The sequence below is a fragment of the Harryflintia acetispora genome, from assembly GCA_004340125.1.
In the GTDB taxonomy this organism is placed as follows: Bacteria; Bacillota; Clostridia; order Oscillospirales; family Ruminococcaceae; genus Harryflintia; species Harryflintia acetispora.
Genome location: SLUK01000002.1, coordinates 1 through 53,397, shown reverse-complemented (window position 1 = coordinate 53,397; position 53,397 = coordinate 1). Strand labels below are relative to the sequence as shown.

Below are 53,397 nucleotides of genomic sequence, written 5' to 3'. Positions count from 1 at the left end.
CCCCCGCTTTTTCCTGGTGGCGACCATGGTGATCTGTTCGATCATCTCGATGGCGGTCGGCTCCTGGGGCACGGCCGGGACCATCGGTCTGGCCTTCATGGGAATCGCCCACGCGATGGGCATCCCCGCCCCCCTGGCGGCGGGAGCGGTCATCTCCGGCTCCTACGTCGGGGACAAGCTCTCCCCCCTCTCGGACACCACCAACCTCGCCTCGGCGGTCACCGGGGTGAATGTCTTTGACAACGTGCGGCATATGTTCCCGGTCGCGGGCAGCGCTTATCTGCTCGCCGCGGGGATTTTCACCGTGCTTGGGCTGCGCTATGCCGGTTCCGATCCAGCGGTGCTGGAGAACATCCACGCCCTCTCGGATTCGCTAAACGGGCTCTTTGTGATCAGCCCGCTCTCCTTCCTGCCGCTCGTGCTGCTGGTGGTGTGCATCCTTTTGAAGGTGCCGGCCATCCCGAGTATCGGGGTGGGAATCCTCGCCGCGGGGGTGCAGGGGGTGCTCACCCAGCACGTCCCGATAAAGGGGATGTTCGAGGCCGCCTACGGCGGGTATCTCAGCCAGACCGGGAACGAAATGGTGGACGGGCTGCTCAGCGCGGGCGGGCTCGAGGCGATGATGTTTTCGGTCTCGATGATCATCACCGCCATGATGTTCGGCGGGATCATGGAAAAGACCGGGCAGATGGAAGCGCTGATGGCCCCGCTCATGCGGCATGTGCACAGCTTCGGCGGGCTCGTCGCCACCACGGTGGCCACCTGCTTTGCAGTCAACCTGGTGCTGCCCGAGCAGTATATCTCGATCGCCATTCCCGGGCGGATGTACGCGCAGGAATACGATAAGCACGGCGTCTCCCGCCGGGAGCTGACCGTCTCCCTGGGGGCGGGCGGGGCGGCGACCTCGGCGCTCGTGCCCTGGAACACCTGCGGGATGTTCATGCTCAGCGTACTGGGGGTGTCGGCCTTCGCCTACGCGCGCTACGCCTTCTTTAACCTGCTCATGCCGTTTTGCGCCATCCTGGCCGCCTTCCTCTTCAAGCGCAAAACGCCCTATCAAAATATGAACCCACAAACACAGCAAGAAACGCTTTAGCAGAAAGGACGCTACATATGGAACCAATCCTGTTTGTCAACGCCTGCGTACGGGGGGAACAGTCCCGCACCCTGCGCCTTGCGCGGCATTTCCTAAAAACATACGCCGCGCTGCATCCGGACGAGGAAATCTATGAGCGCGACCTGTGCGCCCGGCGCCTCGAGCCGCAATACCCCGAAGTGCTCGCCGAGCGGGACCGCCTGTGGGAGGCCGGGAAGCTTAGCGATCCGCTCTTCGACGAGGCGCACCGCTTTGCAGAGGCGCACAAGATCGTTGTCGCCGCACCCTTTTGGGATCTCAATTACCCCGCGATCCTCAAAATTTATCTTGAACGGATTTCGGTGTGCGACATCACCTTCGGCTACGACGATGCGGGGCGGATGAAGGGGCTCTGCCAGGCGGGCGGTCTGCTGCTGATCACCACCCGGGGCGGCGACTTTTCGCTTCCGGGGAGTTCCTGGATGGAGATGGGCGCGCGCCACCTCGAGGCGCTGTGCGCCATGTACGGGATCGGGCGCTTTCACCTGCTCGCCGCCGAGGGGCTGGACGACATAAACCTCGATGCCGAAGCGCTGCTGCACGCGGCGATGGAGCGCGCGGACGCGCTCGCTTGCCAGTTTTAGTAAAAGAGCGCCCCGGGCCGTCCGGCCCGGGGCGCTCTTTTTATTCCAGCAAGCGGGCGGCGCAGTCCTCCAGGCCCTCGAAGAAGCGGCTGATCTGTACCCCGTCGCTGACGCCATGGGAAAATTCCCCGCTCACCGGGATCAAGGTTCTCTCCCCCTCCCGATAAAACTTCCCGAAGACGACGAAGGGGGTAAGATCCTCCTTTTGGTCCCCGAAAAACTGAAAGGAAGAAAACCGGGCGCCCGGCATGGCGCTAATCCCGACGATGTTTTTCGGCAGTACCTCGTCACAGATTAGCCGTCCACAGGTTTCCCCCCGCTCGCTGTCCTCCAGAAAGCGGCGGTAAAACTCCGTAAAGTCGGGCGCGTATTCGGTATACTTCATTGAAAAGAGCTCGCCATTGTCCCTTCTGGGCAGGGTGTAAAAGGGATGGAGCACGTCCCAAATCCCGATGTTATGGTTCTCGTCGTACCCGTAGCGGTATTCCTCGTGCGAATTGACTACCCGGCAGACACAGTAAATCAGCGCCGGGTAGAGCCGCAGCCCGCGCTTTTCCAGCGCCGCGCGCAGCTCTGTGATGTCCATCTGCACCGTGACGTAGATTCCGGTGCGGTGGAAGGCTTCATAGATTTCCCGGCGCTCCCAGCGCTCGTAGTCGATCGTTTGAAAAGCCATCGTTCCCTCCTAGCGAAGCGGCATCGGGTGGCCGATCGCTCCCTGCAGCCCGCAGATTTTTGCCGCGAAGCGCGCCCCCGCCTGCAAGGCCTTGCGATAGATCGCCTCGCCCTCAAGCCCCGCCTTGACCCCGGCGGCGTATTCCAACAGAAACGCGGTGATGAAGGAGTCCCCCGCCCCCATGGTGTCCACCACCTCGGCCTTTTCGGCGGGCTGGCGGTAAAACGAATTTCCATCGAAGAGCAGCGCCCCCTCGCTCCCGCGCGTGGCCACCGGCACCGGACACCCCAGCGCGTGCAGCTCCCTTAAAAACGCCTCGGTCCGGGACCAGTCCATCCCGGAGCAGGAGACGAAACCAAAGTCGACATGCGGCGCGACCCTCCGGAGATGCCCGGGCGTGTACCGGTCGGAAAAGTCGTAGGAGAGGGGCACCCCGGCGCTGTGCAGCCGTTCGATCTCCCTCTCGGGCAGCCGGGAATTGATCGAGGCCGAGATGACGTCGAATCCGCGGATATACCGCATGTCCTCCCCGGTAAGCCGGATCGGGAAGCGTCCGGTCACCCCGCCGTCGTTAAATTCCCCGAACACGCGGTCCCCGTTTACCAGCTCGACTTCTGCATAGCCGTTTTCGCCCTGCTCATGGCGGCAATGGGAGATCTCCACCCCTTCTTTTCGCAGGACCTCCTCGTTGGCCCTGGCGGCCCCGTCGCTGCCGAATACGCCGAGAAAGGCGCTTTGCGCCCCGAGCCAGCGCGCATAGACGGCGACATTGAGCTCGTTCCCGCCGGGGTACATCACCCCGAGCGCGGGGTACTTGTCCACCACATTGAGCCCAACCGCAATCAGCTTTTCCATCTCTGTAACCATTCCTTTCCCGGGAATTTAAAGAAAGATCATCTGCTCCCATCCTAACGCCCGCCGGCATCATTTTCAAGGGGAAATTTCCTTTACCGGCTGACGAATCTATGATAAGATACCCTTGATGGCAATTTCTCGGGATAAACCGGCCGTCCCGGTTTAAGTCTTAAAATAAAGGAGCTTTTCCATGAAACTGATTTCCTGGAACGTCAACGGCCTGCGCGCCTGTGTGGGCAAGGGCTTTGAAGATTTCTTCACCGCGTCCGGCGCCGATTGCTTCGCGGTGCAGGAGACCAAGCTGCAACCCGACCAGATCGAGCTCGTGCTCCCCGGCTACGAGCAGTACTGGAACAGCGCCGAGCGCAAGGGCTACTCCGGCACCGCAGTGTTTTCAAAGCACCCGCCGCTGTGGGCCGGCTATGGGCTCGGCATTTCTGAGCACGACACCGAGGGGCGGGTCATTGCGCTGGAATACAAGGATTTTTATTTCGTCACCGTCTACACCCCCAACGCCCAGCGCGGGCTGACCAGGATCGACTACCGCATGCGCTGGGAGGACGCCTTCCGCGCCTATCTAAAGGAGCTGGACGCAAAAAAGCCGGTCATCGTCTGCGGGGACATGAACGTGGCCCACAACGAGATCGACCTCAAAAACGCCAAGTCCAATGTGGGCAACGCCGGCTTCTCCAACGAGGAGCGCGGCAAGATGACCGAGCTGCTGGAAAGCGGCTTCTGCGACACCTTCCGCGCCCTCTATCCCGATAAGACGGGCGCCTACACCTGGTGGTCCTATATGTATAACGCCAGGGCCAACAACGCCGGATGGCGGATCGACTACTTCCTGGTTTCCGAGCGGATCCGCGGCTGCGTCAAGGACCATATCATCCATCCCGAGGTCTTCGGAAGCGATCATTGCCCGATCGAACTTTGCCTGGAGGGGTTGGAATTTTAACCCTTTTTTGCTCCAAAAATTTGCCCGAGGACTAGACAAGCCCGCGCCTTTGTGCTATAATAATTTTTGTTCTGATCCGGAGGCGTAGCTCAGCTGGTCAGAGTGCCTGCTTCACACGCAGGAGGTCCGCGGTTCGAGCCCGCGCGTCTCCACCACATAAAAAACGACTTGTAGTGACAAGTCGTTTTTTTGTTTCTAGCCCCGCTTCTTTCGATTGGGGTTTTCCGGGAACCAGCCCCGCTCCACCCGCCTGCGCTGCTCTCTGAGCTCGCCGATGCTCCACAGGCAGGTGAAGCCCAGCACTCCCAAAGTGGACGAGACGATCACAGAATCCGGTAGCAGCGAGAGCAGCAAAAAGCCGATCCCCGCCGCCAGGAACGCCGGCCAGACGCGCGCCCCAAAATAGTACTCGCACTTGATAACGACCGGATGGAACAGCCCGATGATCGCAAAGGAAATCAGCCCGATCAGAATTCCGCTCAAACGCATATCAAATCCCCCTTTGCCAAAGTATATGCCCCCGCAATGCCTGTTTTTCGTCACCGGGGCGTTAAAAGCGGAATACACTGATAATAAATCCAGGAAAGGGCGGCGATGGCTTATGGAACAGCAGACGGCGGATTCCCTGCTCGAAGAACAGCTCCCGGTGCTGGACAAGGCAGCAATGTTCATTTTGATCACCATTGCCGCCGTGACGCTTTCTTTTTACGGCGTGCTCATCCAGCGCAAGCAGCTCACCGATGCCGCGGCAGGGCGGGAAACCCCCGAGGCCTGCCAGCTCTTCAGCGTACAGACGGTTTCCGCCGTACTGGTCCTCGCGGCGGTGCTCTACTACTTCTATCTTACCGGCCAGGCGGTGAAGGGCTCCTTCGATTCCCCCTGTGACAAGAAGCTCAAATCCCTGAACCACTTCTCCAACGGTCTGGTCCTCGGAGCGGCGATGATCCGCCTATACAACCTGTTTTTCTCCCGCGCCATCGCTCCCTGCGAGGGGACGCAAGAGGCCGCCGAAGAGGAACTGGAAAATTCTCTTCCCGTTTAGGGCAACAAGATATAGATTACCGGTTGCTTTTTAAATCTATATATGGTATATTGATACCATCAAATTGAGACAAGGGTGGTATACAATATGGAGCAGATCAACATCACAGGCGGCAGCCTTTCACAGCAGGAAATTGACGCCTACCTCGCGCACATCCGCGCTCAGAACCCCGGGCGTACCATCGACACCGTCGACATCGAGCTGGACGGCGAATACGTCAACCTGAGCTACAAGCTGGCGCCCGTGCCCTATGAGAGGATCCGGCGGATCACCGGATACCTGGTGGGCACGCTGGACCGCTTCAACAACGGCAAACGCGCCGAGGAGCGCGACCGGGTCAAGCACAGCGTCGCCATCTGAAAATCCAAAAAGGGCTCCGTACCGAAAAGTACGGAGCCCTTTTTCCATCAATCAGTATTTTATGTACCGGTCCCCGACCTCGCCATAGGTCTTGCAGAAGACCGAATAGGCCGGCAGCCCGGCCGCCGTGAGGTCCTGCTCGAGCTGCGGGTCGAACAGGTAGGTGGTCCCCCCGATGTCGGCCTCGGCCCATTTATGGTAGGCATAGCCGCCATTGGCGCTTCCGGTTTCGCCCTCCACCAGCCGCGCGTCGATCCCCAAAGTGCGCAGCATGACGATCAGCGCCGAGGCGTATCCGTTGCAGTACCCGACCTTGGAGGTGAGCGCGACGGCCGCAAAGCCCTCGACCTCGCCGCAGTCATAATAAATATCCGCGCAGGTGGTGTCCCCCGCCTCCACGTTGAGGTAGCGCATCTGGTTGCCGTAGGACATGTTCTCCACCAGATAATCGTAGCAGGCCGCCACCTTATCGTAGGTGCCCATCTCCTCGTCGCAGAGCTCGTCCATCGTCTCTTCCACCAGTTCCCCGAGCTCCTCAGACTGCAGGCTCTGCGGCTCCAGCTCCGCGCCGTCCAGCACTTCCTGGGCATCCGTACCCTGTGCGAAGGCGCCGGCCGCCGTCGAGAGGGCGAGCGCCAAGGATAAAAGCAGGGTTCCCGCTTTCTTTCGCAAATTCAATCACCACGCAACAAAATTCTTTTCCATACCTTGTCCATTATACGAAGCGTGCCGGAATTTGTCAAGAAAGAGGGGCTGCCGCCAAAAATCACCGCCAACTGAATTTTTGAGGGCCGCACGGCAGAAACTAAGGGTGGGAAAATCCCGGATTCCGGCGCGCCGCCCGCCGCAAAGATGGCGGCAGCCGCGCGCTGCGCGGAGAATGGAGGCCCTTATGCTCAAAAAATATCCCGACCTTTACAGCCTGATCGACCAGGAACCCGAAGCGGATCAGTTTTACAATTCCCTGCCCGACTATGTGCGCGAGATGATCAGCCAGCGCGCGACGAGCGTCAATTCGTTTGAAAGCCTGCAAAACTATGCGGACAACCTGCTGCAGGGGGATCGCTGAAGGTGCCGAAGGAATATGACGACCAGCGCATGCACGCATACTTTGCCTCCCTGCCCGCGGCGGTACAGCAGGAGATTCGCCGCTCGGGGGTGCACATCTCCACCCTCGGCGAGCTGCAGCTCTACGGCGAGCATCTGCGCACCCTTCGCGAGTGCGAAAAAGAGGATTGAAGGCGCCGCTTCTTTTTTGAAAACCGGGGATTAACGCCACGCCCCTCCCAAAGTATTGAAAGCTTTGCTTTCAATACTTTTTTTGCGCGGTCCGGAAGCCCGCGGGCCCCCTTTTCTTTGCCGCGCAATTGACAGCCCTGTGCGGGCTATTGTATAATGCATCTTGCGGCAATGGCGCCGCAAGATATAAAGATTCTGATAAATTTGAGTGTCAGGTGGGTTTCAATTTGCAGAAGTATAAGGGCATCCTTTTTACCATCCTCTCGGCGACCATCTTCGGCTTTACCCCCATCCTCGGACGGATCACCTACGACGGCGGAAGCAACGGGATCACCCTCACCTTCCTGCGCTCCATCCTGGCGCTGCCGGTGCTCTACTTCCTGGTGCGCCGGCGGGGGCTCTCCATCCGGGTCGCCCCAAGCGAAGTGAAAAAAATCCTTCTCACCGGCGTGGTCGGCTCGGCGCTGACCACCATCCTGCTCTACTCCTCCTATACATACATTTCCGTCGGGATGGCCACCACCCTGCACTTCGTCTATCCGCTGGTGATTTCGGTGGCCTGCGTCGTCCTCTTCAAGGAAAAAATGACCCCCTTGAAAATCTGTGCGCTGGTGCTCGCCACGGCCGGGATCTTCTTCTTCGCCGACAAGAGTTCGGGCGGCTCGGCCATGGGCTTTATCCTGGCGATCGCGTCGGGATTTTTCTGGTCCTTTTACGTCATCTACCTCGATAAATCCGGGCTGAAGAATATGTACTACTTCAAGCTCTCCTTCTACCTGTGCAGCGTGGCGGGGATCACCGCCGGGCTCTTCGGGCTGGTGAGCGGCCAGCTCGCCGTGCTCCAGCTGACGCCCAAGGCGTGGCTGTATTCCTTCATTGTCGCCGTGCTCACCTCGGTGGGGGCGGTCACCCTCTTCCAGCTCGGCGTGCTCTACGTCGGGCCGTCCACCTCGGCCATCCTCTCGACCTTCGAGCCGATCACGAGCATAGTCTGCGGCGTGCTCATACTGGGCGAGTCGCTCTCGCTGCTCAAGATTATCGGCTGCGTGCTGATTCTCTCGGGCGTGATCCTGATCACCCTCTCCGAGTCCAAGAAGTCGCCGCCCGCCGATCCTCCCGCCGAGGACGACACAGACGGCACCGGGAGCGACGCCGTGGAGGTACCGGCATTGGAGCCCCGGCAGCCGCTGGAGCAATAGCGTGTCTTAAGCCTTTTCCCAAAGGACTGAAAGCGTTGCTTTCAGTCCTTTTTTTCATCATCAGGCCCCCGGATCGCCGGGGCTCCCGCTGTCCGCCGCCAAAACCGGCATCCCTTTTTATGATCCGAAATCCACCGCTTTGCATAGGATGGTGTGCCGGAGTTTATCCGCCGGCCCTGCGCGCCAACCGCGCAGGAGACACAGAAAAAAGGATGTGAAAGCTTGCAGGAGATTCCAATCAGCGGGATCGACATCTCACAATATCAAACCTCCCGCGCCAGGATCGATTTTGAGACGGTCTACAGCAGCGGGGTGCGCTTTTGCATGGTGCGCGCGGGCTGGTGCGGCTATGACGGCGGGCTGGCGGCCGACCCGAACCTCGAGGTGACCATCACCGACGCGCTCAAAGCCGGCGTGCAGGTCGGGCTCTACGTCTACTCCTACGCGCGCAGCGAGCAGGCCGCCAGGCGGGCCGCGCAGGAGACGATCGCCCTGGCCCGCGGGTACCGGATCAGCTATCCCATCGCCATTGACGTGGAGGACTCGCGCCTGACCAGCGTACTGACCAAGGAGGAGATCACCGACACGGTAATCGCCTTTTGCAGCGAGGTGGAGCGGCTCGGCTACTATGCCATGTTCTACACCTATTTCTATTTTGCCAAGCTCTATCTCGAGATGGAACGGCTGGACGCCTACGACTTCTGGCTGGCCGACTACACCCAGAAGCCGGACTATCAGGGCGAATACGGCATGTGGCAATACACCGGCAGCAGCGGCACCTGTCCGGGTGTCAAGGGCCCGTGCGACCGCGACTGGGCCTATAAGGACTATGCCGCCATCATAAAGGCGGCGGGCCTCAACGGCCTGTCTCCGATCGAAGGCTCCCCCACCGGCCCCCAAGAGGGAAAGCCGGGCCAGCAGGAGCCTTTCCCGGAGGGCACGCCTCCCGCGCAGCCGCCGGAAAATCCAGACGGATCAGGATCACAGCCGGATACCCCTTCCGGCAGTCAGGGCACGGGGCTCTTCGCCGCCCTTCGGCGCCTGCTGCTCCGGATCATCAGGTTTTTCCGGCGGTTGTTCTAGTACGCGTTCCCCGCCCGCGGGCGGGGATTTACATAGGTCACAAATACCATTTTTACATAGACCAGGAGGAATCTTTCGTGATGAATCGCAATAACAGGTCATCCTCTTCCCAGCCCGCCGCACGGGATGTTCCAACGACCCCCGTCGCCCCCGAAGGCGGACGTCCGGTCGCTCCGGGCCCCGACGTCCCTGTGCCGCCCATCGCTCCCGAGGGCGGTCGTCCGGTCGCTCCGGGCCCCGATATTCCGGTACCGCCCATCGCTCCAGAAGGCGGTCGCCCGGTCGCTCCGGGCCCCGATATTCCGGTACCACCCATCGCCCCGGAAGGCGGCCGCCCGGTCGCACCCGGGCCCATTATGCCTCCCGCGCAGGGCTACTGCCGGGTGCGCTTCCTGCACGCGGCAGTGGGCTATGCCCCTCTGAACGTGGTCGTGGGCGGAAGGATGATGGCGAACAACCTCGCCTTCGGCGAGCTGACGGGCTACCGCAACGTGCCGGACGGCTTTCGCACCGTGGTCGTGCGCTCGGGAAACGGCCTGCTGCTGCGCAAAAATTTCCCCTTCAAGTCCGGGGAGACCATCACCCTCGCCATCGTCAACGCCCCCTCGGGTATCGAGCTGGCGCAGATTAACGACATCCCCTGCCAGAACGTCTCGCGCAGCCTCTCCTGCCTGCGGGTGGTGAATCTCATCTACGACTCCCAGGCGCTGGACATGAACCTCTATGACGGGCGCACCGTCTTTTCCGACGTGCGCTTCAAGGAAGCGACCCCCTTCAAGACCATCCGGCCGGGGCTCTACTTCTTCTACATCACCCCCACCCCGCTCGAGGCGGACATCGAAACGGTGGAGGACATCTCCTCCGACTTCCCCCGCCCCGACGTGCTGGTCTCCTTCGCGGCGGACATCGGCGAACGCTCGACCTATACCGTCTATCTGCTCGGCTCAGTCTCCCCGGATTCCATCCTGAAGGTCCTGCTGGTGGAGGACCCCCGCTGAAGCCTTCCGTCAATGGAATGCGCCCTTCTCAAAGTATGGCAGGCGACGCCTGCCATACTTTGAGAAGGGCGCATTTTCGGCTTATTCGGTGATGGGCTTTGCTTTTTCCTTGGTGTGCTTGGGCTTTCCCTGCAGCTCAGGCACCGGCGGCACCTCGTTTTTCGGAGGCTTGTGCGCGGGAGAAGGCCGCTTCATTCCCTGTTTTGCCATGTTAATCACCTCATCCATTAGGATTTTCCAAAACTTCCGAAATATTACACCGGGCAAAACAGTTGACAAAAGATTTAAAAACTGCTATACTAATCATGTATTCTAAATGTACCAAATGAACTCACATGTTTTTGTAAGTCATGGTCCGTTTCATGATTTACAAAAGCATGTGAGTTTTTCGTTGCCGGTCTTTTCCGTGCACACCAAGTACGTCTCTGAATATGAAATTTATAAACAGGAGGTACCTAACATGAATAAGGGTACGGTAAAATGGTTTAACGCGGACAAGGGCTTTGGCTTCATCTCCAACGACGAGGGCGGCGAGGATGTCTTCGTGCATTTCTCTGCGATCGTCAGCGACGGCTTCAAGACCCTCAACGAGGGCCAGAAGGTCACTTTCGAGACCGAGGCTGATCCGAAGAACAGCGGCAAGCTGCGCGCTGTCAACGTCTGCCCCGCGTAAGACGAACAAGGATAAAAAGCTCCCCCTTAAAAAGGGGGAGCTTTTTTGTCATTTTGTGCGTCCCGGCGGCTCTGTTCCTCCCAGGTCCGCCTGGTGGCCGTTCCGGCGCGCTTTGCCTAATTGGGCGTGATCGTCCCTTTAGCGCCCCGGATTTCCCGGCGGAATAAACGAAAACCCGCTCAAACGGCCATAAGCCATCTGAGCGGGTTTCCTGGTGGGAATAATTGGGCTCGAACCAACGACCTCCTGCATGTCAAGCAGGCACTCTAACCAGCTGAGCTATACTCCCATCTCTGTGCGAGAAATATCGCGAATATTATTTTATCGCATTGCTGTGAAAATGTCAACCTCTTTTTTTCATTTTTCCCGTTTTCCTCACAATTATCTCAGCTGTGCCGAAAATCCTCGACCACTTCGGAAAAATGAATGGGCGAGCATCCGGCCCGATTGAGCAGCCCCGCCAGCGCCTCGAGCTCTAAACGCTCATCGCTCAGGCGGCAAAAACGCGCGCCTCCCTCCTCCTGCAAGCCGTAGCACATCCGGCCGTCCACCGTCTCGCCAAAGACCGAATAGACCGGTTTCCTGTTTTCCATCCGGCATCCTCCTCCAAATGTCCCATTTGTCCTGAGGATACCATAATTTTACAGAATTTGGAATCGAATTGTGACGAAAGGAATTTTTTTACAATACATTCCCATTGATGACCAATTGAAAGTTCATATGGAAGTAATTGGCCGCGCGGCGGCAGAGAAGCATCCGCCCGAGAAAAATCTCGAAATAGTCGAGCATGGTCCCGGTCTTGGTGTCGATGGTCAGGTTGAGCGAAAAGAGCTCGTGGCGCAGGTCCACGATCAGCTGGGACTGCTCGACGGCGTAGTTGACCCGGTCGTGGATGTCGAAGGAGGCCTCCAGCTGGTTGCGCACCCGGGAGCGGCGCACGTCGCTCTTGTCCGCGAGGATCAGGGCGGCGGCGACCTCCCCCACCGGCACGGCGGTGCCCTCGTCGTGGTTGCCGATCGCGCCGATCACGATTGCCACCTCCCGCGGGGGCATCCCCAGCTTATTGAGGATGCGGTAGGCCATCAGCGCGCCGCTCTGGGCGTGGTCATTGCGGTTGATCACGTTGCCGATGTCGTGCATGAACCCGGCGATCCGCGCCAGCTCGCAGGTGCGCTCGGGATAGCCCAGCGTCTGCAAAATGTCAAAGGCCACCCGGGCGGCCTTGGTCACATGGGCGAAGGAATGCTCGGTAAATCCCTGGGCGCTGAGCATCTGGTCCGCCATCTCGATATAGGTGCGGATTTCCTCGTTGCTTTGGATATCGTCATAGACGATCAGATTTTTGTCCAAACCGTTTCTCCCTTTCCGCGGATGGTATCATATATCTGTGGTTATTATACCACCCCGGCAGAAAAATTCCCACCCCCGGCGGATGGGCCTCCCGCAAAAGTTGCGAAAAGATGGACAAAAGTTGCAGCACCTCCAAAAACAATTGACGCGGCGGCAGCGGGGAGATATACTGAAATCCGGAAGCAAAACCGATAAGGGAGGTAATATAGATATGGCAGTTTTGGTCACCGGCGGCGCCGGATACATCGGCAGCCACACCGTGGTGGAGCTCCTTAAGGCGGGTTACGAGGTGGTCGTGGCCGACAACTTCTCAAACTCCAAGCCCGAGGCGCTGCGCCGGATCGCGCAGCTCGCCGGCCGCGAGCCCCGCTTCTATGAAAGTGACCTGCTGGACGGGTCGGCAGTCGAACGGATCTTTTCGGAAAACGAGATCGACTCGGTGATCCACTTCGCCGGGCTCAAGGCGGTGGGCGAATCGGTCGAAAAGCCGATTGAGTACTACCACAACAACCTGACCGGCACTCTGGTCCTCTGCGACGTCATGCGCCGCCACGGCTGCAAGCGGATGGTCTTCTCCTCCTCCGCCACCGTCTACGGCATGCACAACACCGCCCCCTTCACCGAGGACATGCCCCTGTCCACCACCAATCCCTACGGCAGCACCAAGCTCTTCATCGAGCAAATGCTGCGCGACGTCCAGGCGGCGGATCCCGACTGGAGCGTCATCCTGCTGCGCTACTTCAACCCCATCGGCGCGCACGAAAGCGGGCTGCTGGGCGAAAATCCCAACGGGATTCCCAACAACCTCTTTCCCTATATCTCCCAGGTCGCGGTGGGCAAGCTGCAAACGCTCAGCGTCTACGGCGACGACTACGACACCCCGGACGGGACCGGCGTGCGGGACTACATCCACGTCGTGGACCTGGCGCTCGGGCACATCAAAGCGCTGGAATACGCGGCCGCCCACAAGGGGGTCGAGGCGATCAACCTCGGCACCGGCAAGGGCAGCAGCGTGCTGGATGTGGTGCACGCCTTCGAGCGCGCCAGCGGCCAGAAAATCCCCTATGAGATCAAGGCGCGCCGCGCCGGGGACATCGCCACCTCCTATGCAAACTGCGACAAGGCCAAGCGCCTGCTCGGCTGGGAGGCCGGGCGCGGCCTCGACGACATGTGCCGGGACGGGTGGGAGTTTATCCGCCAAAACCCCAACGGCTTATAATCTGTTTTCCCTTTTTCCCGATAGAACCCGCACAGGGCCCGCAGCTGTCGCTGCGGGCCCTGCTGCATACCAGGGATTATTGCAGGTTGATGTACCGGTTATAAGCGAAGCCTACCACCCCGCCGTAGCCGACCACGTCCCACTCGCCGATGTCCGAATAGACGGTGATCTGTGCGCCGTCCGGAATGCGGCCGATGACCGCGGCGCCGGTGTTGGGCCTATTGCGGATGTTGAGGTTGGGCCCGCCGGTCTGCACGATCCCGACGCGCTCGGGCTGCGGCTCGACGAAGGGGATGCCGAAATATTCGGTCATCGAGCGCACGATGGTGCGCGCGATGGCGTCGATGTTGTCTTTGATCCATTGGGCGTCCTGCCAGTTGTCGTGGTAGGCCACCTCGATGAGCACGGCGGGCGCGGTGGTGCGGCGCACCTCGGCCAGGGAGGAGGTGGGCAGGGCCTGCACCATCTGGGGATTGGGATAGATCTGCTTAAAGTTGCGCACCAGGATGTCGGCGAAACGCTTGCTCGACCAGTTGCCCGGGCGGTAGTAGACGTCGGTGCCCTGCAGCTGTCCGCTCAGGCTCTCGGGCGAGGCGTTGGAATGGATGGCGACGTGCAGGTCGTAGTTGCCTGCGTTGGACTGGGCGATCGCCTCGAGCAGGGACTGCTCGGTGGAGTTGCGCACATATTGGATCCCGCTCGCGCGCAGGTAGGGGATCATCGCGTCCACGATCAGGTTCATCATCTGCTCTTCGTTGCCGCCGTTGACGTATTGGTTGAACTCCTGCAGGGAGGGGCTCAGATATACCGTAGGCATAGGATACCTCCATCTCTCATTTTGTCGTTTTATCCTATGCCAAAGGGGCAAAAAGGGTGCGCTTCCCGCACTTTTTTAATAAAGACATTGAATATCCATTGGTCAAAAATTCGGCTGCCGGGCCCGCCCCCTCTTGACAAAACCGGTTTCTTCCTGTTTGATAGAGAAAGGAAAACAGGAGGGAAATCTATGCTGCTGATCAAAAACGCAAACGTCTATTCCCCCGCCCCGTTGGGGCTCCGGGATATCCTCATCTGCGCCGGGCGGATCATCGAGCTGCGGGAGGGGATCGACTATTCCCTGCCGCAGCTCACCGTGCTGGACGCCGGAGGAAAGCGGGTGCTTCCCGGCTTCATCGACCAGCATGTCCACTGTATTGGGGGCGGCGGCGAGGACGGCTTCGCCAGCCGGGTGCCCGAGCTGGATATACGCGACTGCATAGGGGCCGGGGTGACCACCCTGTGCGGGCTGTTGGGCACCGACCGGCACACCCGCAGCCTGCACGCGCTGCTGGCTAAAGTCCGCGCGCTCACCCTGGAGGGGATCACCGCCTACTGCCTGACCGGCTCGTACGAGTACCCCAGCGTCACCCTGACCGGCGAAGTCGGGGAGGACATCTGCCTCATCCCCGAGGTGCTGGGGGTGAAGATCGCCCTGTCCGACCACCGCTGCTCCTACCCCACCGTGCAGGAGCTCACCCGCCTTGCCAGCGAGGTGCGGATCGCCTCCCTGACCGCCAAAAAGCCGGGGGTGGTGCACATCCATGTAGGCAGCGGCAAGGAAGGGATCGCCGCCGTCTTTGAGATCGCCGAGCGCACCGACATCCCGGTGCGGCACTTTAGGCCCACCCACATGTGCCGGCATCTCGACCAAGCCGCCAAGCTCGCAAGGATGGGCGGCTATCCCGACCTGACCAGCGGAGAAGGGGTGGAAACGGCGCTGCTCCAGCTGATGGAGTGCGCGCCCTTCGGGCAGGTCACCCTGAGCTCGGACTCGAACGGCAGCGCCCCCATCTGGAACGAGAAAAAAGAAATGGTCGGCATGGGGGTCGGCAGGATGACCACCCTCTATGAGACCGTCCGGGCTCTGATCGGCAAGGGGGTGCCTCTCGAGCGGGCCATCCTGCCCATCACCGAGACTGTGGCGAAAGCCCTGGAGCTCTATCCGCGCAAGGGCGCGATCGCTCCGGGCAGCGATGCCGACCTCGTCTTTTTGAACGACGACCTATCCATCGACACAGTGCTCGCCAAAGGGCAGGTCATGATGAAGGAGGGCGACATCCTCGCCACCGGCTACTACGCCTCCCTCTGAGCCGGCAGCAAAAAGCGCCCCGCATGGAATCCATGCGGGGCGCTTTCGTATTCACGTTTAGCCCTTGGCGATCCGCGCGGCCAGCGCATCGTTGAGCACGGCGTAGACCGACTCGTAGAGGTCCGGGCTGTAGCTTTCACTCTCCAGCGGGTTCCCCGCCTCCTCGAGCCTCGCTTCGATCTCCTCCCCGCCCGCGAGAATCTCGCGCACGGTCTGGTCCACATAGGGCAGGTTGTCTGAAAACAGCCCGAGCGCTTCCCCTGTGAGCGCGGTGAGATAATTCTCCGCCCCGGTTTCCAACGCCTGCTTTTGCGCCGCGTTGTAGCTCTCCGAGAAGTCGAGGAGCTTCGCCGCCACGATGACGATCTTCAGCGAGCTGCCCGCCGTATCCGGCTCGTATTGGGCGATGGAATCCAACACTGCCTTCAGCGCCGCCTCGTCCACCGGCTCGCCGCTCTCCCCCTCGGGCGAGGGATCAGCCTCTTTTGCCTGCGAGGACTCCTGCTGCGAAGCCTGAGAGCTTTGCGGCAACGCTTCCTCACTGCTCTGCGCCCCTTTCTCCCTGGCGCCGCAGCCGCTCATCGCCAGCAAGGCGGCGCAAATCAGCGCAATCCATCTGCCTTTTATCATACAAAAATCCTCCCTCGGTCAAAGCCCTTATCGAATGATTTATCTTAGCATTTTTTTGCCCGTTTGGCAACAACGGCTTGTACACGGCCGCCGCGCGGTTCGACCGTATTCGACATGTAACCGGTTATCTTCGCACTATACTGAGGGTGAGGTGATTGTTTTGAAAAGATTATTCTCTGTTCTGATCGTTTTATGTCTGATTACCACCAGCGCCTTTGCACACCCGGGACGCACCGACAGCGCCGGCGGGCACAAGGACAACAAGAATGTCAGCGGGCTCGGGCCCTATCATTACCATCACGGCTATCCGGCCCACCTGCACACAAACGGGGTCTGCCCCTATGAGACGCCGGTCTCCCCCGCCCCGGAGGCTGCCCAAGTGCCAGAAGCCGCTCAAGCGCCAGCCGCGCCCGCTGCGGGCGCAGCTCCCTCCGCACCTGCCGCGCAGACAGAGCGGGAAAAGGCCGAGTTCCTGGACGCCTATATCGCCATCATCGTCGACGGCGGGAAGGAGTACCACACCCTCGACTGCCCCGTCTACGCCGCAGGGGAAGACTTCATCGCCTACAACGTCTCCAAGGCGCAAAAGCTGGATTACACCCCCTGTGCAAAATGCCATCCCGCTGCTGCGGCGAAAACCGACCGGGAGAAGGCCGAGTTCCTGGACGCCTATATCGCCATCATCGTCGACGGCGGGAAGGAATACCACACCCTCGACTGCCCTGTCTACGCCGCCGGGGAAAACTTCTGCGCCTACAACGTCTCCAAGGCGCAGAGCCTGGAATATACTCCTTGCGCCAAATGCCACCCCGCCAACTGAACCCGCAAGTAAACAAAAAACAGGCTCCCCGCTTGGGGAGCCTGTTTTTGTTCTGTTTCTCTTACGCCTTGCCGACGCAGCCGAAGAGCTCCATCTTCTCCTTGACGGTGGCCTTGATGGCCTCGACGCCGGGAGCGAGCAGCTTGCGCGGGTCGAAGCCCTTGCCCTGCTTGTCCTTGCCCTCTTCGATGTACTTGCGGGTCGCGGCCGCGAAGGAGAGCTGGCACTCGGTGTTGACGTTGATCTTGCTGACGCCCAGCGAGATCGCCTTTTTGATCATGTCCGCCGGGATCCCGGTGCCGCCGTGCAGCACGAGCGGCATACCGTCGGCCGCCTGCTGGATCTTGGCCAGCGCGTCGAAGTCCAGGCCCTTCCAGTTGGGAGGATAAACGCCGTGGATGTTGCCGATCCCCGCGGCGAGGAAATCGATCCCCAGATCGGCGATCATCTTGCACTCGGCGGGGTCCGCGACCTCGCCCATGCCGACCACGCCGTCCTCTTCGCCGCCGATCGAGCCGACCTCGGCCTCGATGGACATGCCATTGTCATGCGCGAGCGCGACGAGCTCCTTGGTCTTTTCGATGTTTTCCTCAATCGGGTAGTGGGAACCGTCGAACATGATGGAGGTAAAGCCCGCCTCCACGCACTTCTTGCACCCGTCGTAGGTGCCGTGGTCGAGGTGGAGCGCCACCGGCACGGTGATCCCCAGGCTCTCGTCCATCGCCTTGACCATCTCGGTGACGGTCTTGAAACCGCACATGTATTTGCCCGCGCCCTCGCTGACGCCCAAGATGACCGGGGCCTTCAGCTCCTCGGCGGTTTGCAGCACCGCCTTGGTCCACTCGAGGTTGTTGATATTGAACTGGCCAACCGCGTATTTGCCTTCCTTTGCCTTTTTGAGCATTTCTGCAGCAGCTACTAACATTTTACAAATCCTCCCGCTTTTAAGATGGTTTCATTATACACCAAAGCCTATCCGAGCGCAACATCCAGGATCATCATAATCAGGAATCCCGTCATCACCCCGGCGGTCCCGATGTGCGAATGCTCACCCAGGTGCGCCTCGGGGATCAGCTCCTCGACCACCACGTAAATCATCGCCCCCGCCGCGAAGGAGAGAATCCAGGGCATGATCCCGGCAACCTTGGCGGCCACCAGCACGGTGAGCACCCCGGCGATCGGCTCCACGATCCCCGAAAGGGCCCCATAGACGAAGGAACGGCTCACCGAAAGCCCCTCCCGGCGCAGCGGCAGGGAGATGGCCGCGCCCTCGGGGAAATTCTGCAGCCCCATGCCGATGGCCAGCGCCATGGCGCCCGCCAGGGTGGTGGCGCCGCTCCCCTGCGCGGCCAGCGCGAAGGCCAGCCCCACCGCCATCCCCTCGGGGATGTTGTGCAGCGTCACGGCGAAGACCAGCATGGTGGTGCGCCGCAGCGAGGAGGGCAAGCCCTCGGGGGTATCGGAATCGGGATGCAGGTGGGGAAGCAGCCGGTCCAGCAGCAGCAAAAAGAGCCCGCCGAGCACAAAGCCCCCCGCCGCCGGCACCCAGCCGGGGAGAGGGCTGCCCTCGGCCATCTCGATGGCCGGGATCAGCAGCGACCAGACCGAGGCGGCGATCATCACCCCGGCGGCAAACCCCAGGAAGCTGCGCTGGAACTCCTCCCCCGCCTGCTTGCGGAAAAAGAAGACCATCCCCGCGCCCGCGGCGGTCGCCAGGAAGGTAAAGCCGGTGCCCAGCAGCGCCAGCAAAACCGGATTGTAGGTTGTCAAGATAATTCCTCCTTCTGTCTTAAGGGCATTGCGTCCGGTTGTCCCGCCGTACGAGAGGCTTTGGGGGCCTCGCCTCCAAAAGGCTTGGGTAGGCGTAGGTCTTGCGGTAGGCCCCTCCCCAGACCCTGCGCGCGCGCCAGGCGCGGATCGCCTCCAGGTCGAAATCCGCCAGCACCAGCCCCTCGGCACGCTCCCCGGCCATGGCGAGGGTATTGTCTATATAATGCCCGGTTTCGCTGTAAACTATCGGGCTGAAGGCGCAGGAACATCCCCAGCCGAGGCCGGGATAATTGGCCATCGCCACCCCGACCATGTTTTCAAACGCGCGGGTGCGCAGCTGCCCGAGCCGCAGCGGATCCATCGCCCCGGCGTTGGGCACCACGATCAGCTCAGCCCCCTTAAGCATGAGCTCCCTTGCGCTCTCGGGGTACTCCCGGTCGAATCCGGTCATCACCCCCAGGCGCACCCGGCCCCCCTCGAAGGGGAAGTCGCAGACGGCAAACCCCTCCCCCGGCTCGAGCGCGCGCTCGGCGGAAAAATCGCAGGTATGCACCTTGGCGTAGCGCATGAGGATTTCCCCCGTGGGGGAGATGACGACCGCCGTGTCCTGCGGCAGCTTCTTCCCCTTCGAGAGGCAGGTCGCCACGATCCCGAGCCCGAGGCGCCGCGCCTCCTCCTGGAAGGAGCGCATATACGCCCCATGCTCCAAGAGCGGGCGGCCGAACGGGACCTCATAGCCGCTGGACCAGATTTCGGGGAACACCACGAGGTCGGCCTTCTTCTGCCCGGCCGCCCGGCAGCACTCCAGCCCCAGCTGCAGGTTTGCGTAGGAATCCCCCCGCACCGCGCGGCGCTGGACCAGTGCGACCCGCAAAGGCCTGTCAAACGGCTCCCTCATCCACCGCTCCTCCTTTCTCCGGGATTGGCGTCAAGGCTTAAATATCCATTGTTCCCCATAAGGATACCACATTTTTATGTTTTTTTGAATCGGCTCCTCATTTTTTGATTGTCTGTGCGCGCTTTTTCCTGTAAAATAATGATATATGTCCTGTTCCGCCCAAGACCGACACATCAGAAGGAGGCCGATATGCAACAGATTTTAATCGGCGGCGCAGTGGTGCTCCTGCTCTGCGTCGCATCCAGCAAGCTCTTCTACCGCCTAGGCGTGCCCAGCCTGCTGATCTTCCTGGTGCTGGGGATGCTCTTCGGCTCGGACGGGATCGGGGGGATCTGGTTTTCGGATTTCGAGCTCTCCCGCCAGCTTTGCTCGATCGGGCTGATCTTCATCATGTTCTACGGGGGCTTCGGCACCAACTGGAGGGCCGCGCGCCCGGTGATCGGCCCCGCGGTCGCGATGTCCACCCTCGGGGTGGTGCTCACGGCGCTGCTCACCGGATGGTTCTGCCACTTCCTCTTCGGGGGGAACATCTGGCAGAGCCTGCTCATCGGCTCGGTCGTCGCCTCGACCGATGCGGCGTCGGTCTTTGCCATCCTGCGCTCGCGCAAGCTGGGGCTTAAAGGGGGCCTTGCCTCCCTGCTCGAGATCGAAAGCGGGAGCAACGACCCCTTCTCCTATATGCTCACCATGGTCATGATCACCTTCCTGACCGGCGAGGGCAGCGGCGGCGGGATCACCCTCATGCTGGTGCGCCAGCTCGCCTTCGGCCTGGCGCTGGGGGGCCTTCTGGGGCTGGCGGCGGTGTTCGTGCTGCGCCGGATCAACTTCGAGATCGACGGGCTCTATCCCATCTTCGTGGTGGGGGTGGTGCTGCTCGGCTATGCGCTGTGCGAAACGCTGGGCGGGAACGGGTATCTCTGCGTCTACCTCATCGGGCTGATCGCCGGGAACAACAAGATTTTGCATAAGCGCTCTCTGGTGCACTTCTTTGACGGGGTCTCCTGGATCATGCAGATCATCCTCTTCTTTACCCTGGGGCTGCTCTCCTTCCCCTCTCAGCTGCCCTCGGTCATCCTGCCCGGGGTGTTGCTCTCCCTGTTTATGATCTTCGTCGCGCGGCCGCTCGCCACCTTTTCGATCCTCTCCTGGTTCAAAATCCCGCTGCGGCAGCAGCTCCTGGTCTCCTGGGTGGGGCTGCGCGGCGCGGCCTCGATCGTGTTCGCCATCTATGCGGCCTCGATGGGGCTGAGCCTCGGCACCGACATCTTCCATATGGTCTTTTTCGTCGCCCTCTTCTCGGTCAGCGTACAGGGCACCCTGATCCCCTGGGTGGCAAAGCGCCTCGGATTGGTGGAGGCCGAGAGCTCAGTGCTCAAAACCTTCAACGACTATGAGGAGGAGGGCTCCACCCAGCTGCTGGAATACGAGGTGAAGCACGACAGCCGCTGGAAGGATCAGACTCTGATGGAGGCGGACATCCCGCAGGAAATCCTGGTGGTGATGATCAAGCGCGGGGGCGAGGTGATCATCCCCAAGGGTTCGACCACCATCCGCGAGGGGGACGTCCTGGTCCTCTGCGGGAAGGAACTCGAGCCCCTGCTGCAGCAGGCGCAGACCGAGCAAAATCCATCTTAGTTTTTAGTAAAATAAGAAATTTCTGATCAATCTGACGAAAAACGCTTCACTCCTCTTGACAGCCAAAGGGTGGTTAAGGTATGATAAGCACCATAAATCAGAACACTCATCATGCGAGGAGTTTTCCAGTATGGCAGTTACTTGTGCAGCAAACAACAAATTTTTCTTTTACTTTAGCCAGGGCTATTTCTTTAGCGCCGGCTTTTTTTGCTGCGACAAATTAAATAAACTGCCAAAGACCGCTTCACTGCCCGCCTAAGGGGCAGCAGGAACCACCCGTGCACACAGGCCGGTACTTTTGGTAGCAAAAGTACCGGCCTTTTTGTTTGTCTTTGCAGCTTTTTGCTAACCGGTGGCGAAAGGCTCAAAAATATAGTAAACTGTTTGGAGGAAACTATCATGGTCGTCATTCTCAAAAATAACATACAGCAGGACAAGCTCGACAATTTTATCCAGTGGCTGAGCGATCAGGGGATCGAGGCGCGCCCGACCAAGGGGCTGCACACCACCATCCTGGGGCTGGTGGGCGATACCGCAAAGCTCGACCTTGATACCATCAAGGCGGTGAGCATCGTCGAAGACGCCATCCGGATACAGGAGCCCTACAAGAATGCCAACCGCAAATTCCATCCGCTGGATACGGTCGTACAGATCGGGGAGCTCAAGATCGGCGGGGGCAACTTCCAGGTGATCAGCGGCCCCTGCTCGGTGGAGAGCGAGGCGCAGATCACCGAGGTGGCCGACCGGGTGCACAAGGCCGGCGCACGCCTGGTGCGCGGCGGCGCCTTCAAGCCCCGCACCTCGCCCTATGCCTTCCAGGGCCTGCGCGCCGAGGGGATCGAGCTGCTGCACGCGGCCAGGAGAAAGACCGGCATGCCGATCGTCACCGAGGTCATGAGCGCCTCGCACCTGCCGCTGTTCGAGGACGTCGACGTCATCCAGGTCGGCGCGCGCAACATGCAGAACTTCGAGCTGCTCAAGGAGCTCGGGAAGCTGAGAAAGCCCATCCTCTTAAAGCGGGGGCTGGCCAACACCATGGAGGAGCTCCTCATGAGCGCCGAATACATCATGGCCGGGGGCAACATGAACGTCATCCTCTGTGAGCGGGGGATCCGTACCTTCGAGACGGCCACGCGCAACACCCTGGACATCTCGGCGGTGCCCATGCTCAAGAAGCTCAGCCACCTGCCGGTGGTGGTCGATCCCAGCCATGCGGCCGGGATCAACTGGATGGTCGAGCCCCTCTCGATGGCCGCCATCGCGGCCGGCGCGGACGGCCTGATCATCGAGGTGCACAACGACCCGCAGCACGCCCTCTCGGACGGCCCGCAGTCGCTGACCCCCGACCAGTTCGACGAGCTCATGCCCAAAATCAAGTCGATGGCAAGTTTCATGGGCAAGAAAATGGCCGACTAAGTAAGGAGTGAACCCCCTATGCCAACCATCACCGTCCATACCGCCGCCCCCTATGATATTTTGATCGGCCAGGGGCTGCTGCAAAGCGCCGGGGCGCGCATCCGCGCCCTGCGCCCGAAGGCCAAGGCCGCGGTCATCACCGACGACCGGGTCGACGGCCTCTACGGAACGGCGCTGATCCGGTCGCTTGAAAGCGCCGGGATCGAGGCGGTTAAATTCGCCTTCCCGAACGGCGAGGGCAGCAAGAACCTTTCCACCATGCAGGATATCTACCGCTTCCTGAATGAAAGCGGAATCACCAGGAGCGACCTTCTCATCGCCCTGGGCGGCGGGGTGGTCGGGGATGTGACCGGCTTCGCGGCAGCCAGCTGGCTGCGGGGGATCGACTTCGTGCAGATCCCCACCACCTTCCTCGCGATGATCGACTCCTCGGTGGGCGGCAAGACCGGGGTGGACACCGCCGAGGGGAAAAACCTGGTCGGCGCCTTCTGGCAGCCGGTCCTGGTGCTCTGCGACAGCGCCACCCTCTCCACCCTGCCGCAGGAAAACTTCTGCGACGGGGTGGCCGAGGCCATCAAATACGGGGCCATCTTCGACGAAGCTCTTTTCGACCTGTTGGCTTCGGGAGCGGTGAAGGAGCATCTGGAGCAGGTCATCCGCCGCTGCGTGGACCTCAAGCGCGAGACGGTCGAGCGCGACGAGCGGGACACCGGGCTGCGGCAGCTTTTAAACTTTGGACACACCCTGGGACACGCCATCGAAAGGCAGAGCGGCTACGCCGTCAGCCATGGGCGGGCGGTCGGAATCGGGATGGCCGAGATCACCCGGCGCAGCGAGGCGCTGGGCCTCACCGCTCCCGGCAGCGCCGCCAAAATCGAGCGGGCGCTGGCCGCCTACGGGATGGCCGACCGGTACGACGGGAACCTCTGCGACCTCGTGCCGGCCATGCTGGGCGACAAGAAGCGCCACGGCGCGAGCCTTACCTTCATCCTGCTCGATAAAATCGGGCGGGCCAGGCTGCACCCGGTCCCGGTGTCCGAGATCGGCCCGTTCATCGGGGCATAGGGGGAACAAAACATATGGATATAACCATCACCCCGCGCCGTCTTAGGGGGACGCTCGAAGCGCCCCCCTCCAAGTCGGCGGCCCACCGCGCGCTGATCTGCGCCGCGCTCTGCCGGGAGGGGGAAAGCGTGCTGCACGGCCTCTCCCCTTCGCAGGACATCCTCGCCACCCTGGGGGTACTGCGCGCGCTGGGGGCAAAGATCGACCTTTGCGGCGGTACGGCCCGGGTGACGGGGATCATTTCCCCGCCGCAGGGCGCCGCCTGCGACTGCCGCGAGAGCGGCTCGACCCTGCGCTTTCTGCTGCCCGTGGCGGGGGCGCTCGGGGTAAACGCCACCTTCCTTGGCGCGGGCAACCTCCCGCAGCGGCCCTATTCCCTGCTGGCGGGACAGATGGAGCGGCACGGCGCCGCCTTCTCGCGCAGCAGCGGCATGCCCTTCTCGGTCATCGGGCGGCTGCGCCCGGGCTGGTACGAGCTGCCGGGCGACGTCAGCTCGCAGTACGTCTCGGGGCTCCTCTTCGCCCTTCCGCTGCTGGAGCGCGGCAGCGACATCGCCTTGAGCACTCCCCTGCAGTCCGCCGGATACGTGGAGATGACCGTCGCCACCCTGCGCCGCTTCGGGGTCGACATCGAGGCGCGCCCCTACGGCTGGCACATCCCCGGCCGCCAGCGCTACCACAAGCGGGAGGAGACCATCGAGGCGGACTACTCGAACGCCGCCTTCTGGCTGAGCGCCGGGGCGCTGGGCTCCCCTGTCGCGTGCGCCGGGCTGGACCCGGACAGCCCTCAGGGGGACCGGGCGATCGTCCGGCTGCTACGCGGCTTCGGGGCAACGGCCGGGGGGGACGATCCCCTCTCGGTGCAAGGCGGCCGGCTGCACGCATGCAGAATCGACGCCTCGCAGGTGCCCGACCTGGTGCCCATCCTGGCGGTGGTCGCGGCGCTGAGCGAAGGGGAAACCCTGATCGAAAACGCCGGGCGGCTGCGGATCAAGGAATGCGACCGCCTCGCGGCGATGGCCGACTGCCTGACCAGGCTGGGCGCGAAGGTGTGCGAGGGGCCCGACTATCTGCGAATCAGTGGCGCTCCCGCCCTGCGCGGGGGCGAGGTCAGCGGCTGGGGGGACCACCGGATCGTGATGGCCTGCGCCATCGCCGCCACCCGCTGCGAAGGACCCGTGACCATCCGGGGAGCGCAGGCGGTGGAAAAGAGCTATCCGGATTTCTTCACCCATTATCGAAATTTAGGAGGGAAAATTGATGTCCTCTAGCTGGGGAAACAAGCTGAAGCTGTCCATTTTTGGGGAGTCGCACGGGCCGGGGATCGGCGCGGTGCTCGACGGGCTGCCCGCCGGGGAGCATATCGACATGGACGAGCTGCTGGCCTTCACCGCCCGCCGCGCGCCGGGGAAGGATTTGACCTCCACCCCGCGGCGGGAGCAGGACCTCCCCCGCTTTCTGAGCGGGATTTTGGAGGACACCACCTGCGGCACGCCGGTGTGCATCCTGATCGAGAACACCGACACCCGTTCGGGGGACTATCAGCGCACCGCCGCCCTCGCGCGGCCGGGGCACGCCGATTTTACCGGCTATTTTCGTTACCAGGGCTATGGCGACATCCGGGGCGGCGGGCACTTTTCCGGCCGCCTGACCGCCCCGTTGGTGGCCGCCGGGGGGATCGCCAAGCAGATCCTTTCCCGCTACGGGGTCGAGGTGGGGGCGCACCTCTGCGCGGCAGGGGAAATTCAGGACGACCCCTTCGACCCGGTGAATCTGAAAAAGGAGGAGCTGCTGCTCCCGGGCTCGCGGCCCTTCCCGGTGCTCAGCGAGGAGCGGGGCAGGCAGATGCGGGACGAAATCGAGCGCGCGCGCCTATGCTGCGACTCGCTGGGCGGGGTGGTGGAATGCGCCGTCCTCGGGCTGCCGCCCGGGCTCGGCGACCCGATGTTCGGCGGGATCGAGAACCGCCTCTCTTCGATCCTCTTCGGCATCCCCGCCATGAAGGGGGTCGAGTTCGGCGAGGGCTTCGGCAGCGCCAGGCTGCGCGGCTCCCAGAACAATGACCCGTTTTACATGGACGGCGAATGGGTGCGCACCCGCACCAACCGCCACGGCGGGATTTTGGGGGGAATTTCCTCCGGCATGCCCATCCTCTTTCGCTGCGCCATGAAGCCGACCCCCTCGATCGGCCAGGAGCAGCAGACGGTCGACTACATCCAAAAGAAGGACGCCACCCTGCTCATCAAGGGGCGGCACGATCCGTGTCTCGCGGTGCGCGCCGTCCCCTGCGTCGAGGCGGCAAGCGCGCTGGCGATCCTGGACCTATTATTGGAAAGCGGGGTGCTCTAGATGGATTTGGAGGCGTTGCGCGGCGAGATCGACGAGATCGACAGCGAGCTCGTGCGCCTTTTCTGCCGCCGGATGGACACGGTGCGCGCGGTGGCGCAGTACAAGAGTGAACATGGTCTGCCGGTCTTCCATCCCGAACGGGAACGCAAGGTGATCGAAAAGGTCAGCGCGCGCGCCGGCAAAGAATACGGCACCGGCGCCGGGGTGCTCTTTCAGACCATCATGGACATCAGCAAGAGCTACCAGCATATCCAGCTGAGCGGCGAGCGGGGCGCCCGGCTGCGCGCGCAGATCGGCGCCGCACTGGGAAGCGGCGCGACCCTGCCGAAGAAGGCCAGGGTCGCCTGCCAGGGGGTGCCAGGCGCCTATTCCCACGAGGCGGCACGGCAGATGTTTCCCTCCCCCGACCTTTCCTTCTGCGGGCAGTTCGAGGACGTGTTCGAGGCGGTGCGCAGCGGGGAATGCGACTATGGGGTGCTGCCGATCGAAAACTCCAGCAACGGCAGCGTGACGCGGGTATACGACCTGCTGCGGGATTACCGGCTCACCATCTGCCGCTCGTATAAGCTGCCGGTCAACCACTGCCTGCTCACATCGGGGGAAACCGATCTTCAGAAGCTGACCGATATTTACTCGCATGAGCAGGGGCTCGGGCAGTGCTCGCAGTTTTTGCGCCAGAACCCGCAGCTGCGCGTGCACATCTACCGCAACACCGCCGCCGCGGCCAAGTTCGTCGCCGATTGCGGCAGCGCTACAGCCGCCGCAATCGCCAGCGAGGAATGCGCCAGGCTCTACGGCCTGACGGTGGCGGCGCGGGACTTTCAAAATGCCAGGCAGAATTTTACCCGCTTCATCTGTATGAGCCGGGAGCTGATCATCGAGCCGGGAGCGAATAAGATCAGCCTGTCGCTGACCCTGCCGCACACCGCCGGGTCGCTCTACCGGCTGATCAGCCGGTTTGCGGCACAGTCCTTAAACCTCACCAAGCTCGAGAGCCGCCCGCTGCCGGACACCGACTTTGAGTTCCTCTTCTACTTCGACTTCGAGGGCTCGGTGCGTGAAAAGCCGGTACTGGACCTGCTCTGCTCGCTGCAGGAGGAGCTCGGGCACTTTGAATTTTTGGGGAACTATAAAGGATGAAGGAGACGTTTACCTGCTCGCTCTGCCCGCGCCGCTGCGGCGCGCGGCGCACGGCGCATGCGGGGGAAGGAATCTGTAAAGAAGGGAGCCTCCCGGTCCTGGCGCGCGCGGGCGTGCACGAGTGGGAGGAGCCCTGTATCAGCGGGACGCGCGGCTCGGGGACGGTGTTCTTTTCGGGCTGCGCGCTTCGCTGCGTCTTCTGTCAAAACCATCAGATCAGCGCCGGGGGGTACGGCGCCGAGGTTTCCGTCTCCCGGCTGCGGGAAATCTACTTCGAGCTGATCGCAAAAGGGGTGCACAACATCAACCTCGTGAACCCCACCCACTTTGCCCACGCCGTGATCGAGTCGCTGCATGAACCGCTCCCCGTCCCGGTGGTCTACAACTGTGGCGGATATGAGCGGGCGGAGACTCTGCGCGCCCTGGCGGGCAAGGTGCAGATCTACCTGCCCGACCTCAAGTACCTCGACCCCGCATTGGCAGCCCGCTACAGCGGCGCGCCAGACTATCCCGGGGTTGCCAAGGCCGCAATCCTCGAGATGGTGCGCCAGGTGGGCCCCTGCGTCTTCGACGACGAGGATATTTTGCAGCGCGGGGTGGTGATCAGGCACCTGGTCCTGCCCGGAGCGGTAGACAACACTCTGGACGTGATTGACTGGGTGAACGAGACCTTCGCCCCGGGAGAGGTGCTCTTCAGCCTGATGAGCCAGTACATCCCCTGCGGGGAGGCGGGCCGCTTCCCCGAGATCGACCGGACGATCAGCGAGGAGGAATACCGGCGGGTGGAGGACTATCTCCTCTGCTGCTCTCTGGAGGACGGATATTTGCAGCAGCGCAGCGCGGCAAGTGACTGCTATATCCCGCCGTTTGACTTGGAAGGAGTGCTGAAAAATGAATAGGTATCGCTGCGTGGTGAGAAAGGGGCTATGTGGGATCGAGGACACCATGGCCATCCGGGTGCGGGTATTCCACGACGAGCAGGGCTTCACCGAGGTGATCGACGAGACCGACCCGGTGGCGCACAACATCGTGCTCTACGACGGGGAGCGCCCCATCGCCACCGGACGCCTCTTCCCCTACCGCGACGGGATCTACAAGATCGGCCGGGTGGCGGTCGAGCAGGAATACCGCCGGGGAGGCACCGGCCGCGAACTGATGGCGCAGCTCGAGGCGCTGGCGCGCAGCCTCGGTGCACAGGCGATCCAGCTCTCGGCCCAGGAGGGCGCAATCGGGTTTTATGAGCGGCTGGGCTACGCCGCCTTTGGGGAGTGGTACATGGACGAGCACTGCCCCCACCGGGACATGACAAAGACGCTATAGGGAGGGCCAAATGGAGACGATCCTTCACCCCATCGAGCCGGTGTATGACGCGCGCTCCCGCATTTTGATGCTCGGCAGCTTCCCCTCCCCCAAGTCCCGGGAGTACGGCTTTTACTACGGGCACCCGCAAAACCGGTTTTGGAAGGTGCTCAGCCGCATTTTGGAGGAGGAGCCGCCGAGAAGCAACGAGGAAAAGTGCCGGCTGCTGCTGCGCCATCACATCGCGCTCTGGGACGTGCTACATTCCTGCAAGATCAAGGGCGCGGCGGACGAGAGCATCGCCGACCCGGTCCCCAACGACATGGGACGGATCCTGGGGGCGGCCGACATCCTGGCGGTCTTCACCACCGGCGGCGCCGCCACCCGGCTGTTTCGGCGGCTCTGCACACCGGTGTGCGGAATCGAGTCGATCCCCCTCCCCTCGACCAGCCCGGCCAACTGCCGGCACTATGACCTCGAGCGGCTGGTGGAGGCCTACCGGGTCATTCTGGAATATCTGAAATAAACGAGCAGCCACCCGGCCGGGTGGCTGCTCGTTTTTTAACTATAGATTAGCCCATCTTTTCAATCATCCACCTCAGCACGCTCTCCCGCCCGCAGGAGAGGCTCGCCTGCAATGTCATCCCCTGCCGCGCGCCCTGCGGTAGCGGGCCGCCGAGGGCCACTCCGGCGGCGTAGCGGCGCTCCTCATCGGGCGCGTCCGAAATCTCCTCCACCTCCCCGGCGAAGGACTGGCCCGGGAAGGCGTCGAACTCCACCGTCACCGCCTGGCCGGGGTGGGCGCTCGCCACCGCAGTCTGCGGCAGATAGATCTGCACCTGTCCGCTCGGCAGGAGCTCGCCTGGGACCCGGACGGTCTCTTCCACCTGCACGAGGCAGGCGTAGGCGAATGCCCCCGCCAGCGCCAGGACCATGAAGGGGATGACGCGCGGCGGGCGGCTCTCCAGCAGCTCGCGGCTGTCGGTATATTCCGCAAACGTATATTCGATCACCTTCATGCGCTCACCCCTCCCCCGCGCCGGCCGGCTGCAGCATCTGGTTTTGCCAGAGGGCGCGGTATTTGCCCTCCACCGACATTAACTCGTCGTGTGTGCCGCACTGTACCACCCGTCCCCGGTCCAGGACATAGATCCTCTCGCAATGCATGATGGTGCTCAGGCGGTGGGCGATGACCACGGTGGTCACCCGTTTGGGGAGCGAGGCGAGCATCCCGGCGATCGCCTGCTCGGCGATGGAATCGAGATGACTGGTGGCCTCATCCAGGATCAGGAGGTCCGGCTCCCGCAGCAGCGCCCTTGCAATTGCCAGGCGCTGCTTCTGGCCGCCCGAGAGATTGGAGGCGCCCTCCTCGAGCAGGGTGTCGTACCGGTCGGGCAGCCGCTCGATGAATTCATCCGCCCGGCATCTTCGGCAGGCGGCGATCACCTCTTCCAGGCTCGCCTGCGGCGCGCCCAGGCGCAGGTTTTCCAAGATGGTGCCGCTGTAGAGGAAGATGTCCTGCGGGACGTAGGCGGTCCTTTCGCGCAGCGCGGCGAGCGAGAGGTCGCGGATGTCGTATTGACCGAAGCGGATTTCCCCCTGCGCGATGGGGTAAAGTCCCAGCAGGAGCTTACAAAGCGTCGTCTTGCCCGAGCCGCTCTCCCCCACCAGCGCGACCCGCTCCCCGGCGCGGATGTCGAGGTCGATCTCATGCAGCACCGGCTCGCGCAGCCCGTAGCCAAAGGTGAGCGAACGCACCGAAATATCGGTGCAGAGGCTTTCGGGCACACATTTGCGGCGGTCCGCGCCGGTCAGCTCGGGGGTTGCTTCCAGCAGCTGCCCGAGACGTTTGGCGGCGACCACAGCCGCCTGCATTTCGGGCTGCAGGTCGATCAGGTTTTTGATCGGCTCCAAGAAGAAAAGGAGCAGCGCGTCGAAGGTGAGCAGCGCGCCGAAGGTCATCTCCCCTTGCAGCACCAGCAGGGACCCGGCCCAAAGGATTACCATCCCGCCGACCAGGGAGACCCCGCCGCTGAGGGTTTCCTGCAGGTTCTCGCACCGCCCGGCGCGAAAGATGCTGCGCAGCATCCGCACAAACTTCTGCTCGGTCTTCCCCGCCACCTTCTCCTCGGCCCCGAAGGCCTTGACAGTCTCGATCCCGTCGAGCGACTCGACGAGATAAGAGGTCAGCTGGGCATTGTCCTCCATCGCCTGCTCGTTGGCGCGGCGCATGGCGGGGCCGAGCGCCAGCACCAGCGCGGCATAGAGCGTCACGATCAGCACTGAGATGAGGAAGAGGCGCGGGCTTTGCCAATAGAGCAGCACGGCGCCGCCCGCCGCCATCAGGGTGTCGAGCAGCAGCGTGATGGCGGCACCCGAGACCGCCTCGCGGATTTTTGAGGTGTCCTGCAGCCGCGAGATGATCTCACCGGTACGCCGGGAGCCGAAGAAGCCCATCGGCAGGCCCAGCACATGCTGGTAGCTGCCCAGAATCAATGGGATGTCCAGCCGCTGGCTGAGATAGAGCATGAGGTGCCCGCGGCAGCCCTCGAGCGCAACGCGCAACAGGTAGAGCGCCAAAATGCCGATGGACACCGCATGCAGCGTCCGCGCCGCGCCGAAAGGGATGATCGCATCCATCAGGAATTTGTAGTAAAAGGAGGCGCCGATCCCAAGCAGGGTGATCAGCAGCGAGGCGAGCAGGATCAGGCCGAGCAGCTTGCGCTGCGGGGCCAGCAGCCGCAAAAACTGGCGGAACACGCCCTTTTCCCGGTTGCCTCGCTCAAAGCCGGCCGAGGGGGCCAGCAGAATGAGCGCGCCGCTCCACCCGTCGAGAAAGTCCTCCAACGGCTGGCGCAGCAGCCCCTTCGCCGGGTCGGCCACCAGCACATGCCGCCGCCCCACTTGGTGGAGCACCACATAGTGCCAGACCCCCTCCGGGGTTTTGACGTGGGCGATGGCCGGGAGCGGAAAGCGGCTGCGAAGCGCTCCAGCGTCCCCGCGCACCGCCTTGGCGAAAAGGCCCAGCTCCTTTGCCGCCGCCAACAGCCCGGCGGCGCTGGTGCCCTGCCGGTCGGTGCAGGCGGCCTCGCGGATTCGGCCGATCGGCATCTTCAGCCCATATTGCCGGCAGACGGTTGCCAGACAGGCCGCGCCGCAGTCGGTCACATCCTGCTGCCGGATGCAGTAATAGCGCGCCATGCTTCCCTCCCCTTTCCACTAAAAAGATAGAGCCACCCTTTGGGGTGGCTCTATCTCATAAGGGATGTAAAGAAGCCGCAGACTAACGGACTTTAGAGGTTTTCTTGGGTTTACTCTTGAATTTATGGCCAGATTTTATTGTTCCTCTAACATAAGAACCGCCGCCATTGATCGAATCAAGCTCTTTCTTCGAGGAAATTTCCTCAAACAGGCCAATCGTCTTTTTCTCCATGTTGTCTGATCTCCTTTTTTATTCCGTATTTGGGCAGACATTGCACCGCCTACCAGAATAACCAAAGGAGCATAATCCCTCAATTGATTTTGCACACCCCGCTTCTTTCTCAGCGAAGCTTCTCCGGGCTCCAAAGCCGCAATATTATTTTTATTAAAATTGCCGATAGTCCCAAAAGGACACGTCGATCGTCAAATTTAGCATATCATTCTTTCTTGGCGGATTCCCGTGAAACCGGTCGAAATCCTCCGATTTAAAGATTCGGTTGTCGGTTTCCTCCCCGCTCCAGCCGCTCGGGCACAGGCAGATAGATTCTGGACAGGAGAGGCCATTAAAGCCGTTGACCAGGCTTTTGAGCGGCAGTTCGCGGTTTCCGCTCAGCCTTTCGTTGTGCCCGACATAGAAAGCCCAGCCGGGCGAAAGCAGCCCGCGGATGAAGATGTTGAGGTCGGGACAGTCCATCGCCCTGTATTTTTCCAGCCTGACGCCGGGAATGGACAGCGCCCGAACCCGTTCCATCGTCTTGTCAAACGACCCGATATCCACCACCAGAACCTCGTCCACCTCGCCGAGCAGACTGGCGATGCACTCGCAGACCGTGCTTTCATTGTCCAGTGTAATTAAGATAGCCGTCAGCCTCTTCGCGTGACTGCACCCCACAACCCGCATGAGTGCCAGAGTGATGTCCTCGCGGGAAAACACATCGAAGAGCGGAATCATCCGGTCCCATACCTCCTGAATTTCGAGCGGGACAGAAACGAGATGCCGGGTGATGGAAAGCAGGTAATCAATCCGATTGAGAGAAACCTGATCGAACAGGTATCGTTTCTTGATATAAAGCAGATATTCCCGTTCAAAGAGCCAGAAGTTCCAATGCAGCTTTCGGCTCCATATACATCCTCCACCACGGCAAAAAATAAGGGACGGCGGCCATAGCCCCATCCCCAAAGCGCCGCTTGCATCCAGTATACGGATTTTTTGAAACGCCGGCAGCAATATTTACAAACCATGCGCGATTTTGCGCACAGTTTGTCGAATTACCAAATATTATCTTATTTCTTCGTATATTTTGTCAGGAACTTTCAACGAAATTTCAAGGCTGAAAGAGTGATCGTCACTGTCCATTGTCAGGACGCCGCCGTACTTTTCTACTGCCGCACGGATACCGGGCAGTCCGAAACCATGACTGGTCTTGTCCTCTTTTGTCGTAAAGATTTCGCCGTCCACAATTTCCACCTTTTCCTTGACCGAATTGCGAATGCTGTAAAACCAAAAGCTATTCTTGTGGACGTAGGTATTTATTTCGATCAGGGAATTCTTGAGGCCTTCGCAGGCCTCGATCGCGTTTTCACAGGAATGGCTTAGAATCAACCCGAGGTCATCCGGCGGCATAAATTCCCGGTCCGGCAGAATCGCGTTGATCTTCATTGTGATTCCCCGTTCCGAGGCAAGCGCATGGTAATGTCGGAATACGGCATCGGCCGCCGTGTTTTCGCTAAAGAAGCGTGGCGTCGATTTCACAACCTTGTGCAATAAGGTTTCCAAATCATTTGTGGCCCTTTCCAAGTTGCCAAGCTGGACGTTATAGAGGGCTGTAATCAACTTACTTTTCATGTCATGACGTATCTTTTTCGTTTCATTTATTGATTCGTCAATCCGCTTATTGTGTTCTGTCTGATAAACCAACTGCTTGGATAGCGCAAACCTTTGACTGTTAATCATTCTATTTTCAAAGATTTTCTTCAGACAAATATAAGCCATTGTAATAAATTCCATTACAGCCAAAGCAAGAACTGTTAACAATATTAAGTTTGTTATATTTTGATATTTAAACGTTTTCAAGATAGTAATTTGTGTTAAAGGGAACAAAATTAAAAACATTAAACTGTATGCAATTGATTGTTTTATCGAAAGTTTTTCTATCATACCGCGTACTGTATACCCATTTCTAAATTTCCTTATAAAAATAAATAAAGGAATCAGCAGTACACATCTTGATAAAATTAATAGTAAGGATGATAAGAAAATTTCAGTTAATTCAAAGTTAGCTTGAGCAATGGTACCGGCTAAGATTAACGATTCAAAAGCATAACAGAGTATCCGAACCAATAATATGGTACCTAGTTTATTTATTAGTTTATCACGGTAAATAACCAAGCAAGCAATCGCAATATAATTATTAAAAATTTTATCTTTTGTGTCAAAGTAGAAAATATCCACATAACAAATCAGCAAAAGATAAATTCCGAGTACTATTGCTGTCGATTTCGCCTTCGACCACCTGCGCGTCAGGAAGGTGTCAAACATAAACAGATGGGTAAATAGATCGATGCTTTCATACAGCCAGTCGATTAAAATATTAGTCAGCAAACGCCGGCACCCCTTCCTTGAGATATTGGTGCATAGCCAGGCCCAGCGGTTTTGCGGCCTTTTGACTCAATTCGGCTTCACTGCCGTCATCCATGTAGACTTTTCCCATCTTGCCACTGTAATTGTCGACGTGCTTCAAATTGACAATATAACTGATGTTGACTTTGAAAAAGCTCCTGCCCCTGAGCTCCTTTTCCAAAACCTTGAAGGTCTTCTTGACCAGATAGTCCTCGTCCCGCGTATGGATGACAATTCCTCTGCCATCGGGATTCGACCGGAAATACAGAACGTCGCCGTACCGGATTTTCTTTTCCCCATCCCGATAGAGCACCGTGAATTCCTCGCCCTTGAGACGGGCAAGCTCTTCCTTCGTCGAAAGATAGCTCTCTTCCAGCTTGTTCGCCAGGATCGACTTTGTCAAATAACGAAATACTCCATGCTCATAGCCTTCGTAAGAATATTCCGGGTGGACGGTCGTGAAGACCACGATCGGCACCTCTCCGCCGTCGTTCCGCTTTTTCTGATAAAACTTCGCAACGCGCCGGCCGTCGATCTCGTCCATCTCGATGTCAAGATAGACCAGCTCGAACCGCTCCCGGCTGGCCAGCAGCTCACGGCCGTTGGCAAATTCATGAACGTCGCACTCCTCGCCGAAGTCGAGCAGCATTCTGATTAGCAATCCTTTGAATTCGTCCCGGAATACTTCATCGTCGTCACAAATTGCGATACGCATGATGTCCCCTCCAAGCTGTTACTCCTTGGACTTGTGGACCTCACGCAACAATTCCATGTACTCGCCCAATTCCCGATGCTTCTCGCTAATTGCCCTGATGAGCCCTTCTTCCGTCAGGTCAACCGGATTGTCGCGCCGAAACGACACCTGCTCGTCGATTAACCCGAGCAGATAATCCAGCGTTACGTCGAAAATCCGCGCAATCTTGATTTTCATCTCGTCGTCAGGATTGCTGCGGTTGGTCTCGTACGAGGAAATGGTATGATAGGAAATGTTCAGCTCATTCGCCAAATCCTGTTGTGTGAGTCCCTTGTCCTTTCTTAAATCGGCCAATCTGTCTCCACGCATATTATACCATCTCCCGAAAAAAATGAAATACGAATCTCACTCCAATTGTCAAAAGATTAACAGGCACTCGCCCTATCTCTCCATAACTCTCCATAAGTGTTACCCGTATTACCTTTTTGGGATTTCTGCTTTCCCTAACTCGGCCTATCACACCACAGCACGCCGTAAGTTTAGTATTACGATAGTATAAAGAAAAGCCTTAACCATTCATTCGTGGTCAAGGCTTTCGTTTTTTACTGTATTTCTTCTATTTCTCCAGTATCTTTGTTTACATGGTATTCTTTAAGGAGCATACCGCTGAAACGCAATTTTGCATCATGTTCTTCTTTGTCAACATATTCATACACAGACACATCGAGCAGATTTCCCATGACAGAGATTTTAGTTGTTGTCTTGTAATTGAAGTTGACTATTGCATGGATTTCATCATCGCTCTTGAAATACTCTTTGTAGTAGTCCAAAGCATAGTCCTGCATTTCAATGTTTTCTGCGATTGAGGCAATTCTCCAATTACCTGTCACATCATTAGGAACATTGGTAACCACAAAGGAAATATCATCTTTTGTTGTACTTTCGTTTTGCTTTTCCTCTGTATGCTGTTCTGCTGAACTGATAGTGTCCTTTGCTCCGTCCTCAACGCTGTCTTTTGTTCCAGTATTTCCGAAGATAGCGGCCAGAATAACGACAACGATTACCCAAAACCACCACTTCTTGAAAATCGGCTTTTTGACTCCGTTTTTGGTTGCTTTATCTTTCATAATGCCATACCTCCAAGTTTTGGTTGATATTAGCATTATAGCAGAGTGTAATACAAAAGTACAGTATAATTTTAACTCACTATTGTGTCATAGTTTTATGTCCCTTGTCAATACTATAATGTAATTAAAATCAATGGAGGAATTGCATTATGGAGAAATTTATCGTAACACCTAAAGAAGATAAATCTGTCACCATGACGATACGCATAGATAGAGCCTTGCAAGAGGAATATAACGATTTAGCAGCTAAGACGAATCGTTCTCGTAATGAACTAATCAGCATGGCTTTACAATATGCCCTTGACCACATGGAATTGAAAGATGAATGATGACTAAATGAGAGCCTTTGGATTTTTTTCCTCTGGCTCTCAATTATTTATGCGTTCAATCGTAAGAACTCATTTACCTTTGTTGCTACTTCCTCTTGCTGTTCCTCAAAGCTATGAGCATAGATGTTCATTGTAGTGGAACAGGTTGAATGTCCTAATGTCTTTGATATTTCAATGATATTGACTTCCAGATAATTGAGCAGGGTAGCACATGAATGTCTCAACCCATGAAGCGGAATAATCGGTAATTCCTCTAATCCCTCAGCCTTTGCTTTTTCTGGATTATTCTGCACCCACTCATTATAGCGGTGTAAATGCTTTGTGAAATACTGATAAGGTGTTGTATGCCCCATAAGCTTTCCGTCTGCTTGAATGAACAGATTACCGCCATTGCTCAAATCGCCTTGCCATGCAGTACCATGACTAAATCGTGTCTGTATGTACTCAAAGTGATACTGCTTCAAAAGTGGGATTACATCATCTGGAATAGATACCTTTCTGACAGATTTCTTTGTCTTAGGCTCTTTATAATCAAATCCGTTTTCCGTCATACCCACAGACTTTGAAATAGAGATTTTCTTTTCCTTAAAGTCAATATCATTCCAGTGCAAAGCAAGTGTTTCGCCTTTTCTGAATCCGCAGAACAATGAGAGAGTAAAGAACACTTTGTATTGTGTAGGCACAGTATAGGATTCTGTGTACTCATTCACATAGTATGGTTTACCTGTATCATCAATACGCTGATGGCCTTTGTAGGTTACCTCGTATGACATATCCAGAGATTTCATAAACATCAATGCTTGCTTTGGAGTAAAGAACTTTAAGCCCTCGTCCTCGTCTTTTCTCTTTGGTTTTTGTGCGTCTTGGCAAGGATTGTTCTCAATCATGCTGTAACGCTTGGCTGTCTTAAAAATCAGATTCAACACATTAGCAAATCTCTTTATTGTACCTGCGGAATAATCGTCAACCAGAGTTCTATAAAAGGCTTCAATGTGTGGTGTTTTGATATGAGCAATCTTGTCTCCCTTAAAGTAGGGAATGATTCTACTTTCCAAAACCTGTTTATATCCTGCATAGGTACCATAAGCAATGTTATCTTTAACACTCTCAAGCCATTTGTATGCAAAATCTTCAAATGACATTTTTTCTGCGTTGTAGTCGTAGCCATATTTCAGTTTATCTTCCATATCCATGGCATACTTCTTCGCTTCTCGTTCTTGTTGTTTGGGTGTTGCTGACTGATTGACTGAATATGTAAGATTCTTAACCAGTTTGTTTCCCTTTTTATCGTATCCTTGACAGATAACTATAAATTCTGATACCACATCAACAAGCGGCCATTGCTCGCTGTTTTGCTCTGTATCTTTTCATGGATTTGCTGATTCGTGCGTTACGAGTGCCATAACTGCAATTTTCCTTGTTTGTCATAAGTTCCAGATTGTCAATGCAATTATTCGTTTTGTTTTCGTCCTTATGATTGATTTGCATACCCTCTGGAATTGCACCTTTATGTGCCATGTAAACAAGCCTATGCACTCTCATGTGCTTTTTGATTCCCTCATCATTAAACACATCGACCTGTTTATATCCTCGTTCTGTAATACCTTGTGGTAAAAGCCTGTCACTTTTTAAGCTATACACCTGCCCGTCAGTAGAAATAAGATACCTTGAAAATCCCTCTGCCTGTTCCCATTCAACAGGGGTATTGCTTTTATGCTGTGTTACTCTCTCCGTCATTGCTCTCAACCTCCGTTTCGCCGGTATTGAGAAACTCAATGAATTTATCCACATTCACAAGAAACTTATTACCGGACTTAATATGTACGATTTTGTTCTGTTTGCACATTTGCCAAAGTGCTTTATATGAAATACCAGATTCATCTGCAAGAGTCTGTAAAGGCACCATACGAGGAATGCGTACATCTGATACAATAAAGTTAAACTCCTGCTCTGGTAAAGTGTTCGTATTATTCGCATTATTCTTCTTTGCCATTTTGTATTCTCCCTTTCGATTAGGGACACGAATACAAATTCATCTGAACTATTGTATTGTTGTCCATGTTTTTGTGTTTGCTCCGTCTGGACAACTGGACTATTCTTTAGTGACCGATTTATTTTATTCTCAATTTTATGTTTATCCCCAGAGGTTCTCTGTTGACTTCTGGTGAACTTTTATCCTATACCATAGGAATACATTACCTTATGACTTCTGATTCAATCTGGATTATCCTGTGTTATTCTGGGATTATCCTTTATGCTGTCTGTTCGTCTGGATTCCATGCGGAAGGCTTCTTAAACGCATTGACCTGTTTTTCAATGTTTCTAAGGTGGAATCCCTGCATATACACAGAAGCAAGCCCCTGTTCAGCTTCTTTCAGTTCAGATTCTTTCAATCTGTCAAAAGCCTGTTCAGCAGAAGATTTACTACCCTCAAAAGCACGCTCCCTAATCTTTGCAGATACCATATCAGCATAAGCAGGATATTTAAGCAGTTCCAGAACAGCCTTGCTACCGATAACACCAGAATTGATAGAATCTGTCAAAACCTTAGTAATACGGTTTGCATGATTGCTGTTCATTACCTTAGGCATCTGAGACATAAGCTGAAGTGCTTTGCTCTGTACTGCCTGTGTATCGTCCTGTTCGTTTGCATAGTCATAACCACGATTGCGGATTTCCTCAACTCTGTTATTCATACGGTCATACACAAAAGCATTTTCAGCAACCATATCCTGCAATTTGCCCTGGAGTTTTTCATAGATTTCATTTACCATGTTCTTATCTACACGCTTATACACAGAAATAAAATCTCTGACGCTTGCAACCAGAATACGCACATCATCAATGGTCTTTGTTTTTCTGAACTGTTCAAGCAGTTTATTGTAGTTCTCAACGATAGTCAGCCCGTTGTTTGCAATAGTATTGACTTTAGCCATTTTCTTCTTCCTCCCATTCGATATTTTCGTTTTCGTCTGACACAATCACAAATCCTTGTTCCTTGTAGAATGTATCATACGCACCTTGCGTTACCTCTGTGGTAACTGTTCCGTTTGTAATCTTTACCATAGTTATTCGTCCTCATTTTCATCTGGGGCATTGTTCCATTCATCTTCCCAGTCATCTTCGTTCCAGTCCTCGTTTTCTTTACCGTATGGAACAATCCTAATCACAGTAGGAGCAGTATCTTCTGTACCGTCTAAAAGAAAAGCAGTATTTGCACCATAAGCCTTGTCAATGATGTACTTACAAGCATTGAATCGGTCCTTGTTATATCTGTCATTGGCAATCTGGATTATGCTTTGCAGAGCTTCAACGGTAGAAGATTTAAGCAACCTCTGAAATTGCTCCTTTTGTGATTTCTGCTCTGCGGTTTGCTTAGGTCTGCCTTTTGGATTACCACTTTGTCCTTTAGCATAAGGCATAGAAAATCACTCCTTCCTACATATCATAGATGTTCACGCTCCTTGTTGTAGGATTCCAGTTCTCTATGAATTTCTGTTTTACTTTGTCTTGTGAGAGATGAGATAAAATCTCTTGCTTTTCCTGTATCTCTGCTTTGAGAGATTCAATCAGCATATTGTAAGCCTGTGTTCCCGTTCTGGGTTTGTGCTTCAATGTAATGTCTGCTGATATGCGTTCTACCTGCATTAGTGAACACCCCCTTACTGTTAATGTACTGTTATCTGTTTGTGTATCTGTCTCATATAATTATGGACAAGATTTGATTTTTGCAATTTGCTCAAATGCCTTGTGAAACACCTTTTACACCCCAATGAATGGTGGTTTATGCTCAATTTATGAGATTTTCAGTTTTTCAAGTTTGGGGTCGCAGGGTAACATCGAATGTAACTTTTCAGACCTGTTTTATCCTAAAGAGTTGTGCATGAGTTTGAGCGTTCTAAGCACATCCTCTGGAAAACCCATATTTTTCTCTCGATAAAATGAAACAATGCGTTTTGAGCTATCAGGCTGTTTCTTGAATACATACCACTTCTTTAATGCCTTGCGTAACACCTCAGTATCTACAATGAGTTCCTTACACTTAATCAAAGTTTCGCTTACTTCCTTTCGTGGAGTAGAGCAAGTTAAACATTCAAATATCTCTTGCACACAAGCATTCAGCATAGGCGTAATATTCTTTTTGCATATCTCGTCAAAGGTTTCTTGGTACTGGTCAATCAGCGCTTTGATTGCTTTCCTTGTGAGAATGTCCTCTAATGATTTCTTGCTCGAATACATACGGTCAAGCATTCTGTCTAAGAACACCAATTCCACACGAATCAGATTTGACTCAACTTTAAGATTGCCTGCTTGCCTTTGCTGAAAGGTTTTGTCATACACCTTTAACACCCATTCATGGGGCTTGGTTGTTGTGATTCCTCGTTCTGGTTTCCTGTGTGTTTTTCCGTTTGGGTCGGTTTCCTTATAAACAGTAACCTTTGCAAATGACCTTTCAAACAATCTAATCACATCCTTTGGCTTACAATTCCCAACGCATTTTATCGTTAGATTGCACTCCATTTTTGTGACACTCATCATTGAGAGAAATTCATCAGAATACTTATCCTTTAAGTGCTTTTGCAAATATGACCTCATGTGCTCAATGACTTGGTTTCTTACCAATTCGATTTTGATACAATCAGATAGTTGAAATGGCTGCACATTATTTGGCCTGATTGCGTTAGGCAAATTCACATAAGCAGACAGTTTGCCACCCCAACAAGATATTTTCATAATGTCATTTCCAGATTCATTCGTGAGATTTTCCTCTGGAAGATTTATGCTCTCTAAGCCTTTTATTGTAAGTTGCAGTTGAAAATTCATTCCGTCTGCACCTTGTAGTTTTTTCTTTCCCATTTTCACACCTCGCCCATTGCTTTCTTTATGTCTTTGATTATTGAAGCTGTTTCCTTGATAATTGCTTCGATTAAAGCAATGTAGCTTTCAGCATAATAATTTCTTTCGTCAGTCTTTGCTCCGTTCATATTCAATACCTCACATTCTTTGCTCACATATATTCATCAATGCAATTCACATCAATGCTGTTCAAGATTTCCCTTAACTTGATAAATTCTTCCTTAGAGAAAGTGATACCACGCAAAGGATATTGCAATCCGTCTCTGTCAGATACTCGCCATGCTCTAATATCAAACACAGGCTTCTTGTCGTTCCACTTTACAATCGACACTTCCTTTGAGAATCCACGAAAGCCCACCATGATAGTGTCAATATGTTCCTTAACTTCGTACTCGGTAACCTTACCAGCATTACACGCAAATTCATGCTTATTTGTTTTGTTATCCATTTTCCTTGTTCCTTTCCTTTTGATTTTAGGCAACAAAAAAGAGAAGCCAGTTAAACCTCGTCTAAAGGTAACTTTGCTTCTCTAAGCATTCAAAATATTAAATTAACTTGTCTTTTCCGACCTGTATATATTATACCACATTATTTTCTGAAAGTACATAGGCAAAATAAACTTTTTTCCTTATTTTTCCGACTATTTTCTTGAGGTCCTTTTTATATATAATCCTCAGATTAACCAGATTGACCCCAGATTGATTTTAATGGATTAACCTATATTTTATATATCCTATTCCTAAAAGTCAATTCTGGATTATCTGGGAACTTCTGATGATACCCCTTAAATAAACAGTAATACAATAGTATAAAGTTGTTATGCCTATCCACAAAATACAAAGAAAATTAAGGGCAAATAAACCGAAACTCATTTGTTCAGTTTTGCATTGTGCAGTATGAGAGATAATTGTCTGAAAAGCCTTTAACTGCAATACTTTGTTGACCTTTTCTGCCTTGCAAAAAGTAAAACTCAATGCTATGCTTTTGCTATATTGCTTGTGATGTCAGTATTACGCTTGCTGAACAAACAAGCACAATCATAGAAAAATATATCTTACTTTCCGGGAATTTCAGCAGAAAATTAGAATTCACCACGATTTTGTCCGAGATTCTACTAAACGGCTGTATCTGTAACGTCGAATATCATCGAAATCCGCCTTGGATTGCCGCTTGGATGAGAAATGGTTTTATGCTATACTAGCATTATAGCATCTTACCGAATCCAATTTAACTGGGGGCTATAACATGAAACCTCTTATCGGAATGACCGCCGCGCTCGAACCGGCTGTCGGCGCGTTACAAACAAACTCCTGGAGCCTGTACAAAACCAACCACGACTATGTGGATTCGGTGCGCCGCTCGGGCGGCACGCCGCTCATGCTGCCGTTCGGTACTTTGGAGGAGGCCAGGCAGTACGCCGCCGCGATCGACGGGCTGCTCGTTCCCGGCGGCGGGGACATTGCGCCCCTGCTCTACGGGGAGGAGCCGATCAGGGGGGTGACCTATGTCAGCCGCGACTTTGACCGCTTCGAGATCGAACTAATCCGGGAGGCCGCCAGGCTGCATAAGCCCATCCTCGGCATCTGCCGGGGGCATCAGGTGCTCAACGTGGCCTTTGGAGGGACCCTTTATCAGGACCTCCCCTCCCAGCTGCCGGACACCATCTGCCACTGCCAGGCCAACGAAATCCGCGGCGAGCTGTTCCACAGCGTCTCGCTGGTGCCGGGCAGCAAGGCGGCTTCCCTCATCGGCAAGACCGAGATCGAGGTCAATTCCTTCCACCACCAGGCCGTCAAAAAGCTGGGCGAGGGGCTCGTCTGCTCCGGCAAGTCGCCAGACGGGGTGGTTGAAGCCATCGAGGCGAAAGAAGGCTTTATCGTGGGCGTGGAGTGGCATCCGGAGAACCTGTCCGAGCACCATGCGGAATACAAGCGCCTCTTTGACGGGTTCGTCGCCGCCTGCGCGAAATAGACCGGGATATATGGAAAGGCCCTCAGCGAATGCTGAGGGCCTTCTTTGTCCTTGTCATTCCTTCATCTTGATGTGCAGGTCGGCGGCGCTCTCGTCCACCGTCACCACATAGGTGGAACGGCTGGAGAGCACCAGACTGCGCGCGGCGTGGACCGGCTCGCCGTACTGGTCATAGGCGACCTTGAAGATTGAAAAGAGCGGATCGCCCGGCGCACACATCAGCACCCGGCTGTCCGTAAGCGAGCACAGCTCGATGTCAAACTCCCGGTAGGCCTTACTCAGCACGATCCCGTATTCCTCCTCGAGCAGCCGGTAGGTCGACACGTCGTCCTGCACCCGGGTGAGCAGCTCGGGGAAGCGGTAGGCCGAATAGTAGGCGGTGTCGAGCATCAGCGGCGCGGCCCCGTCGTACATCACCCGCCGCAGCCGGATCACCGGGTCGCCCGGGGCCACCCCCAGGCGCTGCGCGACCGGCTCCTCGGAGGGGATGAGCCCCTTTTCCAGCACCAGGCGCCGGGAGGTGCGTCCCGAACGGGACATCTCGTCGGAATAGCCGCGGATGTTGTCCATGCTCTTCTTCTGTTTTTGATTGGCCACGTAGGTGCCCTTGCCCTGCCGCCCCTCGAGAAGGTTCTCTCCCGCCAGCTCCTTGAGCGCGCGGCGCACCGTCACCCGGCTGACCTCGTACCGCTCGCAGAGCTCCGCCTCGGAGGGCATGCGCTCCCCCGGGCGGTAAACCCCGCTGATTATGTCGTTTTTGATCAGCTGCTTGAGCTGGTCATACAGAGGTTTGGAGCTGTTGGTATTGAGCATCGTATGCCCGCCTTCCATATAGAAAAACCGGGCCGCCCGGCTCTGTGCGCGGCGGCCCGGTCCCTCGTTTTAAAATAAATGATTACAGCTTGTGCGGATAGCCGAATCCGCCGGGAATGGTGCAGGTCTTGGCCGCGCAGGTCGCCGCAAAGTCGAGGGACTCGACCGGATCGCCGGTGTGGGTGTACTTGGTCAGGAAGCCCGCGATAAAGCTGTCGCCGGCGCCCATGGTGTCCACCACCTCGGTCTTCTTGATCCCCTGCTCGTAGAGCTTGCCCTCGATCGAGAAGAGCGCGCCTTTGCCGCCGCGCGTCACACCGACGATCTTGGTGCCCAGCTCATGACAGGTGCCGATCAGCTTCTTGATCTCCTCTTCGCTCAGATCCGCGCCCGAGAAGAAGCCGTATTTGGCGTAGGGGCAGACCTTCTGCAGGTATTCCTCATCGCGGTAATCGGAGAAGTCGAACGAAAGCTCGACCACGCCCTGGAGCTTATGCAGCTCATGCTCCAAAAGGGAGTAGCAGCTGCTGTGGCAAAGGTCGAACCCGCCGAGATAGGCGAGGTCGTCCTTGGTCAGGCACATGCTCACGATCTGCTGCGCGGTGTCCTTGGCGATCCCGCCCACGAAGATGCGGTCGCCCTCCTCGTTGAGGTTGACCCCCGGCTGGCCGGTCGGGGCGTGCAGGACGCGGGAGCGCTCATAGCTGATCCCTTCCTGGTCGAGCGCCCACTTGAGGTACTCCGCCTTGTCGTCGTCGCCGAAAACGCCCATATAGGCCGCTTCCTCAAACCCGTCGCGCTTGCAGTTGACCGCGACGTTCACACAGTTGCCGCCCGGATAGTATAAGCCCTGATGGAGATAACAATCGCATACGTTGTCGCCAAGACCAATCATTCTCATAGGTGATACAGCTCCTCTTTTTTTATATTGGGGAAATGACTCCGAACCGGTTTATAAACCCCAAAAATGAGGCCCGATACGAAACGAGCCTCATTTTTGGATTTTGAATCGTCAGATTTTCAGCGTATGGATTAGTACTCCATTCTCCACATATAGCGGCGCACGCTCATCGGATGGCCTCTGTGATCGGCCAGGGTGTCGGCATAGTCGCGCAGCACAACGCCGGCAACCAGCGGGCAGAAGTAGCCCTTCAGATCGTCGCAGACGCCGTCCATGTCGAACTCCTCGGCATCGATGAGGGTGATCTCCTTGCTGAACTTCTTGCAGAAGGCATGCGCTCTCTCATCGAGCGGGCGGCACTCGTCGAGGCCCTTGATGATGATGAACGGAACGTCATAATCGGTGATCTCGAACGGGCCGTGGAAGTACTCGCCGGAATGGATCGCGGAGGAATTGATCCACTGCATCTCCATCATCAGGCAGATGGCGAAGGAATAAGCGACATCATAGTTGGCGCCGCTGGCCATGGTGTAGAGGATGGTGGCTCTCTTATACTTCTCACCGAACTCCTGGGCGCGCGCGGCGTATTTCTCCTTGTTGGCGGCGAACAGCTTCGGGAGGTTGTCTACGCACTTGATGGCGCGCTCATATTTCTCATTGGGCTGGATGGCGTTCAGAATGCCGAACACAACCGCATAGAGCATGGCGTCGCGGCCGTTGGAGTCGTCCGCCTCGTCCTTGGTGTTGTAGTGCACGTCGAACTCGCCAGCCTTCCACAGCGGGGAATCGACCAGGTGGGAGAACGCGATGGTGGTGGCGCCCTTCTCGCGGGCCAGCTCGCAGGCCTTCACAGTCTCGGGGGTGTTGCCGCTGTGCGAGCAGGTCAGCACGACGGAATCCTTGCCCAGCGCCTTCGGCATACGATGCACGAACTCGTTGGAAGAATAGATGGTCGCGGGGATCTCGGTCTCCATGTCGAATATGTACTGGGCCGGGCCGAAGAAGGCCTTGGAACCGCCGCAGGCGATCAGATAGAAGTGGTTGATTTTGCCCTTCGCCTTAACCGCGTTTACCGCAGCGGCGACCTGGTTGAGATGTTCCTGAGTCATTTCAAATTCCTCCTGTTTACTTGTATTATGTTGTGTTACAACATGCTAAACCGTTCTGGCTATAGAATATACTCCGCTAGCGCTTTTGTCAAGAGAAATCCGCAAGTTTTTGTGTCTATTTTCTAAATTGTTCTATATTGTACTCTTACCACCCCGCACAACCCGCAGAAACAAGCCGTCCGCCGGACAGGACCAGGATTTTACGGATTGAGAATGATCGCGGGGCGCACCGAATAGGAGGTGCCAACCGGCCCCATGCTGGTAACGCCCCCCGACGGGAGCAGGACGGTACAGGCATAAACCGGGGCGACTGGAAGGCTCGAGTCCGGGGAGCGCAGCCACGCGCGGGAACCGGCATTGGCATACGCCACGGCTACCGGCGTATAAAAGGAGGGGGTACTAGCCGTCACTCCGCTGTCGGCAAAGTGGCAGAACTGCCTGGTTTCGGGGTAGCTGTCCGGCACACCCGCGAGATAGCCATAGATTTCGTAGAAGCTCGGCAGCCAAGCGAGGTCCTCCACATACTTGTGCGCGGACAGCTTTTGCTGCCAAGACGGTCCCAGGCTTGCCGCGAACTCCTGGCAGCTCGCGCGCACCGCGCTCGTGCTGTAGGCGTTGTCGCCGCCGAACATACTGCTTGCCGCGTTGAAGTTGGCCAGCAGCACCACCGATCCGGGCTGCCCGCCATACTTGGTACCGTCCTCGTCAATGACCCACCAGCTGCGCCCCGCCCAGCTTACCGTCTGCCCGAGCTTATCCGGCGCGATGGGGTTCCCGCTGTCGTCCGGTGGGCAGGCGTCCACCGCCACGGTGGCCGCGGCGGCCACCTTTCCGCCATAGACGCTCGCCGTAACGGTAGCCGTCCCCCGCCCCACCGCCGTGATCAAACCGCTGTCGTCCACCGTGCAGACGGCCTCGTTGCTCGAAGCCCAGGACACCGGGGCGGTGTAATTTTTCACCGTCATATAAGGGTGGCCCGTTGAGCCCGTGGCCCCGGCGCCCGGGTTTTTCTGGGCGGCGAGCGCGAAGTTTTTTTGCCCCGGCGCGCTGTCGCTCCAGAGGTACAGCGGACCGCTCCCCAGTGCCCCGTGAGGGCCTTGCAGCGTCAGGCCCTTGATGGCGTTGTAGGTCATGGTGACCGTCTTGCTGGCCCCCTTTCTCAGCCCGGCAAACAGCCCCTTCGGCTTGGAGGTAACGGTAATGGTGAAGTCGGTGTCCTCCTGCGGCGGGTTCTCAAAGGGCAGGTAATAGGTATACTGCCACCCATCGGTTTCCGTCTTTGCAGCGTCCGCCGCGATGGTCCGCCCGCCGCCCGAGGCGGACACGGCAAAGCCATCGATGGCCTCGTCATGGGCGCTCACCGGCAGGATGATATATTCGCTTTCCCCCACGGCCCCGGCCGGGAGGCGCAGGGCCAGCAGAAGCGCCAGTATGGCGAGCGCCGTCAGCCGTTTCGTCATCATATTTCCTCCTTTAATAAGACCGTTAGCATAGGCTGCTTGCGGTCTTCCCTCCGGGGGGAAGAGACGAAAAAAAGACCTTTTTCTTGCATTTTCCGCCAAAGGAGGATATAATTAGGAAAAGATTGGGAGGCAGCAAAGAGTTTGCTCCACCCTCCCGCGAAAAGCCAGACGTTTGGGACCGCAAGCAGCCTATGCTTACGGTCATTTTATTTTGTGCAAAACGTTGAAACCACTTTAAGCGGGTGCTATACTAAAAACCGAATCAGGTCTCGGCCTGTCGTGGGAACCATATCCATATGGATAGAGAAGTTTGGAAGGCGTGAGCGGTTTGCAGACAGTGCGCAAATCCCCCCTGCCGGTGCGTGCCGGCAGATTTTTGGAGCGTCATTTTTCGGGCGAGGGCATTGCGATGCGGGACATCGTCGCCCTGATCATTCCCATCCTGGTGGACCAGGCCTTCGTGGTCTGCCTGACCCTGCTCAATACCGCGATGGTCAGCACCTCCGGAGTGGCGGCGGTCAGCGCGGTCAACATGGTGGACTCGCTCAATATCTTCCTGCTGCAGGTTTTCATCGCGGTGGCCACCGGCGGCACGGTGGTGGTCGCCCAGTACCGCGGCAGCGGCAACGAGGAGATGGTGGTGCGCTCGGCCGCGCAGGCCATTTCGGCGGTGGCAATCCTCTCGCTCGTCATCAGCGTGCTGCTGATCATCTTCCACGGCCCGGTGCTGGGAGTCCTCTTCGGCAAGGCCGAAGAGGATGTGATGGAGAACGCGCGCGTCTATCTCATCGGCAGCTGCGTCTCCTACCCCTTCATCGCGGTGGTCGAGGCCTGCTGCGGCGCGCTGCGCGGCGTGGCCGAGACCAAGTCCTCGCTCGGGCTCTCGCTGGTGACCAACCTCGGCTACATGCTGCTCAACGTCCTGTTCATCACCGTCCTCGACCTGGGGGTGCGCGGGCTTGTGATCTCGCTGATCGCCTCACGCCTGATCGGGATGGCGATCTCGCTGCTCTATCTGAGCCTTTACAACCACACCCTGCACTTCCATATCCGCGATGCGCTCAAAATCGACCCCGCCATCCAACGCCGGATCATGTTCATCGGCCTGCCCTTCGCCGCCGAGCAGATGTTCTTCAACGGCGGCAAGCTGCTCACCCAGACCTTCATCGTAGGGCTCGGCACCCTGTCGCTGACCATCAACGCCATCTGCTCGTCGCTGACCAACCTCTTCCAGATCGGCTCGAACGCGCTGAACCTCGCCGTGGTCACGGTGGTCGGGCAGTGCATGGGCCGGCGCGATGTGGCGGACGCGCGCAAATTCGTCAAGTCCTTTATCGGGCTGTCCACCTGCTCGTTTATTTTGGGGGCTTCGGTCATGCTGCCCCTCTTCCATCCGCTCGTCTCCCTGTTCCATCCGCCCGCCGAGATCGTGCCCACCATCTTCACCATTGTGGCCATGACCGCAATCGGGCAGCCGCTGCTCTGGTCGATGAGCTTCATCACCCCCTCGGCCCTGCGCGCGGCGGGCGACTCGAAGTTCACCTCGGTCGTCTCGATGTGTACCATGTGGCTCTTCCGGGTGGTGATGGGCTACGTCTTCGGGATCACGCTCGGCTTTGGGATCATCGGCGTCTGGGCGGCGATGAACCTCGAGTGGGGGGTGCGCGGGCTGGTATTCATGCTGCGCTTTCGCGGCAACAAATGGCATGCGCACCATGTGATTTAACCTTGGATATCCGTCCATATTGGTTCATATAAGGAGGTCATTGCAATGATTCATCAAAGTATTACCGAGCTCATCGGCTCCACCCCGCTGCTGGAGCTTTCCCGCCTCGAGGAAGCCTATAGCCTGAAAGGGCGGCTGGTGGCTAAAATGGAGTCGCAAAATCCCGCCGGCAGCGCCAAGGACCGCGTCGCGCTCTCGATGATTGAGGCGGCCGAACGCGCGGGGGCCCTAACGCCCGGCTCGGTCATCATCGAGCCCACCAGCGGAAACACCGGCGTGGGGCTGGCCGCCATCGCGGCGAGGCGGGGCTACCGGGTGATCCTGACCATGCCCGAGACGATGAGCGTCGAGCGCCAAGCACTTCTGCGCGCCTACGGGGCCGAGATCGTCCTCACCGAGGGGGCCAAGGGGATGAAGGGCGCCATCGCCAAGGCCGAGGAGCTCGCGGCCGCCTCGCCCGGCGCGTTCATCCCCGGCCAGTTCGAGAACCCCGCCAACCCGGCGGCGCACCGCGGCTCGACCGGGCCGGAAATCTGGAAGGACACCGAGGGGAAGGTGGACGTGTTTGTCGCCGGGGTGGGCACCGGCGGCACCCTCAGCGGCGCCGGCGGTTATCTGAAGGAGCAGAATCCCGCGGTACGGGTGGTGGCCGTTGAGCCCGCCGCCTCCCCCGTCCTCTCGAAGGGTACCGCGGGAGCGCACGGAATCCAGGGCATCGGCGCGGGCTTCGTGCCGAAGAACCTGGATACCGAGATCTACGACGAGATCATCCCGGTGGAGGAGGGGGACGCCTATGCCGCCGGGCGCGCGCTCGCCCGCAAGGAGGGCGTGCTCGCGGGGATCTCCTCGGGCGCGGCCGTCTGGGCGGGAATCCAGCTCGCCCGGCGGGACGAGAACGCCGGCAAGCTGATCGTGGTATTGTTGCCCGACACCGGCGAGCGCTACCTCTCCACCCCGATGTTTAAAGAAGTCTAACCGAAAAATTCCCAATACGGCATAGCCAAAGGGCGCCCGTCTTTTCTTCGGACGGAAAAGTGATTCTGTGCCCTTTCCAAAGTATTGAAAGCAAAGCTTTCAATACTTCCGATATGGTAGTTTCGGAAAGACTATGCCTTATGTTATAATAGTACCCGGCAACGCCAGAAAACAATAAATGAGGTTGACGTATGAAAGCAATTATCTTCGATGTAGACGGCACCCTGTGGGATACCACCCACGTCGTAGCCAAGGCCTGGAACCAGGCGATCAAGGACTGCCATATCCCCTACCGGGGGACGATCACATCCGACCGGCTCAAGCAGGAATTCGGCAAGACGATGAGCGCGATCGCGGCGAGCGTCTTTTGCGAGCTGCCCCTGGAGCAGCAGTTCCCCGCGATGGAGGACTGCGTACGCTACGAGGGAATCTTTATCCCCAAGCACGAGGGCAGCCTTCTCTACGAAGGGGTCAAGGAGACGATCCCGCAGCTCGCGAAGGACCGCAGGCTCTTTATCGTCTCCAACTGCCAGGGCGGCTACATCGAGCTGTTCATGCGCAAAAACGGCTTTGAGCCTTATATCACCGACTTCGAGTCCTTCGGCAATACCGGCCGCCCCAAGGGGGAAAATATCCGCCTGATCATCGAGCGCAACGATCTTCGCGAGGCCTTCTACGTCGGCGACACCCAGGGGGACTACGAGGCCTGCCAGCTGGCGGGCGTCCCCTTCGTGTTCGCCTCCTACGGCTTCGGGCAGCCCAAGGGGTACGCTGCCAAAATCGACCGCTTCTCTGATCTGCTGACCCTTTCGCTTTAGGCGATCCGCCACTTTTATAAAAGGAGAGCTGCCCATGGCCCGTCCGCCCGGCGACGTAACGCCGCCCACCCCGGCGCAGCAGGAGCGCTTCTTTACCGTCTGCCAGCAGGTGCTCGCCGACCGCAAAGGCGGCGGGGGCCCCACGGGCGGGATCGGCACGCTGGGCGAGCGGACCCTGCACGCCGTGCTAAAATGCTATCTTGAGCCCGACGAGACGCTGCACGAGGTGAAAATCGGCCGGCGGGTCGCGGACATTGCCCGGGAAAACGAAATCGTGGAGATCCAGACCCGCAGCTTCGGGCGGCTGCGCGAAAAGCTCGATCGCTTCCTGCGCGAGCGGCCGGTCACGGTGGTCTATCCCATCGCGCGCATCAAGTGGATCTACTGGCTAAACGAGGAGGATGGCTCCCTGACAGAGAAGCGCCGCTCGCCCAAAACGGGCGCGCCGTGGGACGCCTTCTACGAGCTCTATCAGCTGCGGCCGATGCTCGGGAGCGCGGGGCTGCGCTTCCAGCTTCTCTTTCTGGATATGGAGGAGTACCGGCTCTTAAACGGATGGAGCGCGGACCGCAAGCGGGGCTGCACCCGCTTCGAGCGCATCCCGCTCTCGCTTCGGGGGGAGCTCCTGCTCGATTCCCCCGGCAGCTGGCTTTCGATGGTCCCGCCCGGCCTGCCCGAGCCCTATACCTCCCGGGACTTCGCCAAGGTCGCCGTCCTCTCCCGCCCCACCGCCCAGAAGGCGCTGAGCGTGCTGCTGCAAACCGGGGCGGTCGAGCGGGTGGGCAAGGAAAAAAACAGCTACCTCTACCGCACCAGGACATGAAAGGAATGGTCATGATGAAGGTCTATCTGCTCGATACCGGCACCCTTTTGGCGGACAAGGGCGGGATCGTCTACCGCGGCGGGGACGCGCCCAAGGAAACGGTCCGCCTCCCCGTGCCTGCCGTGCTGATCGATCATCCGCAGGGGAAAATCCTCTACGACACCGGCTGCCACCCCGACGCGATGAAGGGCTACTGGCCGCAGAACATGCAGCGCGCCTTCCCGCTGACCCAGGAGCCCTCCCAGCGGCTGGAGCGCCAGCTGGCGCTGTGCAATACCACGCCCGGGGAGATCAAAACGGTGGTGATCTCCCACCTGCATCTCGACCACCTGGGCGGGATCTACCTCTTCCCGCACGCCGACGTCTACGCGCCCAAGGCGGATTTCCTCCACGCGCTGAGCGAGACCCACCGGGTCAGCGATCCAGAGCGCCACGGCGGCTACATCAAAAATGACCTCGAACAGCCGGTGAAGGAATACCACCTCATCGAGGGGGATTACACCCTCGCGCCGGGGGTGGAGCTTCTGAGCCTGCCCGGGCACACCCCGGGGCTGCTCGGTATGCTCGTGCAGCTGGATTGCGGCACGCTGCTCTTCCCCCAGGACGCGGTCTACACCGCCGAAAACTACGGCCCGCCCGCCGTCCCCGCGCGTAGCCCCTACGACCGGGAGCTGCTGCTCGCCTCGATCGAGCGGGTGCGGCGGCTGCAAAAGGAGTACGGCGCAAAGGTTTTCTTCCCCCACGACTGGGATTTCTGGCAGACGGTGCGGCGCGCGCCGCAGTTTTACGAATAAGCGGGGGAACGGATATGTTTGGAAGAAAAAAAGACAAAGAGCCGCGGCAGACAAATGAAGAGCGCTTCCGGGCCGCGCTGGAAGCGATCGGGCTTCCACCGGACCTCGATTTCGAGCAGGCAAAAGCGTATCAAAGCAGCACCAAAACCTATGAGCGAACGGTGGACGGCGTCAGCGTCACTTATACCCAGAAGACGGTCAACGGCAGCACCGCCTGTTTCAAGGTGGAAAACGGCGAGGAGTTCCCGGTCTCCGAGGCCGAGTTTAAGGAATTCCGGGAGCAGGTCGGCGGCCGGCCGGCAAGGGAGCGGCCCGGGGCCAGGGCGGACTCCCCCTCCCCGCCCAAAAGCGCGGGCAGGCAAAGCCTTACGCTGCGCTGCCCTTCCTGCGGGGCCAAGAACAAAATCGAGGCGGGCGAGTGGGATTACTGTTCCCGCTGCGGCGCACAGATTTTTGGAGAGCAAAAATAAAAAGTGGGAAAGGGCCCGGCAGCTAATGCTGCCGGGCCCTTTCCTGCCGGTTTTTGTTGCATTTTCAGCCGGGATATGGAATAATGAAAGCAACACAGGTGTTGCAGAAACCTACACCTTTGCCAATCCCGCATTTTTGCCGCGGCCAGCCTGAAAAACGGGCTGGTTTTTCCTGTTTTCAGGGGAAA

Annotated in this window: 65 protein-coding genes and 2 tRNA genes (1 of these 67 only partly in view); 32 read left to right on the top strand and 35 right to left on the bottom strand. The window is 57.6% G+C overall.

Annotation, left to right across the window (positions count from 1 at the left end; translation table 11 throughout):
* Together nhaC and EDD78_RS02920 are read left to right on the top strand one after the other, a co-directional pair.
* Nucleotides 1-1,096: the 3' portion of a Na+/H+ antiporter NhaC gene (gene nhaC, locus EDD78_RS02925; protein WP_286170677.1), read on the top strand. The gene continues 323 nt to the left of window position 1, outside the view; the window shows 1,096 of its 1,419 coding nt (coding positions 324-1,419); the start codon falls outside the window, past its left edge; it ends in the stop codon at nt 1,094-1,096.
* 17 nt (nt 1,097-1,113) lie between these two features.
* Nucleotides 1,114-1,719, top strand: a complete 606-nt coding sequence (locus tag EDD78_RS02920) for an NAD(P)H-dependent oxidoreductase (protein ID WP_132083900.1) — start codon at nt 1,114-1,116, stop codon at nt 1,717-1,719.
* A 40-nt stretch (nt 1,720-1,759) separates the two neighbouring features.
* Here the strand turns inward: EDD78_RS02920 and EDD78_RS02915 are convergent, their stop codons facing one another.
* Both EDD78_RS02915 and EDD78_RS02910 read right to left on the bottom strand, forming a co-directional pair.
* Nucleotides 1,760-2,395 carry a CatA-like O-acetyltransferase gene (locus tag EDD78_RS02915; protein WP_132083899.1) on the bottom strand — a complete coding sequence of 212 codons (636 nt, stop codon included), beginning with the start codon at nt 2,393-2,395 and terminating at the stop codon, nt 1,760-1,762.
* 9 nt (nt 2,396-2,404) lie between these two features.
* Entirely contained in the window at nt 2,405-3,250 is an 846-nt protein-coding gene (locus EDD78_RS02910; RefSeq protein ID WP_165873089.1) for a PfkB family carbohydrate kinase, read from the bottom strand.
* A gap of 190 nt (nt 3,251-3,440) precedes the next feature.
* Between EDD78_RS02910 and EDD78_RS02905 the strand changes: the two genes are divergently transcribed.
* Both EDD78_RS02905 and EDD78_RS02900 read left to right on the top strand, forming a co-directional pair.
* Nucleotides 3,441-4,205, top strand: coding sequence for an exodeoxyribonuclease III (locus EDD78_RS02905; protein ID WP_079699534.1), 765 nt, complete (start codon nt 3,441-3,443; stop codon nt 4,203-4,205).
* Nucleotides 4,206-4,283: 78 nt separating this feature from the next.
* A tRNA-Val gene (locus tag EDD78_RS02900) sits at nt 4,284-4,360 on the top strand.
* 40 nt (nt 4,361-4,400) lie between these two features.
* Here the strand turns inward: EDD78_RS02900 and EDD78_RS02895 are convergent.
* On the bottom strand, nt 4,401-4,694 hold the full coding sequence (locus EDD78_RS02895; protein WP_132083897.1) for a DUF4491 family protein: 294 nt from the start codon (nt 4,692-4,694) through the stop codon (nt 4,401-4,403).
* Nucleotides 4,695-4,806: 112 nt separating this feature from the next.
* Between EDD78_RS02895 and EDD78_RS02890 the strand changes: the two genes are divergently transcribed.
* Together EDD78_RS02890 and nrdD are read left to right on the top strand one after the other, a co-directional pair.
* A complete protein-coding gene (locus EDD78_RS02890) occupies nt 4,807-5,247 on the top strand; it encodes a hypothetical protein (protein WP_132083896.1) in 441 nt (146 codons plus the stop codon).
* A gap of 87 nt (nt 5,248-5,334) precedes the next feature.
* Nucleotides 5,335-5,607 (top strand): anaerobic ribonucleoside-triphosphate reductase, encoded by a 273-nt coding sequence (gene nrdD, locus EDD78_RS02885; protein ID WP_079699537.1) that lies wholly within the window; start codon nt 5,335-5,337, stop codon nt 5,605-5,607.
* A 51-nt stretch (nt 5,608-5,658) separates the two neighbouring features.
* Here nrdD and EDD78_RS02880 read toward each other — a convergent pair whose 3' ends face one another.
* The gene (locus EDD78_RS02880) at nt 5,659-6,279 is read right to left on the bottom strand and encodes a transglutaminase-like domain-containing protein (protein WP_132083895.1); all 621 of its coding nucleotides are present in this window, start codon (nt 6,277-6,279) and stop codon (nt 5,659-5,661) included.
* A 220-nt stretch (nt 6,280-6,499) separates the two neighbouring features.
* On the opposite strand from EDD78_RS02880, the gene EDD78_RS13910 reads away from it, so the two are divergent.
* The 5 genes from EDD78_RS13910 to EDD78_RS02860 all read left to right on the top strand — a co-directional run bounded on the left by EDD78_RS13910 (nt 6,500) and on the right by EDD78_RS02860 (nt 10,126).
* The gene (locus EDD78_RS13910) at nt 6,500-6,676 is read left to right on the top strand and encodes a hypothetical protein (RefSeq protein WP_165873088.1); all 177 of its coding nucleotides are present in this window, start codon (nt 6,500-6,502) and stop codon (nt 6,674-6,676) included.
* Between the two features lie 2 nt (nt 6,677-6,678).
* Complete coding sequence (locus EDD78_RS13905; protein ID WP_159448996.1) at nt 6,679-6,846, top strand: hypothetical protein; 168 nt, start codon at nt 6,679-6,681, stop codon at nt 6,844-6,846.
* Nucleotides 6,847-7,073: 227 nt separating this feature from the next.
* On the top strand, nt 7,074-8,045 hold the full coding sequence (locus EDD78_RS02875; RefSeq protein ID WP_132083894.1) for a DMT family transporter: 972 nt from the start codon (nt 7,074-7,076) through the stop codon (nt 8,043-8,045).
* A gap of 222 nt (nt 8,046-8,267) precedes the next feature.
* Nucleotides 8,268-9,128 (top strand): glycoside hydrolase family 25 protein, encoded by an 861-nt coding sequence (locus tag EDD78_RS02870; protein WP_165873087.1) that lies wholly within the window; start codon nt 8,268-8,270, stop codon nt 9,126-9,128.
* Nucleotides 9,129-9,208: 80 nt separating this feature from the next.
* The gene (locus EDD78_RS02860; RefSeq protein WP_286170728.1) at nt 9,209-10,126 is read left to right on the top strand and encodes a DUF4397 domain-containing protein; all 918 of its coding nucleotides are present in this window, start codon (nt 9,209-9,211) and stop codon (nt 10,124-10,126) included.
* An 81-nt stretch (nt 10,127-10,207) separates the two neighbouring features.
* Here EDD78_RS02860 and EDD78_RS14165 read toward each other — a convergent pair whose 3' ends face one another.
* Nucleotides 10,208-10,336 (bottom strand): hypothetical protein, encoded by a 129-nt coding sequence (locus EDD78_RS14165; protein WP_278335620.1) that lies wholly within the window; start codon nt 10,334-10,336, stop codon nt 10,208-10,210.
* A gap of 250 nt (nt 10,337-10,586) precedes the next feature.
* Between EDD78_RS14165 and EDD78_RS02855 the strand changes: the two genes are divergently transcribed.
* Nucleotides 10,587-10,799, top strand: coding sequence for a cold-shock protein (locus tag EDD78_RS02855; protein ID WP_079699542.1), 213 nt, complete (start codon nt 10,587-10,589; stop codon nt 10,797-10,799).
* 212 nt (nt 10,800-11,011) lie between these two features.
* Here EDD78_RS02855 and EDD78_RS02850 read toward each other — a convergent pair.
* The 3 genes from EDD78_RS02850 to EDD78_RS02840 form a co-directional block, all read right to left on the bottom strand.
* Nucleotides 11,012-11,088 (bottom strand) — tRNA-Val (locus EDD78_RS02850).
* A 97-nt stretch (nt 11,089-11,185) separates the two neighbouring features.
* Nucleotides 11,186-11,392 carry a hypothetical protein gene (locus EDD78_RS02845; RefSeq protein ID WP_079699543.1) on the bottom strand — a complete coding sequence of 69 codons (207 nt, stop codon included), beginning with the start codon at nt 11,390-11,392 and terminating at the stop codon, nt 11,186-11,188.
* 88 nt (nt 11,393-11,480) lie between these two features.
* The gene (locus tag EDD78_RS02840; RefSeq protein WP_079700457.1) at nt 11,481-12,083 is read right to left on the bottom strand and encodes an HD domain-containing protein; all 603 of its coding nucleotides are present in this window, start codon (nt 12,081-12,083) and stop codon (nt 11,481-11,483) included.
* Nucleotides 12,084-12,360: 277 nt separating this feature from the next.
* Between EDD78_RS02840 and galE the strand changes: the two genes are divergently transcribed.
* The gene (gene galE, locus EDD78_RS02835; protein ID WP_079699544.1) at nt 12,361-13,368 is read left to right on the top strand and encodes a UDP-glucose 4-epimerase GalE; all 1,008 of its coding nucleotides are present in this window, start codon (nt 12,361-12,363) and stop codon (nt 13,366-13,368) included.
* Between the two features lie 76 nt (nt 13,369-13,444).
* Here the strand turns inward: galE and EDD78_RS02830 are convergent, their stop codons facing one another.
* Nucleotides 13,445-14,185, bottom strand: coding sequence for an N-acetylmuramoyl-L-alanine amidase (locus EDD78_RS02830; RefSeq protein WP_079699545.1), 741 nt, complete (start codon nt 14,183-14,185; stop codon nt 13,445-13,447).
* A 189-nt stretch (nt 14,186-14,374) separates the two neighbouring features.
* On the opposite strand from EDD78_RS02830, the gene iadA reads away from it, so the two are divergent.
* Nucleotides 14,375-15,496 carry a beta-aspartyl-peptidase gene (iadA, locus tag EDD78_RS02825; RefSeq protein ID WP_165873085.1) on the top strand — a complete coding sequence of 374 codons (1,122 nt, stop codon included), beginning with the start codon at nt 14,375-14,377 and terminating at the stop codon, nt 15,494-15,496.
* 57 nt (nt 15,497-15,553) lie between these two features.
* On the opposite strand, the gene EDD78_RS02820 is transcribed toward iadA, so the two are convergent.
* Complete coding sequence (locus EDD78_RS02820; protein ID WP_079699547.1) at nt 15,554-16,126, bottom strand: hypothetical protein; 573 nt, start codon at nt 16,124-16,126, stop codon at nt 15,554-15,556.
* A 160-nt stretch (nt 16,127-16,286) separates the two neighbouring features.
* Here EDD78_RS02820 and EDD78_RS02815 point away from each other — a divergent pair, with 160 nt between their 5' ends.
* Nucleotides 16,287-16,946 (top strand): YHYH domain-containing protein, encoded by a 660-nt coding sequence (locus tag EDD78_RS02815; RefSeq protein ID WP_286170676.1) that lies wholly within the window; start codon nt 16,287-16,289, stop codon nt 16,944-16,946.
* Nucleotides 16,947-17,007: 61 nt separating this feature from the next.
* Here the strand turns inward: EDD78_RS02815 and fba are convergent, their stop codons facing one another.
* From fba to EDD78_RS02800, 3 genes are read right to left on the bottom strand one after another with little or no spacing between them, the layout of a single operon-like run.
* On the bottom strand, nt 17,008-17,871 hold the full coding sequence (fba, locus tag EDD78_RS02810; RefSeq protein WP_079699548.1) for a class II fructose-1,6-bisphosphate aldolase: 864 nt from the start codon (nt 17,869-17,871) through the stop codon (nt 17,008-17,010).
* 47 nt (nt 17,872-17,918) lie between these two features.
* Nucleotides 17,919-18,716 (bottom strand): ZIP family metal transporter, encoded by a 798-nt coding sequence (locus EDD78_RS02805; protein ID WP_286174848.1) that lies wholly within the window; start codon nt 18,714-18,716, stop codon nt 17,919-17,921.
* 19 nt (nt 18,717-18,735) lie between these two features.
* Complete coding sequence (locus EDD78_RS02800) at nt 18,736-19,614, bottom strand: carbon-nitrogen hydrolase family protein (RefSeq protein WP_117507428.1); 879 nt, start codon at nt 19,612-19,614, stop codon at nt 18,736-18,738.
* Nucleotides 19,615-19,803: 189 nt separating this feature from the next.
* On the opposite strand from EDD78_RS02800, the gene EDD78_RS02795 reads away from it, so the two are divergent.
* The 9 genes from EDD78_RS02795 to EDD78_RS02755 all read left to right on the top strand — a co-directional run bounded on the left by EDD78_RS02795 (nt 19,804) and on the right by EDD78_RS02755 (nt 29,044).
* Nucleotides 19,804-21,249 (top strand): potassium/proton antiporter, encoded by a 1,446-nt coding sequence (locus EDD78_RS02795; RefSeq protein WP_132083889.1) that lies wholly within the window; start codon nt 19,804-19,806, stop codon nt 21,247-21,249.
* A gap of 399 nt (nt 21,250-21,648) precedes the next feature.
* Nucleotides 21,649-22,665 (top strand): 3-deoxy-7-phosphoheptulonate synthase, encoded by a 1,017-nt coding sequence (gene aroF / locus EDD78_RS02790; protein ID WP_132083888.1) that lies wholly within the window; start codon nt 21,649-21,651, stop codon nt 22,663-22,665.
* Nucleotides 22,666-22,683: 18 nt separating this feature from the next.
* Nucleotides 22,684-23,730 carry a 3-dehydroquinate synthase gene (aroB, locus tag EDD78_RS02785; RefSeq protein ID WP_132083887.1) on the top strand — a complete coding sequence of 349 codons (1,047 nt, stop codon included), beginning with the start codon at nt 22,684-22,686 and terminating at the stop codon, nt 23,728-23,730.
* Nucleotides 23,731-23,744: 14 nt separating this feature from the next.
* Nucleotides 23,745-25,001, top strand: a complete 1,257-nt coding sequence (aroA, locus tag EDD78_RS02780) for a 3-phosphoshikimate 1-carboxyvinyltransferase (RefSeq protein ID WP_132083886.1) — start codon at nt 23,745-23,747, stop codon at nt 24,999-25,001.
* The gene (aroC, locus tag EDD78_RS02775; protein ID WP_079699554.1) at nt 24,991-26,079 is read left to right on the top strand and encodes a chorismate synthase; all 1,089 of its coding nucleotides are present in this window, start codon (nt 24,991-24,993) and stop codon (nt 26,077-26,079) included. The genes aroA and aroC overlap by 11 nt, the downstream gene beginning before the upstream one ends.
* A complete protein-coding gene (locus tag EDD78_RS02770; protein WP_132083885.1) occupies nt 26,080-27,219 on the top strand; it encodes a bifunctional chorismate mutase/prephenate dehydratase in 1,140 nt (379 codons plus the stop codon).
* A complete protein-coding gene (locus EDD78_RS02765; protein WP_132083884.1) occupies nt 27,216-28,118 on the top strand; it encodes a radical SAM protein in 903 nt (300 codons plus the stop codon). The genes EDD78_RS02770 and EDD78_RS02765 overlap by 4 nt, the downstream gene beginning before the upstream one ends.
* Nucleotides 28,111-28,539, top strand: coding sequence for a GNAT family N-acetyltransferase (locus EDD78_RS02760; RefSeq protein ID WP_132083883.1), 429 nt, complete (start codon nt 28,111-28,113; stop codon nt 28,537-28,539). Before EDD78_RS02765 ends, EDD78_RS02760 begins: the two co-directional genes overlap by 8 nt.
* 10 nt (nt 28,540-28,549) lie before the next feature.
* A complete protein-coding gene (locus EDD78_RS02755) occupies nt 28,550-29,044 on the top strand; it encodes a DNA-deoxyinosine glycosylase (protein WP_132083882.1) in 495 nt (164 codons plus the stop codon).
* A 46-nt stretch (nt 29,045-29,090) separates the two neighbouring features.
* Here the strand turns inward: EDD78_RS02755 and EDD78_RS02750 are convergent, their stop codons facing one another.
* The 8 genes from EDD78_RS02750 to EDD78_RS02720 form a co-directional block, all read right to left on the bottom strand.
* Nucleotides 29,091-29,537 carry an HlyD family secretion protein gene (locus EDD78_RS02750; RefSeq protein ID WP_132083881.1) on the bottom strand — a complete coding sequence of 149 codons (447 nt, stop codon included), beginning with the start codon at nt 29,535-29,537 and terminating at the stop codon, nt 29,091-29,093.
* 4 nt (nt 29,538-29,541) lie between these two features.
* Nucleotides 29,542-31,719, bottom strand: a complete 2,178-nt coding sequence (locus tag EDD78_RS02745; protein ID WP_079699560.1) for a peptidase domain-containing ABC transporter — start codon at nt 31,717-31,719, stop codon at nt 29,542-29,544.
* Between the two features lie 82 nt (nt 31,720-31,801).
* Nucleotides 31,802-31,951 carry a hypothetical protein gene (locus tag EDD78_RS13900; protein WP_159448998.1) on the bottom strand — a complete coding sequence of 50 codons (150 nt, stop codon included), beginning with the start codon at nt 31,949-31,951 and terminating at the stop codon, nt 31,802-31,804.
* A 153-nt stretch (nt 31,952-32,104) separates the two neighbouring features.
* The gene (locus EDD78_RS02740) at nt 32,105-32,671 is read right to left on the bottom strand and encodes a glycosyltransferase family protein (protein WP_079699561.1); all 567 of its coding nucleotides are present in this window, start codon (nt 32,669-32,671) and stop codon (nt 32,105-32,107) included.
* Between the two features lie 327 nt (nt 32,672-32,998).
* Nucleotides 32,999-34,321, bottom strand: a complete 1,323-nt coding sequence (locus tag EDD78_RS02735) for an ATP-binding protein (protein ID WP_132083880.1) — start codon at nt 34,319-34,321, stop codon at nt 32,999-33,001.
* Nucleotides 34,311-35,054, bottom strand: coding sequence for a LytR/AlgR family response regulator transcription factor (locus tag EDD78_RS02730; protein WP_079699574.1), 744 nt, complete (start codon nt 35,052-35,054; stop codon nt 34,311-34,313). Before EDD78_RS02730 ends, EDD78_RS02735 begins: the two co-directional genes overlap by 11 nt.
* An 18-nt stretch (nt 35,055-35,072) precedes the next feature.
* Nucleotides 35,073-35,402, bottom strand: a complete 330-nt coding sequence (locus EDD78_RS02725) for a helix-turn-helix domain-containing protein (protein WP_132083879.1) — start codon at nt 35,400-35,402, stop codon at nt 35,073-35,075.
* A gap of 233 nt (nt 35,403-35,635) precedes the next feature.
* Entirely contained in the window at nt 35,636-36,160 is a 525-nt protein-coding gene (locus tag EDD78_RS02720; protein ID WP_132083878.1) for a hypothetical protein, read from the bottom strand.
* A gap of 149 nt (nt 36,161-36,309) precedes the next feature.
* On the opposite strand from EDD78_RS02720, the gene EDD78_RS02715 reads away from it, so the two are divergent.
* Nucleotides 36,310-36,489, top strand: coding sequence for a hypothetical protein (locus EDD78_RS02715; RefSeq protein ID WP_009532310.1), 180 nt, complete (start codon nt 36,310-36,312; stop codon nt 36,487-36,489).
* Between the two features lie 47 nt (nt 36,490-36,536).
* Here the strand turns inward: EDD78_RS02715 and EDD78_RS02710 are convergent, their stop codons facing one another.
* The 10 genes from EDD78_RS02710 to EDD78_RS02675 form a co-directional block, all read right to left on the bottom strand.
* Entirely contained in the window at nt 36,537-37,676 is a 1,140-nt protein-coding gene (locus EDD78_RS02710) for a tyrosine-type recombinase/integrase (RefSeq protein ID WP_165873084.1), read from the bottom strand.
* A gap of 139 nt (nt 37,677-37,815) precedes the next feature.
* Nucleotides 37,816-38,226 carry an HNH endonuclease signature motif containing protein gene (locus tag EDD78_RS02705; protein WP_165873083.1) on the bottom strand — a complete coding sequence of 137 codons (411 nt, stop codon included), beginning with the start codon at nt 38,224-38,226 and terminating at the stop codon, nt 37,816-37,818.
* Nucleotides 38,201-38,482: a hypothetical protein gene (locus EDD78_RS02700; protein ID WP_132083875.1), complete on the bottom strand. Its 282-nt coding sequence runs from the start codon at nt 38,480-38,482 to the stop codon at nt 38,201-38,203. The genes EDD78_RS02705 and EDD78_RS02700 overlap by 26 nt, the downstream gene beginning before the upstream one ends.
* A 259-nt stretch (nt 38,483-38,741) precedes the next feature.
* The gene (locus EDD78_RS02695) at nt 38,742-39,425 is read right to left on the bottom strand and encodes a hypothetical protein (RefSeq protein ID WP_132083874.1); all 684 of its coding nucleotides are present in this window, start codon (nt 39,423-39,425) and stop codon (nt 38,742-38,744) included.
* Nucleotides 39,418-39,555 (bottom strand): hypothetical protein, encoded by a 138-nt coding sequence (locus tag EDD78_RS13895; RefSeq protein ID WP_165873082.1) that lies wholly within the window; start codon nt 39,553-39,555, stop codon nt 39,418-39,420. The genes EDD78_RS02695 and EDD78_RS13895 overlap by 8 nt, the downstream gene beginning before the upstream one ends.
* Before the next feature lie 2 nt (nt 39,556-39,557).
* Nucleotides 39,558-39,911 carry a DUF5681 domain-containing protein gene (locus EDD78_RS02690; protein WP_066866681.1) on the bottom strand — a complete coding sequence of 118 codons (354 nt, stop codon included), beginning with the start codon at nt 39,909-39,911 and terminating at the stop codon, nt 39,558-39,560.
* 16 nt (nt 39,912-39,927) lie between these two features.
* Nucleotides 39,928-40,137, bottom strand: coding sequence for a hypothetical protein (locus EDD78_RS02685; RefSeq protein WP_066866683.1), 210 nt, complete (start codon nt 40,135-40,137; stop codon nt 39,928-39,930).
* 216 nt (nt 40,138-40,353) lie between these two features.
* Entirely contained in the window at nt 40,354-41,346 is a 993-nt protein-coding gene (locus EDD78_RS02680; RefSeq protein WP_132083873.1) for a hypothetical protein, read from the bottom strand.
* 2 nt (nt 41,347-41,348) lie between these two features.
* Entirely contained in the window at nt 41,349-41,474 is a 126-nt protein-coding gene (locus tag EDD78_RS14160) for a hypothetical protein (protein ID WP_256184603.1), read from the bottom strand.
* 23 nt (nt 41,475-41,497) lie between these two features.
* A complete protein-coding gene (locus EDD78_RS02675; RefSeq protein ID WP_066866686.1) occupies nt 41,498-41,794 on the bottom strand; it encodes a PC4/YdbC family ssDNA-binding protein in 297 nt (98 codons plus the stop codon).
* Nucleotides 41,795-42,591: 797 nt separating this feature from the next.
* On the opposite strand from EDD78_RS02675, the gene EDD78_RS02670 reads away from it, so the two are divergent.
* Nucleotides 42,592-43,317: a gamma-glutamyl-gamma-aminobutyrate hydrolase family protein gene (locus EDD78_RS02670; RefSeq protein WP_132083872.1), complete on the top strand. Its 726-nt coding sequence runs from the start codon at nt 42,592-42,594 to the stop codon at nt 43,315-43,317.
* A 54-nt stretch (nt 43,318-43,371) separates the two neighbouring features.
* Here the strand turns inward: EDD78_RS02670 and EDD78_RS02665 are convergent, their stop codons facing one another.
* From EDD78_RS02665 to EDD78_RS14085, 4 genes are all read right to left on the bottom strand, one after another.
* Nucleotides 43,372-44,130, bottom strand: coding sequence for a GntR family transcriptional regulator (locus tag EDD78_RS02665; RefSeq protein ID WP_165873081.1), 759 nt, complete (start codon nt 44,128-44,130; stop codon nt 43,372-43,374).
* Between the two features lie 82 nt (nt 44,131-44,212).
* Nucleotides 44,213-45,031 carry a PfkB family carbohydrate kinase gene (locus tag EDD78_RS02660; protein WP_079699578.1) on the bottom strand — a complete coding sequence of 273 codons (819 nt, stop codon included), beginning with the start codon at nt 45,029-45,031 and terminating at the stop codon, nt 44,213-44,215.
* A 131-nt stretch (nt 45,032-45,162) separates the two neighbouring features.
* Nucleotides 45,163-46,140, bottom strand: coding sequence for an SIS domain-containing protein (locus EDD78_RS02655; protein WP_079699579.1), 978 nt, complete (start codon nt 46,138-46,140; stop codon nt 45,163-45,165).
* Nucleotides 46,141-46,340: 200 nt separating this feature from the next.
* On the bottom strand, nt 46,341-47,600 hold the full coding sequence (locus EDD78_RS14085) for an immunoglobulin-like domain-containing protein (RefSeq protein WP_207668643.1): 1,260 nt from the start codon (nt 47,598-47,600) through the stop codon (nt 46,341-46,343).
* A 340-nt stretch (nt 47,601-47,940) separates the two neighbouring features.
* Here EDD78_RS14085 and EDD78_RS02645 point away from each other — a divergent pair, with 340 nt between their 5' ends.
* From EDD78_RS02645 to EDD78_RS02620, 6 genes are all read left to right on the top strand, one after another.
* On the top strand, nt 47,941-49,329 hold the full coding sequence (locus EDD78_RS02645) for an MATE family efflux transporter (protein WP_286170726.1): 1,389 nt from the start codon (nt 47,941-47,943) through the stop codon (nt 49,327-49,329).
* A gap of 39 nt (nt 49,330-49,368) precedes the next feature.
* Entirely contained in the window at nt 49,369-50,304 is a 936-nt protein-coding gene (gene cysK / locus EDD78_RS02640) for a cysteine synthase A (RefSeq protein WP_132083870.1), read from the top strand.
* A 191-nt stretch (nt 50,305-50,495) separates the two neighbouring features.
* Nucleotides 50,496-51,122: an HAD family hydrolase gene (locus EDD78_RS02635; RefSeq protein ID WP_079699582.1), complete on the top strand. Its 627-nt coding sequence runs from the start codon at nt 50,496-50,498 to the stop codon at nt 51,120-51,122.
* Between the two features lie 34 nt (nt 51,123-51,156).
* Complete coding sequence (locus EDD78_RS02630) at nt 51,157-51,945, top strand: DUF8091 domain-containing protein (protein WP_242942182.1); 789 nt, start codon at nt 51,157-51,159, stop codon at nt 51,943-51,945.
* Nucleotides 51,946-51,959: 14 nt separating this feature from the next.
* Nucleotides 51,960-52,739: an N-acyl homoserine lactonase family protein gene (locus tag EDD78_RS02625; protein WP_132084111.1), complete on the top strand. Its 780-nt coding sequence runs from the start codon at nt 51,960-51,962 to the stop codon at nt 52,737-52,739.
* A 14-nt stretch (nt 52,740-52,753) separates the two neighbouring features.
* The gene (locus tag EDD78_RS02620) at nt 52,754-53,209 is read left to right on the top strand and encodes a lipocalin/fatty acid-binding family protein (RefSeq protein WP_132083869.1); all 456 of its coding nucleotides are present in this window, start codon (nt 52,754-52,756) and stop codon (nt 53,207-53,209) included.
* Nucleotides 53,210-53,397 lie beyond the last annotated feature (188 nt).

Excerpts from the sequence above, each read along its gene's own strand:
- EDD78_RS02920 (WP_132083900.1), top strand. The coding sequence starts at position 1,114 with ATGGAACCAATCCTGTTTGTCAACGCCTGCGTACGGGGGGAACAGTCC.
- EDD78_RS02915 (WP_132083899.1), bottom strand. The coding sequence starts at position 2,395 with ATGGCTTTTCAAACGATCGACTACGAGCGCTGGGAGCGCCGGGAAATC.
- EDD78_RS02910 (WP_165873089.1), bottom strand. The coding sequence starts at position 3,250 with ATGGAAAAGCTGATTGCGGTTGGGCTCAATGTGGTGGACAAGTACCCC.
- EDD78_RS02905 (WP_079699534.1), top strand. The coding sequence starts at position 3,441 with ATGAAACTGATTTCCTGGAACGTCAACGGCCTGCGCGCCTGTGTGGGC.
- EDD78_RS02895 (WP_132083897.1), bottom strand. The coding sequence starts at position 4,694 with ATGCGTTTGAGCGGAATTCTGATCGGGCTGATTTCCTTTGCGATCATC.
- EDD78_RS02890 (WP_132083896.1), top strand. The coding sequence starts at position 4,807 with ATGGAACAGCAGACGGCGGATTCCCTGCTCGAAGAACAGCTCCCGGTG.
- nrdD (WP_079699537.1), top strand. The coding sequence starts at position 5,335 with ATGGAGCAGATCAACATCACAGGCGGCAGCCTTTCACAGCAGGAAATT.
- EDD78_RS13910 (WP_165873088.1), top strand. The coding sequence starts at position 6,500 with ATGCTCAAAAAATATCCCGACCTTTACAGCCTGATCGACCAGGAACCC.
- EDD78_RS02860 (WP_286170728.1), top strand. The coding sequence starts at position 9,209 with ATGAATCGCAATAACAGGTCATCCTCTTCCCAGCCCGCCGCACGGGAT.
- EDD78_RS14165 (WP_278335620.1), bottom strand. The coding sequence starts at position 10,336 with ATGGCAAAACAGGGAATGAAGCGGCCTTCTCCCGCGCACAAGCCTCCG.
- EDD78_RS02855 (WP_079699542.1), top strand. The coding sequence starts at position 10,587 with ATGAATAAGGGTACGGTAAAATGGTTTAACGCGGACAAGGGCTTTGGC.
- EDD78_RS02845 (WP_079699543.1), bottom strand. The coding sequence starts at position 11,392 with ATGGAAAACAGGAAACCGGTCTATTCGGTCTTTGGCGAGACGGTGGAC.
- EDD78_RS02840 (WP_079700457.1), bottom strand. The coding sequence starts at position 12,083 with ATGGCGGACCAGATGCTCAGCGCCCAGGGATTTACCGAGCATTCCTTC.
- galE (WP_079699544.1), top strand. The coding sequence starts at position 12,361 with ATGGCAGTTTTGGTCACCGGCGGCGCCGGATACATCGGCAGCCACACC.
- EDD78_RS02830 (WP_079699545.1), bottom strand. The coding sequence starts at position 14,185 with ATGCCTACGGTATATCTGAGCCCCTCCCTGCAGGAGTTCAACCAATAC.
- iadA (WP_165873085.1), top strand. The coding sequence starts at position 14,375 with ATGCTGCTGATCAAAAACGCAAACGTCTATTCCCCCGCCCCGTTGGGG.
- EDD78_RS02820 (WP_079699547.1), bottom strand. The coding sequence starts at position 16,126 with ATGATAAAAGGCAGATGGATTGCGCTGATTTGCGCCGCCTTGCTGGCG.
- fba (WP_079699548.1), bottom strand. The coding sequence starts at position 17,871 with ATGTTAGTAGCTGCTGCAGAAATGCTCAAAAAGGCAAAGGAAGGCAAA.
- EDD78_RS02800 (WP_117507428.1), bottom strand. The coding sequence starts at position 19,614 with ATGAGGGAGCCGTTTGACAGGCCTTTGCGGGTCGCACTGGTCCAGCGC.
- EDD78_RS02795 (WP_132083889.1), top strand. The coding sequence starts at position 19,804 with ATGCAACAGATTTTAATCGGCGGCGCAGTGGTGCTCCTGCTCTGCGTC.
- aroF (WP_132083888.1), top strand. The coding sequence starts at position 21,649 with ATGGTCGTCATTCTCAAAAATAACATACAGCAGGACAAGCTCGACAAT.
- aroB (WP_132083887.1), top strand. The coding sequence starts at position 22,684 with ATGCCAACCATCACCGTCCATACCGCCGCCCCCTATGATATTTTGATC.
- aroA (WP_132083886.1), top strand. The coding sequence starts at position 23,745 with ATGGATATAACCATCACCCCGCGCCGTCTTAGGGGGACGCTCGAAGCG.
- aroC (WP_079699554.1), top strand. The coding sequence starts at position 24,991 with ATGTCCTCTAGCTGGGGAAACAAGCTGAAGCTGTCCATTTTTGGGGAG.
- EDD78_RS02770 (WP_132083885.1), top strand. The coding sequence starts at position 26,080 with ATGGATTTGGAGGCGTTGCGCGGCGAGATCGACGAGATCGACAGCGAG.
- EDD78_RS02765 (WP_132083884.1), top strand. The coding sequence starts at position 27,216 with ATGAAGGAGACGTTTACCTGCTCGCTCTGCCCGCGCCGCTGCGGCGCG.
- EDD78_RS02760 (WP_132083883.1), top strand. The coding sequence starts at position 28,111 with ATGAATAGGTATCGCTGCGTGGTGAGAAAGGGGCTATGTGGGATCGAG.
- EDD78_RS02755 (WP_132083882.1), top strand. The coding sequence starts at position 28,550 with ATGGAGACGATCCTTCACCCCATCGAGCCGGTGTATGACGCGCGCTCC.
- EDD78_RS02750 (WP_132083881.1), bottom strand. The coding sequence starts at position 29,537 with ATGAAGGTGATCGAATATACGTTTGCGGAATATACCGACAGCCGCGAG.
- EDD78_RS02745 (WP_079699560.1), bottom strand. The coding sequence starts at position 31,719 with ATGGCGCGCTATTACTGCATCCGGCAGCAGGATGTGACCGACTGCGGC.
- EDD78_RS13900 (WP_159448998.1), bottom strand. The coding sequence starts at position 31,951 with ATGGAGAAAAAGACGATTGGCCTGTTTGAGGAAATTTCCTCGAAGAAA.
- EDD78_RS02740 (WP_079699561.1), bottom strand. The coding sequence starts at position 32,671 with ATGATTCCGCTCTTCGATGTGTTTTCCCGCGAGGACATCACTCTGGCA.
- EDD78_RS02730 (WP_079699574.1), bottom strand. The coding sequence starts at position 35,054 with ATGCGTATCGCAATTTGTGACGACGATGAAGTATTCCGGGACGAATTC.
- EDD78_RS02725 (WP_132083879.1), bottom strand. The coding sequence starts at position 35,402 with ATGCGTGGAGACAGATTGGCCGATTTAAGAAAGGACAAGGGACTCACA.
- EDD78_RS02720 (WP_132083878.1), bottom strand. The coding sequence starts at position 36,160 with ATGAAAGATAAAGCAACCAAAAACGGAGTCAAAAAGCCGATTTTCAAG.
- EDD78_RS02715 (WP_009532310.1), top strand. The coding sequence starts at position 36,310 with ATGGAGAAATTTATCGTAACACCTAAAGAAGATAAATCTGTCACCATG.
- EDD78_RS02710 (WP_165873084.1), bottom strand. The coding sequence starts at position 37,676 with ATGGAAGATAAACTGAAATATGGCTACGACTACAACGCAGAAAAAATG.
- EDD78_RS02705 (WP_165873083.1), bottom strand. The coding sequence starts at position 38,226 with ATGACGGAGAGAGTAACACAGCATAAAAGCAATACCCCTGTTGAATGG.
- EDD78_RS02700 (WP_132083875.1), bottom strand. The coding sequence starts at position 38,482 with ATGGCAAAGAAGAATAATGCGAATAATACGAACACTTTACCAGAGCAG.
- EDD78_RS02695 (WP_132083874.1), bottom strand. The coding sequence starts at position 39,425 with ATGGCTAAAGTCAATACTATTGCAAACAACGGGCTGACTATCGTTGAG.
- EDD78_RS13895 (WP_165873082.1), bottom strand. The coding sequence starts at position 39,555 with ATGGTAAAGATTACAAACGGAACAGTTACCACAGAGGTAACGCAAGGT.
- EDD78_RS02690 (WP_066866681.1), bottom strand. The coding sequence starts at position 39,911 with ATGCCTTATGCTAAAGGACAAAGTGGTAATCCAAAAGGCAGACCTAAG.
- EDD78_RS02685 (WP_066866683.1), bottom strand. The coding sequence starts at position 40,137 with ATGCAGGTAGAACGCATATCAGCAGACATTACATTGAAGCACAAACCC.
- EDD78_RS02680 (WP_132083873.1), bottom strand. The coding sequence starts at position 41,346 with ATGGGAAAGAAAAAACTACAAGGTGCAGACGGAATGAATTTTCAACTG.
- EDD78_RS14160 (WP_256184603.1), bottom strand. The coding sequence starts at position 41,474 with ATGAACGGAGCAAAGACTGACGAAAGAAATTATTATGCTGAAAGCTAC.
- EDD78_RS02675 (WP_066866686.1), bottom strand. The coding sequence starts at position 41,794 with ATGGATAACAAAACAAATAAGCATGAATTTGCGTGTAATGCTGGTAAG.
- EDD78_RS02670 (WP_132083872.1), top strand. The coding sequence starts at position 42,592 with ATGAAACCTCTTATCGGAATGACCGCCGCGCTCGAACCGGCTGTCGGC.
- EDD78_RS02665 (WP_165873081.1), bottom strand. The coding sequence starts at position 44,130 with ATGCTCAATACCAACAGCTCCAAACCTCTGTATGACCAGCTCAAGCAG.
- EDD78_RS02660 (WP_079699578.1), bottom strand. The coding sequence starts at position 45,031 with ATGAGAATGATTGGTCTTGGCGACAACGTATGCGATTGTTATCTCCAT.
- EDD78_RS02655 (WP_079699579.1), bottom strand. The coding sequence starts at position 46,140 with ATGACTCAGGAACATCTCAACCAGGTCGCCGCTGCGGTAAACGCGGTT.
- EDD78_RS14085 (WP_207668643.1), bottom strand. The coding sequence starts at position 47,600 with ATGACGAAACGGCTGACGGCGCTCGCCATACTGGCGCTTCTGCTGGCC.
- EDD78_RS02635 (WP_079699582.1), top strand. The coding sequence starts at position 50,496 with ATGAAAGCAATTATCTTCGATGTAGACGGCACCCTGTGGGATACCACC.
- EDD78_RS02630 (WP_242942182.1), top strand. The coding sequence starts at position 51,157 with ATGGCCCGTCCGCCCGGCGACGTAACGCCGCCCACCCCGGCGCAGCAG.
- EDD78_RS02625 (WP_132084111.1), top strand. The coding sequence starts at position 51,960 with ATGAAGGTCTATCTGCTCGATACCGGCACCCTTTTGGCGGACAAGGGC.
- EDD78_RS02620 (WP_132083869.1), top strand. The coding sequence starts at position 52,754 with ATGTTTGGAAGAAAAAAAGACAAAGAGCCGCGGCAGACAAATGAAGAG.